Annotated in this window: 43 protein-coding genes and 15 pseudogenes (1 of these 58 cut by a window edge); 30 read left to right on the top strand and 28 right to left on the bottom strand. The window is 67.1% G+C overall.

Going from position 1 to position 57,472, the window contains the following annotated elements:
• The 3 genes from IA22_RS0130240 to IA22_RS0130230 form a co-directional block, all read left to right on the top strand.
• A protein-coding gene (locus tag IA22_RS0130240; RefSeq protein ID WP_015575539.1) for an SDR family oxidoreductase crosses the window boundary here: on the top strand, positions 1-550 show its 3' portion. 233 nt of this gene lie to the left of the window's left edge; 550 of the gene's 783 nt are visible here — the last part of the coding sequence; its start codon lies off the left edge, out of view; it ends in the stop codon at positions 548-550.
• A gap of 220 nt (positions 551-770) precedes the next feature.
• The gene (locus IA22_RS0130235) at positions 771-1,016 is read left to right on the top strand and encodes a hypothetical protein (protein WP_015575538.1); all 246 of its coding nucleotides are present in this window, start codon (positions 771-773) and stop codon (positions 1,014-1,016) included.
• A gap of 79 nt (positions 1,017-1,095) precedes the next feature.
• Entirely contained in the window at positions 1,096-1,326 is a 231-nt protein-coding gene (locus IA22_RS0130230; protein ID WP_015575537.1) for a tautomerase family protein, read from the top strand.
• A 464-nt stretch (positions 1,327-1,790) separates the two neighbouring features.
• Here the strand turns inward: IA22_RS0130230 and IA22_RS0130225 are convergent, their stop codons facing one another.
• The 4 genes and pseudogenes from IA22_RS0130225 to IA22_RS34780 form a co-directional block, all read right to left on the bottom strand.
• Positions 1,791-2,405, bottom strand: coding sequence for a TetR/AcrR family transcriptional regulator (locus IA22_RS0130225; protein ID WP_030125421.1), 615 nt, complete (start codon positions 2,403-2,405; stop codon positions 1,791-1,793).
• The gene (locus IA22_RS0130220; RefSeq protein WP_015575535.1) at positions 2,405-3,253 is read right to left on the bottom strand and encodes an oxidoreductase; all 849 of its coding nucleotides are present in this window, start codon (positions 3,251-3,253) and stop codon (positions 2,405-2,407) included. Before IA22_RS0130220 ends, IA22_RS0130225 begins: the two co-directional genes overlap by 1 nt.
• Before the next feature lie 456 nt (positions 3,254-3,709).
• Positions 3,710-3,946: pseudogene (locus IA22_RS0130215) on the bottom strand (transcriptional regulator); the annotation flags it as partial.
• 24 nt (positions 3,947-3,970) lie between these two features.
• Entirely contained in the window at positions 3,971-4,444 is a 474-nt protein-coding gene (locus IA22_RS34780) for a hypothetical protein (RefSeq protein ID WP_157840942.1), read from the bottom strand.
• A gap of 554 nt (positions 4,445-4,998) precedes the next feature.
• Between IA22_RS34780 and IA22_RS0130205 the strand changes: the two genes are divergently transcribed.
• Both IA22_RS0130205 and IA22_RS0130200 read left to right on the top strand, forming a co-directional pair.
• Complete coding sequence (locus IA22_RS0130205; RefSeq protein ID WP_030125418.1) at positions 4,999-5,610, top strand: TetR/AcrR family transcriptional regulator; 612 nt, start codon at positions 4,999-5,001, stop codon at positions 5,608-5,610.
• A 75-nt stretch (positions 5,611-5,685) separates the two neighbouring features.
• A complete protein-coding gene (locus IA22_RS0130200) occupies positions 5,686-7,215 on the top strand; it encodes an FAD-dependent oxidoreductase (RefSeq protein WP_030125417.1) in 1,530 nt (509 codons plus the stop codon).
• 264 nt (positions 7,216-7,479) lie between these two features.
• On the opposite strand, the pseudogene IA22_RS35535 reads toward IA22_RS0130200, so the two are convergent.
• From IA22_RS35535 to IA22_RS0130185, 3 pseudogenes are all read right to left on the bottom strand, one after another.
• A pseudogene (locus tag IA22_RS35535) lies at positions 7,480-7,702 on the bottom strand (transposase family protein); the annotation flags it as partial.
• 396 nt (positions 7,703-8,098) lie between these two features.
• Positions 8,099-8,826, bottom strand: a pseudogene (locus IA22_RS34345) (IS5 family transposase); the annotation flags it as partial.
• Positions 8,827-8,882: 56 nt separating this feature from the next.
• Positions 8,883-9,044, bottom strand: a pseudogene (locus IA22_RS0130185) (type III effector protein); the annotation flags it as partial.
• Between the two features lie 127 nt (positions 9,045-9,171).
• On the opposite strand from IA22_RS0130185, the gene IA22_RS0130180 reads away from it, so the two are divergent.
• The 3 genes from IA22_RS0130180 to IA22_RS0130170 all read left to right on the top strand — a co-directional run bounded on the left by IA22_RS0130180 (position 9,172) and on the right by IA22_RS0130170 (position 10,604).
• Entirely contained in the window at positions 9,172-9,603 is a 432-nt protein-coding gene (locus tag IA22_RS0130180) for an Hsp20/alpha crystallin family protein (protein WP_030125415.1), read from the top strand.
• 102 nt (positions 9,604-9,705) lie between these two features.
• A complete protein-coding gene (locus tag IA22_RS0130175; RefSeq protein ID WP_014158353.1) occupies positions 9,706-10,101 on the top strand; it encodes a DUF2267 domain-containing protein in 396 nt (131 codons plus the stop codon).
• Between the two features lie 59 nt (positions 10,102-10,160).
• Positions 10,161-10,604, top strand: a complete 444-nt coding sequence (locus tag IA22_RS0130170; protein WP_030125414.1) for a DUF2267 domain-containing protein — start codon at positions 10,161-10,163, stop codon at positions 10,602-10,604.
• Positions 10,605-10,946: 342 nt separating this feature from the next.
• Here the strand turns inward: IA22_RS0130170 and IA22_RS0130165 are convergent, their stop codons facing one another.
• Together IA22_RS0130165 and IA22_RS0130160 are read right to left on the bottom strand one after the other, a co-directional pair.
• Positions 10,947-11,315 carry a VOC family protein gene (locus IA22_RS0130165; RefSeq protein WP_030125413.1) on the bottom strand — a complete coding sequence of 123 codons (369 nt, stop codon included), beginning with the start codon at positions 11,313-11,315 and terminating at the stop codon, positions 10,947-10,949.
• Positions 11,316-11,347: 32 nt separating this feature from the next.
• A complete protein-coding gene (locus IA22_RS0130160; protein WP_030125412.1) occupies positions 11,348-12,121 on the bottom strand; it encodes an SDR family oxidoreductase in 774 nt (257 codons plus the stop codon).
• A gap of 80 nt (positions 12,122-12,201) precedes the next feature.
• Between IA22_RS0130160 and IA22_RS0130155 the strand changes: the two genes are divergently transcribed.
• Positions 12,202-12,780 carry a TetR/AcrR family transcriptional regulator gene (locus IA22_RS0130155; protein WP_037659839.1) on the top strand — a complete coding sequence of 193 codons (579 nt, stop codon included), beginning with the start codon at positions 12,202-12,204 and terminating at the stop codon, positions 12,778-12,780.
• A 43-nt stretch (positions 12,781-12,823) separates the two neighbouring features.
• On the opposite strand, the pseudogene IA22_RS37345 reads toward IA22_RS0130155, so the two are convergent.
• Positions 12,824-13,271, bottom strand: a pseudogene (locus tag IA22_RS37345) (Tn3 family transposase); the annotation flags it as partial.
• Positions 13,272-13,549: 278 nt separating this feature from the next.
• On the opposite strand from IA22_RS37345, the gene IA22_RS0130145 reads away from it, so the two are divergent.
• Positions 13,550-14,425, top strand: coding sequence for a helix-turn-helix transcriptional regulator (locus IA22_RS0130145; RefSeq protein ID WP_030125410.1), 876 nt, complete (start codon positions 13,550-13,552; stop codon positions 14,423-14,425).
• A gap of 399 nt (positions 14,426-14,824) precedes the next feature.
• Positions 14,825-15,127 (top strand): annotated as a pseudogene (locus tag IA22_RS35520) (FAD-dependent oxidoreductase); the annotation flags it as partial.
• Between the two features lie 92 nt (positions 15,128-15,219).
• On the opposite strand, the gene IA22_RS38330 reads toward IA22_RS35520, so the two are convergent.
• Positions 15,220-15,501 (bottom strand): GMC oxidoreductase, encoded by a 282-nt coding sequence (locus tag IA22_RS38330; RefSeq protein ID WP_209443747.1) that lies wholly within the window; start codon positions 15,499-15,501, stop codon positions 15,220-15,222.
• 327 nt (positions 15,502-15,828) lie between these two features.
• On the opposite strand from IA22_RS38330, the gene IA22_RS0130135 reads away from it, so the two are divergent.
• Positions 15,829-16,584: an Atu4866 domain-containing protein gene (locus IA22_RS0130135; protein ID WP_014158360.1), complete on the top strand. Its 756-nt coding sequence runs from the start codon at positions 15,829-15,831 to the stop codon at positions 16,582-16,584.
• 177 nt (positions 16,585-16,761) lie between these two features.
• Positions 16,762-17,748: an aldo/keto reductase gene (locus IA22_RS0130130; RefSeq protein WP_081889902.1), complete on the top strand. Its 987-nt coding sequence runs from the start codon at positions 16,762-16,764 to the stop codon at positions 17,746-17,748.
• A gap of 279 nt (positions 17,749-18,027) precedes the next feature.
• On the opposite strand, the pseudogene IA22_RS37735 reads toward IA22_RS0130130, so the two are convergent.
• Together IA22_RS37735 and IA22_RS38130 are read right to left on the bottom strand one after the other, a co-directional pair.
• Positions 18,028-18,282 (bottom strand): annotated as a pseudogene (locus IA22_RS37735) (hypothetical protein); the annotation flags it as partial.
• Between the two features lie 233 nt (positions 18,283-18,515).
• A pseudogene (locus IA22_RS38130) lies at positions 18,516-18,674 on the bottom strand (transposase); the annotation flags it as partial.
• A 158-nt stretch (positions 18,675-18,832) separates the two neighbouring features.
• On the opposite strand from IA22_RS38130, the gene IA22_RS0130120 reads away from it, so the two are divergent.
• Positions 18,833-19,690: an alpha/beta fold hydrolase gene (locus IA22_RS0130120; protein WP_030125406.1), complete on the top strand. Its 858-nt coding sequence runs from the start codon at positions 18,833-18,835 to the stop codon at positions 19,688-19,690.
• A gap of 333 nt (positions 19,691-20,023) precedes the next feature.
• Positions 20,024-20,518 (top strand): hemerythrin domain-containing protein, encoded by a 495-nt coding sequence (locus IA22_RS0130115; RefSeq protein WP_030125405.1) that lies wholly within the window; start codon positions 20,024-20,026, stop codon positions 20,516-20,518.
• A gap of 496 nt (positions 20,519-21,014) precedes the next feature.
• On the opposite strand, the gene IA22_RS0130110 is transcribed toward IA22_RS0130115, so the two are convergent.
• Together IA22_RS0130110 and IA22_RS37730 are read right to left on the bottom strand one after the other, a co-directional pair.
• The gene (locus IA22_RS0130110) at positions 21,015-21,242 is read right to left on the bottom strand and encodes a DUF5133 domain-containing protein (protein ID WP_030125404.1); all 228 of its coding nucleotides are present in this window, start codon (positions 21,240-21,242) and stop codon (positions 21,015-21,017) included.
• 212 nt (positions 21,243-21,454) lie between these two features.
• Positions 21,455-21,644, bottom strand: a pseudogene (locus IA22_RS37730) (hydrophobic protein).
• A gap of 136 nt (positions 21,645-21,780) precedes the next feature.
• Between IA22_RS37730 and IA22_RS35495 the strand changes: the two are divergent.
• Positions 21,781-21,954: a CsbD family protein gene (locus tag IA22_RS35495; protein WP_078468422.1), complete on the top strand. Its 174-nt coding sequence runs from the start codon at positions 21,781-21,783 to the stop codon at positions 21,952-21,954.
• A gap of 676 nt (positions 21,955-22,630) precedes the next feature.
• Here the strand turns inward: IA22_RS35495 and uvrA are convergent.
• Complete coding sequence (uvrA, locus tag IA22_RS0130095; RefSeq protein ID WP_033250014.1) at positions 22,631-25,099, bottom strand: excinuclease ABC subunit UvrA; 2,469 nt, start codon at positions 25,097-25,099, stop codon at positions 22,631-22,633.
• 1,240 nt (positions 25,100-26,339) lie between these two features.
• Positions 26,340-27,517: pseudogene (locus IA22_RS34335) on the bottom strand (helix-turn-helix domain-containing protein).
• Positions 27,518-27,981: 464 nt separating this feature from the next.
• Here IA22_RS34335 and IA22_RS38325 point away from each other — a divergent pair.
• The 7 genes and pseudogenes from IA22_RS38325 (at position 27,982) to IA22_RS34325 (ending at position 37,564) form a co-directional block, all read left to right on the top strand.
• Positions 27,982-28,426, top strand: a pseudogene (locus IA22_RS38325) (TetR-like C-terminal domain-containing protein).
• Positions 28,427-28,548: 122 nt separating this feature from the next.
• Positions 28,549-29,727 (top strand): GDSL-type esterase/lipase family protein, encoded by a 1,179-nt coding sequence (locus tag IA22_RS0130080; RefSeq protein ID WP_015575503.1) that lies wholly within the window; start codon positions 28,549-28,551, stop codon positions 29,725-29,727.
• A 2,176-nt stretch (positions 29,728-31,903) separates the two neighbouring features.
• Positions 31,904-32,032, top strand: a complete 129-nt coding sequence (locus tag IA22_RS38050; RefSeq protein ID WP_015575499.1) for a hypothetical protein — start codon at positions 31,904-31,906, stop codon at positions 32,030-32,032.
• Between the two features lie 146 nt (positions 32,033-32,178).
• Complete coding sequence (locus tag IA22_RS0130065; protein ID WP_234434710.1) at positions 32,179-33,132, top strand: CPBP family intramembrane glutamic endopeptidase; 954 nt, start codon at positions 32,179-32,181, stop codon at positions 33,130-33,132.
• Between the two features lie 153 nt (positions 33,133-33,285).
• A pseudogene (locus tag IA22_RS36860) lies at positions 33,286-33,594 on the top strand (transposase); the annotation flags it as partial.
• A gap of 799 nt (positions 33,595-34,393) precedes the next feature.
• Positions 34,394-35,937 (top strand): annotated as a pseudogene (locus IA22_RS34330) (alpha/beta hydrolase).
• 492 nt (positions 35,938-36,429) lie between these two features.
• Positions 36,430-37,564 (top strand): annotated as a pseudogene (locus tag IA22_RS34325) (IS110 family RNA-guided transposase).
• 869 nt (positions 37,565-38,433) lie between these two features.
• On the opposite strand, the gene IA22_RS0130045 reads toward IA22_RS34325, so the two are convergent.
• The 6 genes from IA22_RS0130045 to IA22_RS0130020 form a co-directional block, all read right to left on the bottom strand.
• Entirely contained in the window at positions 38,434-39,870 is a 1,437-nt protein-coding gene (locus IA22_RS0130045) for an FAD-binding oxidoreductase (protein ID WP_030125400.1), read from the bottom strand.
• Between the two features lie 51 nt (positions 39,871-39,921).
• On the bottom strand, positions 39,922-41,175 hold the full coding sequence (locus IA22_RS0130040; protein ID WP_030125399.1) for a condensation domain-containing protein: 1,254 nt from the start codon (positions 41,173-41,175) through the stop codon (positions 39,922-39,924).
• Positions 41,176-41,213: 38 nt separating this feature from the next.
• A complete protein-coding gene (locus IA22_RS0130035) occupies positions 41,214-41,849 on the bottom strand; it encodes a DUF3159 domain-containing protein (protein ID WP_234434695.1) in 636 nt (211 codons plus the stop codon).
• Positions 41,850-42,014: 165 nt separating this feature from the next.
• Positions 42,015-42,665, bottom strand: coding sequence for a GOLPH3/VPS74 family protein (locus tag IA22_RS0130030; RefSeq protein ID WP_097242885.1), 651 nt, complete (start codon positions 42,663-42,665; stop codon positions 42,015-42,017).
• A gap of 789 nt (positions 42,666-43,454) precedes the next feature.
• Positions 43,455-44,948 carry an alpha/beta hydrolase gene (locus tag IA22_RS0130025; RefSeq protein ID WP_245229618.1) on the bottom strand — a complete coding sequence of 498 codons (1,494 nt, stop codon included), beginning with the start codon at positions 44,946-44,948 and terminating at the stop codon, positions 43,455-43,457.
• A 216-nt stretch (positions 44,949-45,164) separates the two neighbouring features.
• The gene (locus IA22_RS0130020; protein WP_030125395.1) at positions 45,165-45,812 is read right to left on the bottom strand and encodes a hypothetical protein; all 648 of its coding nucleotides are present in this window, start codon (positions 45,810-45,812) and stop codon (positions 45,165-45,167) included.
• Positions 45,813-45,941: 129 nt separating this feature from the next.
• On the opposite strand from IA22_RS0130020, the gene IA22_RS0130015 reads away from it, so the two are divergent.
• Both IA22_RS0130015 and IA22_RS0130010 read left to right on the top strand, forming a co-directional pair.
• Complete coding sequence (locus IA22_RS0130015) at positions 45,942-46,553, top strand: TetR/AcrR family transcriptional regulator (RefSeq protein ID WP_015575486.1); 612 nt, start codon at positions 45,942-45,944, stop codon at positions 46,551-46,553.
• A gap of 461 nt (positions 46,554-47,014) precedes the next feature.
• On the top strand, positions 47,015-47,755 hold the full coding sequence (locus IA22_RS0130010) for a MerR family transcriptional regulator (RefSeq protein ID WP_030125394.1): 741 nt from the start codon (positions 47,015-47,017) through the stop codon (positions 47,753-47,755).
• 202 nt (positions 47,756-47,957) lie between these two features.
• Here the strand turns inward: IA22_RS0130010 and IA22_RS0130005 are convergent, their stop codons facing one another.
• On the bottom strand, positions 47,958-48,710 hold the full coding sequence (locus IA22_RS0130005) for a helix-turn-helix domain-containing protein (RefSeq protein WP_037660078.1): 753 nt from the start codon (positions 48,708-48,710) through the stop codon (positions 47,958-47,960).
• Positions 48,711-48,874: 164 nt separating this feature from the next.
• Here IA22_RS0130005 and IA22_RS0130000 point away from each other — a divergent pair, with 164 nt between their 5' ends.
• Positions 48,875-50,383, top strand: coding sequence for an alpha/beta hydrolase (locus tag IA22_RS0130000; RefSeq protein WP_030125392.1), 1,509 nt, complete (start codon positions 48,875-48,877; stop codon positions 50,381-50,383).
• A 168-nt stretch (positions 50,384-50,551) separates the two neighbouring features.
• Here the strand turns inward: IA22_RS0130000 and IA22_RS37720 are convergent, their stop codons facing one another.
• Together IA22_RS37720 and IA22_RS37710 are read right to left on the bottom strand one after the other, a co-directional pair.
• Complete coding sequence (locus IA22_RS37720; RefSeq protein ID WP_421702143.1) at positions 50,552-50,947, bottom strand: CBS domain-containing protein; 396 nt, start codon at positions 50,945-50,947, stop codon at positions 50,552-50,554.
• Positions 50,901-51,182, bottom strand: coding sequence for a CBS domain-containing protein (locus IA22_RS37710; protein WP_234435487.1), 282 nt, complete (start codon positions 51,180-51,182; stop codon positions 50,901-50,903). The genes IA22_RS37720 and IA22_RS37710 overlap by 47 nt, the downstream gene beginning before the upstream one ends.
• A gap of 696 nt (positions 51,183-51,878) precedes the next feature.
• On the opposite strand from IA22_RS37710, the pseudogene IA22_RS37705 reads away from it, so the two are divergent.
• From IA22_RS37705 to IA22_RS0129990, 3 genes and pseudogenes are all read left to right on the top strand, one after another.
• Positions 51,879-52,541: pseudogene (locus IA22_RS37705) on the top strand (PEP/pyruvate-binding domain-containing protein); the annotation flags it as partial.
• A gap of 34 nt (positions 52,542-52,575) precedes the next feature.
• Positions 52,576-54,225: a phosphoenolpyruvate synthase gene (ppsA, locus tag IA22_RS34320; RefSeq protein ID WP_245229617.1), complete on the top strand. Its 1,650-nt coding sequence runs from the start codon at positions 52,576-52,578 to the stop codon at positions 54,223-54,225.
• A 38-nt stretch (positions 54,226-54,263) separates the two neighbouring features.
• Complete coding sequence (locus IA22_RS0129990) at positions 54,264-54,722, top strand: Hsp20/alpha crystallin family protein (protein WP_030125391.1); 459 nt, start codon at positions 54,264-54,266, stop codon at positions 54,720-54,722.
• A 467-nt stretch (positions 54,723-55,189) separates the two neighbouring features.
• Here the strand turns inward: IA22_RS0129990 and IA22_RS35470 are convergent.
• Positions 55,190-56,007 (bottom strand): IS5 family transposase gene (locus IA22_RS35470; protein WP_106973268.1). Its coding sequence is split into 2 segments (ribosomal slippage): positions 55,190-55,665 and positions 55,665-56,007, totalling 819 coding nucleotides; the frame shifts between segments, so codons are not numbered across the junction.
• Between the two features lie 121 nt (positions 56,008-56,128).
• Between IA22_RS35470 and IA22_RS0129980 the strand changes: the two genes are divergently transcribed.
• Entirely contained in the window at positions 56,129-56,539 is a 411-nt protein-coding gene (locus IA22_RS0129980; RefSeq protein WP_030125389.1) for a DUF6228 family protein, read from the top strand.
• 52 nt (positions 56,540-56,591) lie between these two features.
• On the opposite strand, the gene IA22_RS0129975 is transcribed toward IA22_RS0129980, so the two are convergent.
• Positions 56,592-57,050 carry a cyclic nucleotide-binding domain-containing protein gene (locus IA22_RS0129975; RefSeq protein WP_030125388.1) on the bottom strand — a complete coding sequence of 153 codons (459 nt, stop codon included), beginning with the start codon at positions 57,048-57,050 and terminating at the stop codon, positions 56,592-56,594.
• Positions 57,051-57,472: the final 422 nt, after the last annotated feature.

The raw sequence follows: 57,472 nt of genomic DNA, 5'->3' as shown, positions 1-57,472 counted from the left end.
CGTAGCCGACGAACACGCTGTCGCAGCTCTGTTCGAGGCGGCCGAAGCAGAGTTCGGCGGTATCGACGTCGTCGTGCACGCGGCCGGGCGGGCACACATGGCGCCGATCGCCGAGATGGACCTGGCCGTTCTGGACGACCTCCACCGCACCAACATCCGCGGCACCTTTGTCGTTGTCCAGCAGGCCGCCCGTCGGGTGCGCCCCGGCGGTGCGATCGTGACGTTCTCCACGTCTGTGGTGGCGCTGGCCTTCCCGAACTACGGCGCGTACTCCGCAAGCAAAGGTGCGGTCGAGGCGCTGACACTGATCCTGGCCCGGGAACTGCGGGGCCGGGACGTCACCGCCAACGCCGTCGCGCCCGGCCCCACGGCCACCGACCTCTTCCTGGACGGCAAGGACGAGGAGACCATCGCCCGCTTGGCCGCCCAGCCCCCGCTCGGGCGACTGGGTACCCCGTCCGACATCGCCGAGGTCGTCGCGTTCCTGGCCTCCCCGGCCGGTCACTGGATCAACGGACAGGTTGTCCGTGCCAACGGCGGAATCATCTGACCCCCCGCAGCCACTCCATCGATCAACGAAAGAACCTGTCATGAGGAACGCCGACGCCGAAAGGCCATTCCGGTCATCGGAGCCTCCAGCGGTACCAGGGGGTCCGAACCTGCTCTGGCCGCCTCCGATCACACCGTGCACGCGAGGATCGCCAGACCACGACCCGTCACGCGGCCGCTGTGGCCGCCTTGACCCACTACGGACCGACCACCACGTCGACGTGCACGCCGTCGAGCTGGACATCACCTCTGAGGACCCCGCCGACGCCGCGCCTCCGATGGGCAATCCGGGCAAACGTCTGGCCGCGCTCATTCCTTCGGACGCCGAAGTGACCGGGATCGCCAAAGCCGTGGCGAGCCTGGTTTCGATGGCGGATGACACTCGGTCTCAGCGCACCCACACAAACCCAAGCCGAGACGGTAGCGAAACCGTCTCCGCGGTCGTCGAGCGCCTTCTTGTCGACTGATTCCGCCGCATCGGACTGAACAGCCTGCTCGCCGCAGGCAGCTCCCTGTAACGCCTCCTGAGAAAAGGAACAACCCGCCATGCCTTTCGCGAACTTCAAGGTCCCCGAGAAGACCCTCACCCCCAAGCAGAAGGAGCAGATCGTCACCCGCACCACCGAGCTGTACGTCGAGATCTACGGCGAACGCGCCCGTGACAACACCATGATTCTGGTCGAAGAGGTCACCGACGGCGGCTGGGGCATCTCCGGCAACGTGCTGACCCTTGCCATGCTCGGCGAGGCGACACCGACCCACACCAGCGACGCCTGACCGCACCCACGACCGTCAGTCGGCCAAGACAGCACCGTGAAACCGAGGGCCGCCGGTCGCACTCGGCGGCCCTCGGCTGTGCACACCTGCGCTGACCGACCTGTCTTCGCGGCTGGTGCCTGCGCAGGGGCACCAGGGGGGAGCGTCCGCTGCGCCGGATTTCGTGTCGTTCTTCCAACGGCAACGGCGTCAGGAAGCAGTCTCCTCGCGGCAGCCGGTGAGCGGGCCGTGGGTGCGTTCTCGATCGGTGGCAGGGCGCCGAGGCGACCGGTGTTGACGGCCGGTAGGCAGCAGGACGTGATGAATGCGCGCGCTTCCCCCTTCCCCGATATCGGTAACGCAGCCTGCCGTGTGCGTGGGCGAACTCGTTGAACGTGCCCTCGACTCCGGAGCGGACCGCGTGTCGGGTCCTCCGCTTGGGTGTCGGTTGCTCGGCGCGTGGTCACCAGCCAGTGTCAGATACCTCAGGTGATCAGGCCGGCACTGATCAACCAGATGTGCTCGCATGTCTCCGATGCCTTCTGAAGGTTCTCTCGGGATTCTTGTGAGGCGTGGTAAAAGGTCCGCTCGATCATCCAGCACAGGGCATGCGCGATTGCCGAGGCTTGGTCTGGTCGGGTGCCGGCCTGAATCCCGGCCCGTTCCAGGACTCTGGTGATGGCCTCGACGAACAGATCAGCGGTGTGCTTCCACAGCTCGCCGATCTCCGGCACCGTGAGCGACAGGTCGATCGCCGTGCGCATGACCAGGCCGTGCTCGTTCCACAGCTCGACCGTGCGCTGCATGGCCGCCGCGATGGCCTGGCGTGGCTCATCCGTCTGCGCGGTGGCCCGGGACCGCTCCCACAGATGCTCCACGGTCCGGGCTACGAGTGCCGTGACCACTTCCTGCTTGGAGCCGAAGTAGAAGTACAGGGCACCACGTGTGATGCCGGCGCCCTGGGCCACGTCACCGACGGTCATGGCGTCGTAGCCCTTTTGCGCCAGCAAGGCCTCGCAGGTGTCGAGGATGGCCCGCTCCCGGACGTCCCCCTTGCGCTCGGTGGTACGACGACCGCGCGCGGAGGGCTGGCCAGGCATCACAACTGAGCGCCCTCGGCGAAGTCGGTCGTACGCGAGAGCGCCTCCCACGCCCGGATGTCCTCGTCCACGGCCGTGCGCGCGGCGGTGACCAGTCGCAGGGCGTCGGAGCCCAGGACAAGATGGGCCGGCGGGCGCTCGAGCGAAGCAATGTGCACGAGAGCGTCTCCGGCCTTGGCCGGATTGCCCAGCTGGTTGCCGCTGGCCTTCTGCCGCGCTTCGCGGATGGGGGAGAACAGATCGTCGTAGTCGTCGACGGTCCGCGCGGCGCGTGTCATGGACCGCCCGGCCCAGTCGGTGCGGAAGGAGCCGGGCTCGACCGCTGTCACGTGGATGCCGAACTGCGCGACTTCCTTGCCCAGCGCCTCGAGGATGCCTTCCAGGGCGAACTTGCTGCCACAGTAGGCGGACATGCCGGGCACAGCCATGAGCCCGCCCATGGAAGTGACGGCCATCAGATGTCCGCGGCGGCGTGCGCGCATATGGGGGAGCGCTGCTTGCAGGGTGGCCACGGCCCCGAACACGTTGACCTCGAACTGCCGCCGCACCTCGGCCAGAGGTGTTTCCTCGAAGGTTCCTTCCAGGCCGTAGCCGGCGTTGGCGACGACTACATCCAGGCAACCGACGCTGCGCTCGACCTCCGCGACCACGCCTGAGACGGCATCGCCGTCCGTCACGTCCAAGATGCGGCCGTGAGCATGCCCGGGCCTGAGTTCCTCGAAGGCCCGCAAATCTTTCTCGGAGCGGACGGTGCCGACCACGGTGTGCCCGGCAGCCAGGGCGGCTTGCGCGAAAGCGCGCCCCAGGCCCGTGCTCACGCCGGTGATGAGCCAGTTCTGCTTCTGCACTGTTCCTCCAGCAAGTCTTGTGGAGCCTGACCGCCCCATCCTGCGAAAAGTCTACACAGTGTCGATTTTTATCGTTACTGCGTCGATTGAGGAGAGGTTCGCAGGAGGGGATGTCCCCAAGCTCAGTCATGTGCCGCGCACCGCCTGGATCGGCGTCGTCAAGGTCAGCACTCAGGCTGTCAACCGGGTCTGCGACGGATAAGGTCTGATCCTCCGCACAGGGGGTGACTTGAAGTGGCTCTTTGGAGTGACGAAGGTCGGTACGGGGATTCATGACCGACTCGCCGTCCGTCCGCCTGCACCGAGTCGCCGTCGGGACGGTCAGGTTGCGGGAGCGAGTGCGGTGATGGCGTCGACGAGGGTCGGCCGGGGCTTCCAGCGGGATCAGGTGACCGGTTGCCGGGCGGTCCGCGATGGTGTGGAGCCTGCTGCGACAGCGAATCTCCGCTCAGGTCATTAGCTGTAGTGTTCCCACCGGCTGTTCAGGGCGTCGTACGTGTATCGCGGCAGGCCCTTGATGGCGCTGGTGCGGAACGGGCGGCCGCAGTCGTCGATGCGGACGGTGCCGATGCGGCCCTGGGAGGACCAGTGGTACCAGAGGCAGTCGCACGTGCAGGTGCCAGCGGTGACCAGCAGCACTTCGGGGTCCCTCGCGGAGACTCGGTAGGGCATGGGCACGGCCGGGATCGGTGTGGGGCGGCCTTCGGCGGTCCTCGGTCAGACTCCGGAGAGCCGGTTTGAGAGGTCGAGGGCGTCGGTCGGCGCGCCGGGCCTCTGTGTGGCGACGACGTTTTGGTCGGTCAGGTCGGCCGACCAGGTGGCCACGACCATCCCGGCCTCCGCGATCAGGGCCTCGGTGCGGCGCCGGTAGCTGCACGCTTCACACCGCCCGGCCGTCTGCTCCAGCCCGCAGTCCTCGCACGCCAGCGTCTGACGAGCCGTGTCAGCGGCGGCTGCGGCCGTACGCTCGCGCTTCGCCTGCTCCTGGTCAGCCGCACGGGCCTCATCGCGCCGGGCCTGCTGCGGGCGAGTCTCCTCTTGGCGCGCCGCGGACACTTCGGCTTCGCGAGCAGTCTGCTCACGCAGTTGCTCCTCGATGAGGGGACGGCGCTTCGCGTCGCTCAGGCCGGGCAGATCCAGGTCGATCTGCGCAGCGGTCTTCGCCCGTCGGGCTCGTCGGATGTACACCACGGTGCTGCAGTTCTCACACTCGCCGCCAGTGTCCAGCCGGGTGCCGTCGATCGCGGTTCACCTCCGCTCGAGCGGTGAACCGTGGGAGTACCGGTTAGCCCTCGGCGTGGATCGGCAACGCCATGTCAGGGGCCCGGCTCTATGCCAGGCGGCACGACGACGGCTCGATCGACCGGGCGCCCCCGGTCGCCGTCCGCTGAGATCGTCGAGCAGATCGCGGGCGGTGCGGACGGCGAGGCGGCGGTGCTCCTCGCCTTCGGGACGCGCCTGACACATCCCGGAGAGGGCTGTATCGCCGTACGCCCGAACAACGGCGACCCTTTCCCCTATGCCCGAGAGGACGGCCACGATTGGCGTGTCCTGTCGGTGTCCGAGGTTTCCGCGTCGAGGGCCACGAAATCCCGGACGAGGACATCGCGCGCCTGTCCCCGCTCAAGTATCGCTACCTGACGACGGGATCTCGGCACGTCGCCGAACGATGACTCACCCCCGACCCAGAAAAATGCGTGGCACGTATTTTTGCGCACCACGCATCTTCTGTTAGTGTGAACGGTATGAGCGGTCTACGGGAACGCAAGAAGGAAGCCACGCGCGCGGCGCTGAGCTGGGCCGCAGTCCGGCTCACCGCCGAGCGCGGGTGGAGTGCGGTCAAGGTCGAAGACATTGCCGCGGCGGTCGGCGTGTCGCCGCGCACCTACAACAACTACTTCTCCAGCAAGGCCGAAGCGATCGCCTTCCGGCATCTTGAGCGCTCGTTGCGGCTCGCGGCCGAGCTGCGTCACGGACCGCCCGGTGAGCCGCTGTGGGAGGCGATCATGCGCGCGGCATTGCGGCAGTTGGAGCCTGGGCCCGAGGTGGAGCACATGCCGCCCCAAGGCCCCGACGAGTGGGCGGCCGGCCTGCGGGTGATGCTGGCCGAACCCGCACTGGAGGCCGAGATGCTGCGCGCGGGCAAGATCGCGGAGAAGGAGCTTGCCGAGGCGATCGCCGACCGCGCAGGCATGAACCTCGGGGCCGATCTCTACCCGCGCCTGGTGGCCGCGAGCGTGATGGCCGCAAGCAATGTCGCTCTCGAACTGTTCGTGCAGGGCGGCACGGGCGAGCCGATGGAGGTTCTGCTGCCCCGAGCTCTGCGCATGGTTGCTGCCGGACTCCCCACCCCGTAAATCCCCCTTCTCGCTCTGAACAGGGGCTGCTGCCCGCAGCCTCTACCCCGCCACGCCCTGGAAAGGTGAATTGTCATGCTTGATGTCGTAATCGTCGGTGGCGGCCCGAACGGGTTGACGCTCGCCTGCGAGCTGGCACTGGCCGGGGTGCGCCCGGTCGTGCTGGAGCGTCTGGCCGGCCCGAAGACCGAGGCCCGCGCCAATGGCTTGGTCGGTCAGGTGGTGCGCATGCTCGACCGGCGCGGCCTCTACGCTCGCATCAGTGAGTCCGAGGAGCCGCCCCGCCCCGCACCCCGATACATGTTCGGCGCATTCACGCTGGATCTCACGGGGCTCGGCGACAGCAACCCCGTATGCCTCCTCCCGGCGCCCCAGGAGCACATCGAGAAGGTTCTCGCCGAACGCGCCGTGGAACTAGGCGTCGATCTCCGCAGGGGCCAGGAGGTGACAGATGTGCAGCAGGAGGACGACTTCGTCCGGATCACCCTGGCCGACGGAGAGACGTTCACCACCCGCTACCTGGTAGGGGCCGACGGCGGCCACAGCATGGTGCGGCGCCTGTCCGGCATCGACTTCCCCGGCGTGACCACCGACGACTTCATCACCCGCTCCGCGCACGTGTCCGTGGCGGACGAGCACCTGGGCCCCGACGGCAGCCTGCACGTCCCCGGCTACGGCACCCTGCCGCCCCTGCTCTACGTGCGCACGGAGTACGGCACGATCGCGTGGGGTCTGCTGCCCGGCCGAGTGCCTGTCCTCAACACCACCGAAACCGGCAGCCCGGACGAGTACACCACCCCGATGACCTTCGAGGAGATGATGGCGAGCGCCGAACGCGTGCTGGGCGTACCCGTCCCGCTCGCTCCGCCCAAGGGAGAGGGGCCCCACCTTCTTCGACGGCTGCTCGGCGGAAACACTCGGCTGGCAGAACGCTACCGGGATGGGCGGGTTCTGCTCCTGGGCGACGCGGCCCACGTGCACTCCGCGATCGGCGGCCCCGGGCTCAACCTCGGTCTGCAGGACGCGTTCAACCTCGGCTGGAAGCTGGCCGCCACCGTGCACGGGTGGGCCCCCGAAGGTCTGCTCGACACCTACGACGAGGAACGCCGGCCGGTCGCAGAACACGTCGTGGCCTCGACCCTGTCCCAGTCGGCGCTGATGCGCCCCGGACCGGAAGTCGGAGCGCTGCGGACCGTCTTCGGTGACCTGCTCGCCACACCGGGCGGAACGGAACACATCGCCCATCTGCTCGCCGGCACCACCGAGGGATTCGCACCCGACCTCGTGATCCACACCGACGCAGGCACCCGCCGACTGGCCGACGTGACCACCACCGGCCGCCCTTTGCTGCTGGACCTGAGCGGCGACTTCGCCGAGGCCGCGCAGCCCTGGCACGACCGGGTCGACATCATGAGCGGCAACGCCGACGGCACGAGCGCGACAGGTCTCCTGCTACGCCCCGACTGCCACATAGCCTGGACCGGAACCGAACCGAACGACGTCAGCGGCCTGCGAGCCGCGCTGTCCCAATGGTTCGGCGAACCGCAGAACGACGCCCACGAACCGGGCACCAATCGAAAGGAGATCAGCCCCACTTTCGGGTGAGAACGGGCTCTGCGACCGGACTCGGGTTCGGTGAGGGGCTGGCGGCCGTTGATTGATCTCGCTCGCGCAAATGACCAGTTGCGAGAGTTCCGCGAACGCCCCGGAGCACGCTCACGACTCCGCCTGAAACTGGCGCTGCCGCGCGGCCCGCCCGTCCTCCCTGCCGCCAAGGCTGACGGGCGGCATTGTTGCATTGCTGTCGTCAAACGATGGCTAGCACAAGCGGTCGACGCGTCCGACGAACCCCCGCAATCCGGAGGGCGCGGCGTAATGCCGGTAAGCGGTGGTGATGCCGACGCGAAACCGGCGGCGAGCTGGGCGTAGGTATGGCCGGAGCGCAGATGCGCGAGGACAAGCAGGGCTTGGCGGCCCGTGTGCAGGCGGCGTCACCGTGTTTCACGTTCCTTGCGGCGGGCCCGCAGGCGGGCGGCAGGAAGTGCAGGGGCGAGGTGGACACACCGATGCCGGACGGGTAACAAGCACGCAGAAGCTCCTGTTGGAGCCGTGATCTTGGTCGTGAACTCGTCTAACAGGAGCTTCTTCACGTCCGGACACCGTCCTCAGCCCAACTGCCACCCTGCCGGACCAGGTTGAAAAGGCTCACTGGTTCGAGGTCCCGCGGCTGCCGTACTTGCACGCTGACATGCGTTGGGAGCGGGCCGTCGCGGATGGCCTCACCGCCGACGTCTCCCATGCTTTCGGCATCTTCGACAGGACACTGTGCGGAATCCAGGTGGCCGGCATGTCACCGTCGGATTACTGGTGGCTGCCGGAGCGGGGGAACGCCTGTGGCGCCTGCCAGGATATGGCGGGTGTCATCGATGGCCGCTGGCCGCAGGCGTTGAGGGGCGAGGACGCGCGGGTCAGTGTGGCTCGGCGGCTTTGAGTCTTTCAAGTTCGGGGTCGACTCTCGTGTGAGCCCGCGGCTCATCAGGTCGATCATCGCGAGGCGGATCATCGCTTGGGAGCGGTGCGGGTGGGTTTCGTAGTCGCGGGGGAGGCGGCGGTGATTCATGAGCCAGCCGAATGTCCGCTCGACGACCCAGCGCCGGGGGATTACCTTGAAGCCCTTCTGGCCAGGGTCGCGGTGGGTGACTTCGACGTCGAGGGTGGCGCCGTGGTCGATGGCTTTGGTTCGATAGCCGCTGTCGGCCCATGCCTTGGTGATTCTGGGGTGGGCCTTGGCGATGCGCGAGAGCAGGTGGATCCCGCAGGCATTGTCGGAGATGCTGGCCGCGGTGACGCAGACCGCGAGGAGGAGGCCGAGGGTGTCGACGCCGATATGGCGCTTGCGGCCCGCGATCTTCTTGCCCGCGTCGATGCCCTGGCCGGTGGTCGGGACGTTGGCGGACCTCTTGATGCTCTGGGCGTCCAGGGCCCATGCGCTCGGTTCGGCGTCCCGGCCTGCGGCCTCCCGGACAAGTCGGCGCAGCAGGCCGTTGAGCTGGTTGAACACGCCGTCCTTCTGCCAGGCGGCGATCCGTCGACGGTTTCCCACGGCGCGAAGTCGTGGGGGAGATAGCGCCAGGGGATCCCGGTGCGGTCCACGTGCAACACCGCGTCCATGATCCGGCGCAGGTCGTGCTCAGGCGGTCGCCCGATATGCAGGCCATGCGCTATGTCGGCGCCGCCTGCCCGGAGCGCACCGCGAGACTGCCCAGGTAGCGGGCCTGCTCCGGGCCCGGCCCGGCAGCGGAAGGGTTCGGCGCCTCCTGCTGGGCTTCGCGTAGGGCGTCGTCTCTGGCGTTGAGGGCCGCCGCGGCGGCGAGGAACGACGCCGGGCTGTGGGCGCCGGTGCCGATCGTGGACGGCTGGTCGGCCGGGGTCACGGACACCTCCCTAAGCTGTCACCATGTCGACGACATCATGTTTGTCATCCATTGGATGACATGTTACAACGGTGTCAGTGCAGCGCATTGGCAGCAACTGCCTACAACCCGCTGGAGGTGTTTCACGATGTTGATGCGCACTGACCCCTTCCGTGAGCTGGACCGGCTGGCGCAGCAGCTGGTGGGCCCGGGTACATGGTCGAAGCCGTCGGCGATGCCGATGGACGCCTACCGCGAGGGCGACGAGTACGTGGTGGCCTTCGACGTCCCCGGTGTCACCGCGGACGCGATCGATATCGACGTCGAACGGAACATGCTCACCGTCAGGGCAGAGCGCCGGCCGGTGGCGAAGGCCGACGACGCGCAGATGGAACTGTCCGAACGGCCGCTGGGCGTCTTCTCCCGCCAGATCGTGCTCGCCGACACCCTCGACACCGAGCACATCAAGGCCGACTACGACGCGGGCGTGCTCACCTTGCGCATCCCTATCGCCGAGCGCGCCAAGCCCCGCAAGATCTCCATCGGCGTCGGAACCGGCCACAAGGAGATCTCCGGCTGACACCGGCCGGAGAAGGTGCGGAGGACGGGACACCTGCTCTCCCCCTCACCCCGCCCTCCGCACCCCTACAGGCATCCGAAGAACCAGAAGGGCGGCGCCGAGATGACTCTGCGACGCGAAGCGTTCCTCGACCACGTGAAGGAACGCGGTGAGTACGGCACTGTCGACGAAGCCGAGCGCGCGGCCCGCGTGGTCCTCGCCCTGCTCGGCGCGCACCTTGTCGGCGAAGTCCGCGCCCAGCTCGCGGCACGCCTGCCGGAGGGCTTCGCCCTGATCCTGCTCAACCCGCTCCAGAGCGCCGAACCGCTGCCCCCGGAGCGGTTCCTGAGGGCGACTGCCGCCTGGATCGAGGGCGCTACCGAGCAGACCGCGACCTGGGACGTCAGTGCCGTGCTGTCCACGGTCGCCGACACCGCGGGCGAGGACCTCCTGAGACAGATCCTGCTCCAGCTCCCGGTCGGCTACGACCTCCTCTTCGGCCGCCCCCAACCCATCTGACCACCGGTGCCGCACACCGGCACCATCCCACCCTGGCTTGACGAAAGGCATGCACCGCAGTGATCACCGACGTGCGCGTACCGCTTGAGCACCACCAGCCGTACTCGTCAACGTACGAGCAGATGCTGGAGAAGGTCCGCTACGAAGGCGCCTACCCCACCCGCGAGCGAGCTGAGGAAGCCGTCCGCCTGATCCTCTCGGGGCTGGGACGCCAGCTGACCGGCGACGAACGCGTCGACCTGGCCGCCTGCCTGCCCCTGGAGGCCGCACGCGTCCTGACCGCACAGATTCCCGACGCCCAGCCGCTGACCGGCTGGGCGTTCGTCAAGGACCTCGCCGCCCGCTCCGGCGCCTCCCTGGCCACTACCCGCTGGGACACCGGGTCCGTCTTCGCCGCTGTCACCGCCCATGCCGGCCCCGACCTCATCACCCGTATCCACCACCAGCTCCCCACGGGCTGGGCCCTGCTGTTCGGCCAAGCCGAACTCAACCCGGCCGCGTAAACGGCCCCTGCCCTCCCAGTGCCAGGCCGGCTAGCATGACGGTGCCCGACCCGCGCACGCGCACCCCGCACGGAGAGGCCGCCGCAGCCTCGGCATGACACTCCGGGCGACGTCGGAGCCATCATGAAGACGACCTTGTCCGGGACGCCGAAGCGTCCCGGACAGTAGGCGCGGGCGCCAGTCACGAAGCAACTTGGGCAGGTACAGGTCTTCGTCGTCTCAGGCCGAGGCCAGCGGAGCGGATGACTCGGCGGCGCGACGGTATGCGGCGTTGATGTGCTGCCCTTCTTCGAGCCGGTCTTCGATTGACGACAGGTGCGGCTCGGTGCTCGGCGGCCTGGCTCAGGCCAGGCGTAGGCAGAACGGGTGTCCGGCCGGGCTGGCGTAGATGCGGTTGCCGGTGCGGGTTTCCGGGGTGATCTCGTCGGTGGGGGGCAGTCGGGTGGCGCCGGCGTCGGTGGCCGTGCGGTCGGCGGTTGCGAGGTCGTCGACGCCGAAGTCGAGGTGCATCTGCTGGGAGGTGCCGTGCGGCCAGTTCGGGGCGGTGTGTCCGGGGGCGGACTGGACCACGATCACCGGGAGGCCAGGAGCCTGGACGAAGTGGTGGGTCGGCGTGGGAGTGACAGAACCGCCGAGCAGCCGGTGCCAGAAGGAGCTTTCCTTCTCGATGTCGGCGGCGTCGATGATCACGGAGGCCAGGGTGATGGGCATGGGGGTGTCCTGTTCGTATTGTCGGGGGTTGCTCAGACGGTCGGGATGATGCCGCCGTCGACGCGGAACTGTGCTCCGGTGAGCCATTTCGCGCGGCTGGAAGCGAGGAAGGCGATCATCTCGGCGACATCCTCGGGATCTCCTGGACGGCCCATGGGAACGTTCAGGTGGTCCACGATCTGCCGGGTGACCTCCTCGGTGGTGATGCCTTGCTTCTCGGCCATGTGCTTCAGATGGGCGGTGGCGCCTTCGGTGGCGACGAAGCCGGGGAGGACACAGACCACGCGCACGCCATGCTCACCGACCTCGGTGGCCAGTTCGCGGCTGTAGGTGTTGAGCGCGGCCTTGGCGGCGGCGTAGGACGCTTCGGTGCGCTGGGGCAGTTGGCTGGCGATCGAGGAGACGTGCACGACGACGCCGGAGCCCCGCTCAACCATTCCCGGCACCAGGGCCCGGTCCAGGCGCACGGCGCTGAGGAGGTTCATCTCCAGGTCCGCCTGCCAGGATTCGTCCGACCGGCTCAGGGTCGGCGCCGGGGCGCTCGCCGCGCCCGCGTTGTTCACGAGCACGTCCACACCGCCCACCTGCTCGACGACGCGGCGGCCGAGTTCGGCCACTCCCTGCTGCGTGGAGAGGTCAGCTGCGAGGAATGTGGCACCGCTGTCCTTGTCGGGCCGGCTGCGGGAGGCCGTCAGCACGGTCGCGCCCGCGGCGACGAAGCGGCGCACGGTCGCCGCTCCCAGGCCCCGGCTGCCGCCGGTGACCAGGACGCGAAGGCCCTCGAGGCTGTTGTCCGTGATGGGCATGGGGATTCTCCTCCGTAAGATGAACCTGACTCCGGAAAGGTACACGTAAACGGAACCGGACTCACCTTATGGAGGTTTTCTTGTCGTCATCACGCCCGCTGCGTGCCGACGCGCGACGCAACCGCGAGGCACTGCTGTCCGCGGCCCGCCAGGCGTTCCTCGGCGGCGACGCCGACGCGCACGTCGAGGACATCGCCCGCAGCGCCGGCGTCGCCGTCGGAACGCTCTACCGCCACTTCGAAACCCGCGACGCGCTGATCGAGGAGGTCTACCGCAAAGAGGTCGACGACCTGTGCACCGAGCCCGGCGTCCTGCTGGACCAACATGCGCCGGAGGAGGCGCTGCGGCGCTTCCTGCTGCTGCTCGTGGACCACGCGGCGGTGGGCAAGGGGATGTCCGGGGTGCTGGAAAGCATCATGGCAACGGACTCACCGGTCTTCGACGACGCCCGTACGCGGATGGCCGGCGCCCTCTCTCTGCTGCTCGAAGCCGGAAGTGCGGCCGGCACCGTACGCGACGACGTCACAGGGCCCACTCTGTTGCGTGCCCTGGGCGGCATCTGCGGAATGCGCGCCACGGCGGGCTGGCTGGTAGAGGCCAGGCAGATCACCGCCCTCCTCTTCGACGGCCTGCGACACGGCGCGCCGCAGGCACCTTGAGCCGGGGGCCGCGTGCCGCGTGCCGCCGACCAGGTCCTGCCCATCACTCCTGACAGCTCCCGTCGTCGTCCTCGTCCAGCTCGAGCGTGTCCGGGGCGCGCTGCGCGCCGGCGGCCGGGACTCTGGCGGTGAAGCTGTAGCGGCCGAGCAGGTTCAGGTTGCGGTGCTTGAGCGGGGACAGGTGGGCGATGTCCTCGTCCCGCAGTTCGTGGCCCTCTGCGCGGAGTTGGGCGCGGCGGCGTCGAGGTACTTCGTCGTCCGGAGCACGATGGCGATGAGGACCAGGCCGAGCGCGCCGAGCTGGTCCTCCATCTCTTCCCGGTACGCCTGGTGGATGCTGCCGCGCTTGCCGTGGCACACGTCGCGGGCGAGCGTGTGGCGGGACTCCTGCACGTGAGCTGCCGGTTCATCTGCCGCCGGTAGGCGTCGTCGACCGGGTCAACCCCCCACAGCAGATGCTCGGTCTTCGCGATCCGCCCGTACCGGCCAGCTTCTCCAGCCGGTCGGTGAGGCGCGCCCCCAGGCACACCCGGTGGCCGTCGGCGGCCAGGCGCAGGGCCGTCGCTCACCGATCCCGCTGCTCGCGCCGGTCACCAGAAGGACCTTGCCGGTCTGCGTCATGACGACGTCCTTCCCGCACATGGACGCTTCCGCGGTCGGCTGACTGCGCCACCGCATCCGTGCGGGGCAGCGGGCATGGACCAGGACGGCTGCTGCCTGGGTGCGCCACACCCAGGCAGCGCACCGCACGGCTGCTTAGCCTGTAGGCATGGACAGGAACCACCTGGGAGCCTTCCTGCGCGCCCGCCGGGCCGGCCTCACACCGCAGGACGTCGACATGGTCAGCCACGGCACACGCAGGGTCACCGGACTGCGCCGCGAGGAAGTCGCGGTCCTCGCCGGGGTCAACGCCGACTACTACACCCGCCTGGAACAGGGCCGCGAACGCAACCCCTCGCCCCAGGTCCTGGACGCCCTCGCCCGCGCCCTGCGCCTGGACGGCGATGCACGCACCCACCTATTCCGCCTCGCCGGCAGCTCACCCGGAACGCCACGCACCCTCCACACGGCAGCCGCGGTGAGCCCGGCGCTGCGCCAGCTGATGGACGGCTACCCCCACACCCCAGCATTCGTCCTGGGCCGCACCCTGGACATCCTCGCCACCAACACCCTGGCCGACGCGCTCTTCACCCCGTTCGACCCGGCCGACAACCTGGCCCGCATGATCTTCCTCGACCCCGCAGGGCGTCACTTCTACACAGACTGGGAACGCGCCGCCCAGGCCGCCGTCGCCAACCTCCACGAAAGCGCCGGCCTCGACCCCGACAGCCCCCGACTACACCGCCTCGTCACCGAACTCACCAGGCACAGCACAGAATTCGGCCGCCTGTGGAAGGCCCACCACGTCCGAGGCAAAAGCCGGGACGCCAAGAACCTGAACCACCCCGAAACCGGCCCCCTCAACCTCACCTACCAGGCCTTCGACGTCCGCGACGCCCCTGGCCAGCAACTCATCATCTATCACGCCGAACCAGCCAGCCCCAGCGCCCGAGCCCTCAGCCTCCTCGGCTCTCTCCACGCCACCCAACACCACACCCGAACCCAACCCCCGACGCCTGGAAGAGATCATCCGCAACCTCGGTGACCGCATCGAGGAGGCACGCGTCAATGGCTGACTCGGCGAAGCCCAAGGCCGCCAGACCAGCCTCGAAGCCGCGCGCAACGAACTCGCCTCACCCGACCGCTTTACCAGGAACCGCAACCGTGGCGGCGAGAAGGGCCTCACGGTCGACGCCGCCTCGTGGCTCGACGCCACCGAGCTGTGGGGCACGGCGATGCCGCGCACTATGCCGCCGGTGCGGGCACGTCTCGCGCCCGCACCGGCGGCGTGAACGGCTGCGCACGCGACACGCATAAGGTGATGCCCATGACGCCTGAGGAGGAGAAACGCCCGCGCGCGCTGCTCGCGGGCGCTTCAAGCCGGTGGGTGCTGCTGCTGCCGTGAGGCGTGGCGTTCGTGCTCTGCGTCGCCCTGCTCCCCACCGGCGACGCCGCATACGCCCCGTCGTTCCTGACCGGTCAGGGTTCCAGCCTCGCCCTCGTCGGCGCCTACGCGCTCGCCGCCTCGCTGGCCGCGCACCGCGACCACACAGCGGCCTTCGCCGCCTGCGAAAGGGACCTGCGCGGTCTCGTCGAACTGAACCAGAAACAGGTCACGGACGGCCACGCGGCGCTGTTCCCCACCACTGCCGAGGCCCTTGAGAGGCGCAACGCCCGACTTCGCGCCCTCGCCGCCTCACCACCGGCCACCGAGCGCCCGGCGCACATCGCCCTCACACTGCCCGAACCCGTCCATGACGACCCCAGGGATCGTTGCCCCCCCCGTCCCCGAGCGGGACGGCGCTCCGGGGTGTTCAGGCCGAGGTCCGCGCCGGCTTTTCAGCCGGGCGGGCGGCTCGACAGCGCCGTTCGCGGCCTCGGCGAGCGGTTCGGCGCCCTCATCACGGTGGGTGTGTGGGTCTTCGCCGTGGGGACGTCCGGCATGATCGACGCATCGATCACCCGCAGCCGGGTGTGGCCGTGCGCCCTGCAGTGGGTGTCCACGACCGGCAGGGGGTTGTCGGCGGGGCCCATGCGGCACGTCCCGACGGCGTGGACGTAGTTGCCGATGTTGCTGCGGAGCCAGGCGCCGGCGAAGTCCTCGTCCAGGAGCGCCGGCACGTCGTGCCCCTGTTCGTCGACGCGGATCGACTCGACGATCGTGTCATTCCGATCACGGAGGAAGCCAACTTCCCGAAGTGTCCGGACCTCGATCACGAACAGGCCTGCGGGCTGATCTCAGCGGCCGGAGGGTGGGTGCCCGACACCCAGGCAGTCGGCAGCCTGGTACTTCCTCCGCAGCTCTCGGAAAGTGGTGGTCAAGCAAGCACCCCTGGAACGGTCACCCGCTCCCCTCGTCGGCCGCAGTCACCCCGACTGACGTGGCAGGCGGGAAACGGCGGCCGCACTTCCAGCACCTTGATCGACCAACTCTCGAGGAGACGAATCATGACCACGGACACGCGCGCCGCTGCCTGGAACTCCGACGCCCTGAACGAGATCCTCACGCAGGGCCACGAGCGGATCGTGCTCTTCACCCACGCCCGGATCGTCACCATGGACCCGATGCTCGGGACCATGACCGGCGCCGATCTGCTGTTCCTCGGCCCCTTGATCGTTGGGGTCGGCCCCGGCCTCATCACCGCGGCGGAGGACGACAACGCCATCGTCGTGGACTGCACCGGCTTGACCATCGTTCCCGCTGTGCTGGACGCCGCAGCCCTGGCTGGAGGACGCAGCCGCCGCTCGGACTACATCGCCACCCTCACCCCGGGCAACAAGACCGATTTCCTGGTGGTGCCCGACGAGTTCGCCCCGGATGCACCGACGGCTGTGAGCACTCTCTTCTCCCACCCGGATCAGGTCCGCGCGCTCATCGCGGACGGCAAGCCCGTCCTGTGGAACGGCGACGACGCCCCCGACCGGCCCACCGCTCCGAAGCCGGGCATCCCCGCCTCTCCCGGTCTGACCGGTCACCCGCGGGTCGGCGTCTGGATCGACGAGACGGACTTTCTGCACCAGGAACTCCAGGCCGACGGCCGCTACGACGAGACACGCGGCGGGCGCCCGCACGCCTACCAGGGCCGGTTCTGGATCGACGGCGACCGAATCGACTACCTGGACGACCTCGGCTTCTGGGCTTACGGAGAGTGGAAGGACGACGTCCTCCACCACGCCCACTACATCATGCGCCTCGGGTCCTGAACCGCGCAGTGGCCCGGCGTGAACAGCGCACCTGCTCAGCACCTGGTCGTCTTCCGGACGGAGTCGGACACAGCGGCCGAGGAGGCGCTGAACCCGCTCGGCACGCTGGCCGCCGATCTCGGCACCGGCCCCAGTGTTCTGCTCGGCAGGCTGCCGGGACGCCCGAAGGGGCTTGACATGACAACCCGAACGAGAGGACGTGCATCCGCTGTGAAGAGGACCATGCTGGGAGCCCTCGACGTGTCTGCCCAGGGCCTGGGCTGCATGGGCATGAGCGAGTACTACGGCCCGACCGACTGGGACACCTCCATCAAGACTGTCCACCGAGCTGTCGATCTGGGCGTTACCTTCCTGGACACCGCCGACCAGTACGGGGCCGGCCACAACGAGGTACTGCTCGGCCGGGCCATCCACGACCGCCGCGAACAGGTTCAGATCGGCACGAAGTTCGGCATCGACCGCAGTGCCGGCGACGACGCCCGCACCCTGCGCGGAGACGCCCGCTACGTCAAGCGCTCGTGCGAGGCGTCACTGCTGCGCCTCGGGGTCGAGGTGATCGACCTCTACTACCTGCACCGTCCGCCGCAGAACGCCGAGATCGAGGAGACCGTGGGAGCCATGGCCGACCTCGTGAAGGAGGGTAAGATCCGCCACCTCGGGCTCTCCGAGGTCGATGGCGACCTACTGCGCCGCGCCCACGCCGTCCACCCGATCACAGCGGTTCAGAGCGAGTACTCCCTGTGGACCCGGGACGTCGAGGCGGTCACCCCGACGATGGCGGAACTGGGTGTGGGACTGGTGCCGTACTCACCACTGGGCCGCGGCTTCCTCACCGGCACAGTCGACCGGGCGGGCCTGGACAGCTCCGACTTCCGCAGCAGCAATGAGCGAATCCAGACCGACGCCAACCAAGCCATCGCCGACACCGTCCGGCAGGTTGCCGAACAGGCGGGGGCGGCACCGGCTCAGGTCGCGCTGGCCTGGGTGTACACCCAAGCCGACCGCCTGGGTGTGCCGATCGTACCTATCCCCGGGACCAAGCGGACCCGCTGGCTGGAACAGAACATCGCCTCGCTGGACCTCACCCTCGACGATGCCGCACTCGCCCAACTGCAGCCCCTCGCCGACCAGGTCGCGGGCGAACGGTACGGCGTTACCCGATGAGTGGAGCGTGAGGCTTACCCCGTCGGCCCTGGGTGCCCATGGATATGCGGGGGTGCAGCGGAACGAGGATGTGTGGGCTGCGCTGGACGGCCGGTGCCGACCCCAGCCGTCGCGGAGGCGCGGTTGATCCGGTGGTATGCCGGGCGCCCGAGGACTGCACAGCGCCGACCGTCCGCGCTCGGCGAAGTCCAGGAGTACGGGCGGCCGGTGGCCAGCCGCTCGCGGCGCCCCGAGCGGTGGTGGGCGGCGCTGGCCGCAGGCAGGTGACCCCTGGTGCTGCGAGGCGGGCTGCCGCTCTCCGGCGACCTTCGAGGAGGGAAGACGGCCGGTCTTGGAGACGCCGTGCAGAGTGTCGCCGTCGACCTTCACGTCGAAGGCCGGGTTGAGCCGCATGGGCTTGGTGATGGTCTGCTTCCAGGTGAGCCGGTCGCCGTCGAGCGCGACGTCGCTCAGCGGCACCTCCACGCCCGACCCGTGGGCGACGCCGCTGAGGACGCCGTCCTGCTCGCGGAGTTCGATCACGGCCTTACTCATGCAGATGGGGGTGGAGCCGGACAGGTTCCAGGTGCGTGCGACATGACCTCGCACGAGCGGCAGCGCAAGGCGCCCAGCGTTCTCACGGCATGCACTGGCTGCGGACCTTCCACCACCCTGACAACGCAGCGGCCATCGGCATGAACCGACGGCTCGGCTTCGTCAACGACGAGCCAGGAATTGCAACCACATGATGGTCTTGCACGTCAGGCGACATTCGCCCTGCGCACAACTCACCGCAGGCGCTCGTCGGTGGCGGGCTTGTTCCGCCAGATGATGTAGCGGCGGATCATGCTGCCCTGCTCCTTGTGGCCGGCGTGGTCCGTGCCGTCCAGGGTGAAATAGCGCAGAGCCGAGAACTGGGCCTCGATGCGGTTGAGCCCGGAGCTGTGTCTTTACCGCGATCCGCTTCAGGCCGGTGGCTGAGTAGCCGTGTCGGCGGAACAGCACTGTGGCGGCACCCGGGATCCTGGCTCGCGTGTCCGTCTGTCCCATTGTCTACGTTCCCTTTCCCCTCCAAGATAGAAGGATCTATCAACCAGGAGTTGATATGCCGAGAATTGAGTTGTCGTCCGGACCGATCGACTACCAGGACACCGGCGGTGAGGGGCCTGTGCTGGTGTTCGGCCACGGTCTACCGATGAACGAGACCCAGTGGCGCAAGGTGGTTCCGCTGCTGGACGGCTACCGCTGCGTCCTGCCCACGCTGCCTCTGGGTGGTCACCGTCAGCCGATGAACTCGGATGCAGACCTGTCCCAGCGCGGTGTCGCCCGGCTCCTGGGCGAGTTCATCGAGGGGCTCGGTCTGAGCGAGGTGACCCTCGTACTCAATGACTGGGGCGGGGGCCAGTTCCTGGTGTCGGAAGGGCAGGACCAAGACATCGCGCGCCTGGTGCTGGTGGCCTGCGAGGCCTTCGACAATTTTCCCCCAGGGCCGGCCAAGGCCATGGCGCAGGTATGCAGGATTCCCGGCGGCGTCTGGCTCTTGACGCGGCTCATGCGCCTTCCCGCCTTCCGTCACAGTCGGGGCGGATACGGCGGGATGAGCCTGCGAGGCATCCCCGACGAGATCATGGACGACTGGTTCGCTCCCGCCACCCGCAGCAGGGCCATCCGCAGGGACTTCGCCAAATTCGCCACCGGAGCGCCCGGACGCAAGACCTTGCTCGCCTGGAGTGAGCGACTGCGTGACTTCGACCGCCCGGTACTGGTCGTCTGGGCGACCGAGGACCGGCTGATGCCGCGTGAACACGGCCCCCGGCTGGCAGAGCTCTACCCACAGAGCCAGCTGGTCGAGATTGCCGACTCGTCCACCCTGATCCCCGAGGACCAGCCCGAACGACTCGTCCGTGCACTCACCGACTTCCTCAGTCGAACTGGGGCAAAACCGGTCGGTGGCACCTGCTGAGCACGGCGGGCGGACGCAGGCCCGGCAACCAGCACTCTCCCCATCCACCACTGGCGTACGCGCTGCCCGCGTGACTTCACTGCCCTCCTCCTCACCCTGACCGTCGAGACCGGCCGGGACGCTGCATGCTTCCATCCCGCGGGACCTGGACCACAACACAGCCGGGGGCCACATGGCGGTTCCGCAAGGCGTGAACCGCCAGGCATCGAGCACCGACCACTTGGTCAGGACCGCGACGCGAGCCGAAGAACGAGCGAGGTGCGGAGGCCTTTTCGCTTGGCGTCGTCGCTCGGGGGTACCAGCGGGGCATTGGCCGAGGAGAAGGAGTTCGTGATGTCCGAAGCACGCGACGTGGTAGCCGTGATTCTTGAGGACCACCGCACCATGGAGGGACTGCTGCGCCGAATGCGGAGCATCGAGGACGACCGGAGGGCGGCCCTGAACGACTTCGCCGCGCTCCTGATCGCCCACGCAGAGGCGGAGGAGGCCGAGGTGTACCCGGCGCTGAAGCGGTTCCGGAACGTGGACGACGAGGAGGTCGAGCACGGCGAAGAGGAGCACCACGAGGGTAACGAGGCACTTCTCGCTCTGATGGAGGTGGGGCAGGTCAACTCCGACGAGTGGGACGAGAAGCTCGAAGAGCTCGCGACGGCCATCACCCACCACATTGACGAGGAGGAGCGCACGATCCTCAACGGTGCGCGGGCGAACGTACCGGACGCACGTCGTGTCGAACTCGGCGCGGCATTCCTGCGGGACAGGGAGAAGCACCTTAAGGCAGACTGCGGGAACATCGACAATGTCCGGGCGGTCGCCCAGGCGCGGTGAGTCTCACAGTGGCCGGCTGCGGCCATCCGGGTGGACTGACTGGTGGGTGTCGCCTGTCGGCACCGCTCCAGAGGCGACACCGGCACTGGAGGCTGGTGCCGACCCCGGAATGCGATCCGGCGGTGCGCCTACGCCGTCCTGCGGTCCATCGCATCCGGCTACCTCGCCGGCGAGCTGATGAGGTGTTGGTCACGAGGACATCGGCATGTGGGCTGTGACGAGTGTGGAGCGGAGAAGCATCCGCGGCAGCCTCACGCGACCTCGTCGACTCCGGAGACACCGACCGTGCCGCCGCACTCCTGCGCCACCACACGTATGAAGACCTTCTGCTCGCCCCACGCTCACGAGGGAATTGCCGAAGAAACGCAGGTGGCGCCCGCCCCGGAGGATCCGGGGCGGGCGCCACCGTCATCTGCCATGCAGTCGACCATCGCGCAGCGTACCCGCCGGCAAGGCACGGCTATGGTTGGCCGGCCGTGGTACCTCGATACAGGGCTCAGGCGGTGAGGACGGAGTCGTCCTGGGGGCGTGCGCCGGGCAGCTGATGGCGCGCGGCGACCAAGGCGGCGTCGATGTCGCGGGTGCCGGTTGATACGCAGAGCGTGTAGGCGATGTCGTCCATCCGTTGCTGCACGTCCGCGTCACCGTTTTCGGCCTGGAGAATGCGCAGGGTGTCGTACTGCTCGACAAGGTTCCGCAGCACCGCGGGGTGGGCCATCAACACCGGAGTCTCCTACTCGCCGTCGCTCGCGAGCCTTTCGTCGCTCGCAGCTCACCGCTTACCCCTGCCCTCTGCCGCCATGCCCACCACATGCGAGGTACGCAAGCGGGGCGCAGGCATCGGCCGACCGCGTAGGGGGTGCGTCTGACGAAACGCGTGATGGGGTGGACCGGCGTCGTTCTGCCGCTCCCCACCACGCGGTCGGATCGTGTTCTTTACCAGCGGTACCAGCGGTACCAGCGGCCGCCCTTGCCACCGTGGCCGCTCGGACGGATCGCCAAGCCCGAGCAACCATACGACGAGAACGATGACAGCGATCCACCACAAGGCCTTGAGTGCGAAACCGGCGCCGAAGTGGATCAGGGCGAGGAGAAGAACAAGAGAATGGGAAGCAGTGCCGGTCAGTCGCCCCCGCGTTCCACGCCCCTCGCGTTTTTGTAGTTCGTATGACGAAATGGGTGGTGAGTGACCTGTTTGAACGAAGCAAAGACGGCCAGGCGGTGGGTGTTCCCGATGTCGAGTGACGCAAGGTGTGAGTGACATGGCTGCCGACGAAAAGACTCAGGCAAAGACCGAGCAGGGCAAGGGCAAGGTCAAGGAGGCTGCCGGCCGCACCGTCGGCAACGAGCGCCTCACCGCTGAGGGCCGGGCCGACCAGGCCAAGGGTGACGCCCGCGAGGCGAAGGAAAAGATCAAGGACGCTCTCACCGACTGACGTCGTCTCCTGCCCCCACTCTGCCGGGCCCTCACCGGATTACCGACTGGTGAGGGCCCGGCAATGCGCTGCCATGCGGGTACAGGCGCACGAAGGGCACTCGACGAGCTTTGAACGCCTGTGCCCCACCATGCGTAACCAGAATGGGAGCGATATTCGGGCCGGTCAGTGCTGCAGAGTGCGTGCCGGCCCACCAGAACCATCCCACCTCTGGGCCGGCGGATGTGCGGGAATGCCGTGTACCCCTCGTCATTCCCTGGCTCTTCCGCCGCCGCATCCGACCATGACGAGCGAGGCCGCCACTTCGCCTGGGCGCGTGGCCGGGCGGCGTCGGAAACGCAGCCTCAGGGGCGGTCTGGTCAAGCAGCCGCAGGGGACCTGTCTGGGCACACGCTGCTTCGGCGGTGCGGCGAACGGCAACGCAGTGCCTGGCCAGACTCGTCGGCGCGCCGAGCAGGAAGGGCCCGCGCCATGCGCCTCGCAGTCTCGGTCGGGGCGACCGGGGCCGCCGCGAGGAGAGCCACCACCGCAGTGCCCTGCGACGACGCCTGCATTGGCGTCGGCGCTGCGATGACACGCCGGCTCCGCCGGCCGATGCAGGCGGCCGGGCCTGACAGCTCGTTCTCCCCGTAGGGGCCTGCTCCCTGTGACCGGTGCTCAGCCGCTCACGCCGTCGTCAGGAGCCCGCGAGCCGGGCCGCGAGGTAGGGAGCGGTGGCGCTCCGACGGGCTCTCGCCACCTTGGCCGGTGGCCCCGCCGCGACCAACCGCCCGCCCGCCTCGCCGCCGCCCGGCCCGAGGTCGATGACCCAGTCGGCGATGACGATGGTGTCCAGATCGTGCTCGACGAGGACGACCGTGTTGCCGGCGTCGACGAGGCGATGCAACTGTCGCAGCAGCAGTGCGACGTCCGAGGGGTGCAGCCCCGCCGTCGGCTCGTCGAGCAGGTAGAGCGCGTGGCCTCGGCGGGCTCGCTGCAGTTCGGTGGCCAATTTGATGCGCTGCGCCTCACCGCCGCTGAGCTCCGTCGCGGGCTGCCCCAGACGCAGGTACCCCAGTCCCACCTCACGCAACGTCTCCAGACTGCGGGAGGCGGCCGGTACGGCGGACAGGAACGTGGCGGCGGCGTCGACGGACAGCCCCAGCACTTCCGCGATGTTCTTGCCGCGGTAGGTCACTTCCAGCGTTGCGGCGTTGTACCGGGCGCCCTGGCAGGTCGGGCACGGTGCGTAGGTACCAGGCAGGAAGAGCAGTTCCACCGCGACGAATCCTTCGCCCTGGCAGGTGTCGCACCGCCCTTCGGCCACGTTGAAGGAGAACCGCCCGGCGGAGTAGCCGCGCGCCCTGGCCTCGTCCGTCGCCGCGTACAGCTTGCGCACCGCATCGAACATCCCCGTGTACGTGGCCAAGTTGGACCGAGGGGTTCGGCCGATGGGCCGTTGGTCGACCCGGACCATCCGGTCGAACGACTCGACCCCCGACGCGTCCTGGACGTCGACCTCCAACTGCGCCTCGTCAGGCTCCTCGGGTACGAGTCCGAGGTGGCCGCGGACGACCTCCGCGAGCACCTGCGTCACCAGCGTCGACTTTCCTGAACCGGACACGCCCGTCACCGCCGTCAGCACGCAGAGCGGTATGTCGACGGACACGTCGTGGAGATTGTGGCGGGAGACCCCGCTCAGGTGCAGCCAACCGTGCGGAGTGCGCGGCCGGTGATCGACCGGCTCGGCGCGCCCGAACAGGTACTGGCTCGTAGCCGACTCGCCCACCCGCTCCAGACCGCCGACCGGGCCGCTGTAGAGCACGCGCCCGCCGCCCTCGCCCGCGCCAGGGCCGATGTCGACCACCCAGTCCGCCCGCCGCACCACGTCCATGTCGTGCTCCACGACGAACAGCGAGTTGCCCGCCGCCTTGAGGCGCTCCAGCACGTCCAGAAGCGGTTCCGCGTCAGCCGGATGCAGGCCCGCGGAGGGTTCGTCGAGGACGTAGACGACGCCGAACAGCCCCGAGCGCAACTGCGTGGCGATCCGCAGACGCTGCGCCTCGCCCGGCGACAGGGTCGTCGAGCGGCGCCCGAGACTGAGATATCCGAGACCCAGGTCGAGCAGTACATCGACCCGCGCGACCAGATCGCCGCAGATCCGGACCGCGACCTCGGTCGTCTCACCGGATCGCGCGGTCGACGTGGTGGCGTCGGCCTCGGACCGCCCCGCGACGGGCCGTAGCAGCGCCCCGACCTCGGTGAGCGGCATCGCGTTGATCTCGGCGATGGAACGCCCGGCGAAGGTCACGGCGAGCGCCTCGGGCCGCAATCCGCTGCCATGGCACTCCGGGCAGGGCACACTCCTGACGAACCGGAGCGCCCGTTCGCGCATCTTCTCGCTCTTGGAGTCGGCAAGGACGTGCATGACGTGCTTACGGGCGCTCCAGAACTTGCCCTGGTAGCCGTAGTCGACGCGGTCCTCCTCCGGCTCGATGAACACGGAGGGCTGCTCGTCCGTGTACAGCAGCCAGTCCCGGTCCTTCTTCCTGAGCCTGCGCCACGGCCGGTCGATGTCGACCCCCAGGCCACTCACGACGCTGCGCAGGTTGGCGCCCTGCCAGGCACCCGGCCAGGCGGCGATCGCCCCCTCGCGGATGCTCAGCGAGGGGTCCGGGACGAGCAGCTCCTCGGCGACGTCGTGCACGACACCCAGTCCATGGCAGTGCGGGCAGGCGCCGGCCGCGGTGTTGGGTGAGAACGACTCGGCCTCCAGCCGTGCGGCCTGGGGCGGATAGGTTCCGGCGCGGGAATACAGCATGCGCAGCAGATTGGATAGCGTGGTGATGGTGCCGACCGTCGAGCGGGAACTGGGCGCCCCGCGTCGCTGCTGCAGGGCCACCGCCGGTGGCAGTCCGGTGACTTCCTGCACGTGCGGTGCACCGACCTGTTGCAACAGCCTGCGTGCGTAAGGGGCTACGGACTCGAAGTAGCGCCGCTGGGCCTCAGCGTAGAGCGTGCCGAACGCGAGCGAGGACTTGCCGGAGCCGGAAACACCGGTGAAGGCGACCATCGCGTCCCGCGGAACGTCGACGTCGATGTTCCGAAGGTTGTTCTCACTGGCGCCCCGGACATGCACAAACGGGTCGGTCGCGTCCTTGTCCACCATTCCTGGGTACCTGATCGCGCCGGGAACCGCGCGACGGGCGCCGTCACCGGGCCTCGCCGGCACGTGCGTCCGTAGGGCCCGGAACCATTCCAGATACGTGACCTGTCCATGTGTTCGTTTCGTGACAGTGAGCCACTTGAGTCCTGCCCGGGTGACGCATCCGTGGGGGCGGGGAGCGCCCAGAAGGGACGGGTGGCGCGGCGGAGGTCTGAGGCACGGCCGCCTGGCCGCGCGACGGCTGGGCCGGGCGGCCAGGCCCAATTCCGGTTCCGGAAGGTGCCTGGGGCACGTGCCCAGGTGGCTCTTCGCGCGTTCGCCGCGCCGCCCGGCCGGTGCCACACGGACCCGCCTCGGGCAGCACGGCCGGGACCGCGACGAGCGTGGGGGCCACACCGTGCATGAGGCGCCCGACCGCGGCCTGGTCGACGCCCTCGAACTGCGGCGCAGGGTACGTGATGAGCAGCGACGCGTAGGCCCGGCCCTGCGCGGTGTGGTCCAGTGCCGTACGGGTCTGCAGTTGGGCGATCAGTCCGGGTGTCGGGGCGGGAACCGGTGCCGGGGCGGTCTCGCTCATCATCGGGACCCCCGCTGAGTGAATCGGGCCGCGGCCACGGCGCGCCGCAGTGTCTGCCCTGCGGGGCAGTCCTTGCCGGCTGTGCAGCGTGCGCAGGTGCGGAGGTGTCCGATGTGGATGAGGTATGCGTCGTCGGGTGCGGGGGCGTCGGTGAGTTTCGACAGGGTGATCACTGGGCGCCTCCCGCTCGGCACGCGGCGGCGCAGCGGCGGGGGTGAATGGTGATCGTCTGGCCGTCTTCGGTGCGACGTCGTGCCCCGAGGTCGGTGGCCGCTTGGTTGCGTAGGGGGTGGCACAGTCGACGCAGTCGGCGCCGCGGCGCTGTGCCTCGGTGAGCGTGTGGAGGGGTGGCAAGGGGCGGGTGGTCATGGGCATGGTGCCGCACTTCCTACCGTTGCGAGGGCAGGGCAGCCGCAGGATACGACTGTGCACACGCAGGTGCCGGTCTTTCGCTGTACACGCCTGATGGGCCGGAGCCCTCGCGCGACGGCGCCGCAGTGTCAGCATGCCCGGCCGTGCAGGCGTGCGATGCTCACCGGGTCGTCGCTGCGCCGTAACGCGTCGGCGCAGCGCTTTCGCATTTCCCTGTCTCCGATCTGGCTTGTCGATTTGGACAAACTGAGCATGGGCTGCGGCAAGGGATACAGCGTGTATTCCCTCAGGTCAGACGGCGCCGATCCATTCCGCGAATGACGTGAGCGACTGGGCGTCGGTGCGCTTCAGCCGGCGGATTGTCGCAGCTGATTCGCGGGCCCATGGGTGCTCGCGGGTGTGCTGCGGCGCGATGAACCGCGCGACCTTCAGTGACTCGAATGCGTCGTCGGGGCGCCCTGCCCATACCTGCGCCCGCGCCAGCTCGATCCAAAAACCTGACTGCCGTTCCTGGGGCAGGGAGTTGGGCGGCGTCCACTCGTCGGCGACGTCGAGGGCCGCTGCAGGTGGTCCCGCCCGAGGCTCACGGCGACCGACACCTCGTGGGCGCGTACGGAGTCGGGGCCGAACTGCGTGCCGTCGTACGCCCCTTCTCGGACCGAGTCGCCGGGGCGCCGTGCCTGTGCGAGGTGAAGGGCAACCCGGTCCGTGTTCCCGTACCGGCCGGCGACGACGGCGGCACGCATGTGCAGAGCACCGCGAGCGGCCGTCGAGGCGGGGCCGACCGGGGACGGGCAGGAGTCGAGGGCCTGTTCGAGGGCGCGCAGGCCGGCGGTGTGAGCTCGGGCGGCGAAGAACACTTCGCTGCGCACGTACGCGGCGGTCGCCTGCGTGATGGGGTCCTCTGTTCTGTCCGCGGCCCACCGCATCAGCTCGACCAGGCGGGCCGAGAGGTTATGTGCACCGAACTTGAACGCCACGGCGTCCGCGGAGCGGGTCGTGGTGGCGAGCAGGCGCACGGCGCGTAGCCGGTTGGTGCCGGTGTTGTGGTGAAACGCGGTGAGCGTCTCGGTGAGGAGGTGCGGTGCCTGCTCGGCGATGTGGGCGTACTGCGCGGCGAGGCGCCATTGCGCGAGTTGGCCGACGTCTTCGCCGAGCTCGTCGAGGGGGCGGGCGGTGTCGTCGGTGGGGATGTCATACGCGGCGATCGCTGCGGAGATTGCGGGCACGGCGGCGTGTACGCGGCTGTCGGTGCGGGTGCTGCCGACGATGAGGTGAATCGGGTCGATGGCGGGCGCCGCGGCGATCGAGTCGAGCATGTGGTCGGACGGTGAGCGGGCACCGCGCTCGATGCCCTTGATGGTGGCGAGGGAGACATAGGCGGCGCGGGCGAGGCCGGCCTGCGTCATCCGGCGTGCTCGACGGATGGTGGCGATACGCTGCCCCACCCCGCGCATGGTGGTGGGCATATGGGCACCGTACAGAGGATCCGCGCCTCGGACACGCCGGCGAGCCTCGCCCCGGCCACCCCACCCCAGCCTCACCCGTTCATGTGCGCAGACAGCTCTACCGCACCGAAGATCTGCGTCCTTGATCAAGCCCCTCCTCGTGTCAACAACGCTCGCGATCAATACAGAACCTGGCGCCATCCACCGTTCTCTCCGTCCCTCGATGGGCCCACAGAGTGGTGTGCTGACTGACCAACACTGATGTCGCCTTCCTGTGCATCAACTGCTCGCGTCCGTGACTTTTTCTGTGATTTAGACCTTTTTGTGGCCTACGCTCTACTGAACCGCTTCCATATTTGCCTAGTACCCCTAGGTAGAACTATGATCGCCATAGGAATTCTCGAGTTAGATAAAGGCTATGGTTCGAGGGGGACCGAGGGGGGGTAGCTGGCACCGAGCTCCCCGATGAGGCCGGTTTCGAACATTTGGCCCTGTCCGCTCGCGCCTCGGCATTTCGACGTGCAGCCCGCGAGTCTCTACACGCACGTCAAGAGCTCCCACGAGCTCAAGAGTGCAAATCGCACTGTTCGCACTGGAGGAGCTTGCTGACAGAGTCGCCGATGTTCGGACCCACCGTGGAGGTAGGGACGCCCTGGCCGCCTTCGTGAACGCCTACCGGAATCACGTACGGCGCACCCAGGTCGGTACGAAGCAGCACGGCTCCGCCTGGCCCCGCATACCGCGGCGGCCAGGGCCGGTGTCTAGCACGCGTATACGACGTGGGCGCTCCCGTGCGGTTACGACCTCACAGAGCGCCGGACCATTCACACGCGGTTTGCATGTGGGCAGCGTCTTCCACGGCTAGGCCTCCCTGGAGTCGCCAGCGACTTCGACCACACCGACACCGATGCCCAGCAGTCCGGAACCTGAACTCTGGACTGTTTGGCTACCGCATTGCGGAGCCGATCCACCCCCCTGACAGGCCGCGTTACCCACGACGGCAAGCCCAGACTGGCTCGACACCCACCCCGAAATTTGAAGGACCTGAGGCAATGAGCACCGATCAGAACCTGATTAGAACCCCCATCACCGCTGACTTCCTGCGTGGGCACCTTGACCTCGAGGAAACTGCCCACGGACTGCTGCCGCACCGGCTGCCTGCATGGGCCCGCCGCCAGATCCCCGACGACCTGCTGGCTGTGGCCGAGGCCCAGCCCTCCGGCATCCGGCTTGCCTTTCGTACCAGTGCCACCACCATCCGCCTGGACGCCCTGCCGACCAAACGTGCCTATCGGGGCTTCCCGCCTCCTCCGGACGGCATCTACGACCTTCTGGTCGGCGGCCGCCTCACCGCCCAGACCACTGTGGCAGGCGGCAACCTACGCACCATCACCGACATGCAGACCCAGGCCGCGGAATTCACTCCGGGCCCCGTTGGCACAGCGCACTTCACCGAGCTCCCCGCTGGCGAAAAGGACATCGAGATCTGGCTACCCCACGCGGAGATCACCGAGGTGATCGCCCTGCACACAGACGTCCCCGTCGAGCCAGCCCCGCATATTGGGCGTCGGGTGTGGTTGCACCACGGCAGCTCTATAAGCCACGGATCCAACGCGGTCTTCCCCAGTACCATCTGGCCTGCTCTGGCCGCGTCCACAGGCGATGTGGATCTGATCAACCTCGGATTCGGGGGAAGCGCACTGGTTGATCCGTTCACCGCTCGCGCCATACGCGACACTCCCGCAGACCTGATCAGCCTTAAGCTCGGCATCAACGTCGTCAACAGTGACGCCATGCGCCTCCGTGCCTTCGTTCCCGCCATCCATGGCTTCCTTGACACCATCCGCGAGGGCCACCCCACGACCCCCCTGCTATTGGTTTCCCCGGTCCTGTGTCCGACACAGGAGAACACCCCCGGACCTCTCATGCCTGACCTCTCCAGTGGCACCCTGAAGTTCATGGCCACCGGTGATCCGGCCGAGACTACTGCCGGGCGGTTGACGCTCGTAATCGTCCGCGAGGTCCTGGCCGACATCGTTAAGCAGCGGTCCGCCGAAGACCCGAACCTCCACTACCTCGACGGGCTCGACCTCTACGGCCAGAATGACCACGAAGAGCTCCCCCTGCCGGACGGGATCCATCCCAGTCCTGAAGGACACCGCCGCATCGGCGACAACTTCGCCAAGATCGTCTTCGCGAACGACGGGCCCTTCGTCAGCAGAACAGGCTGATCTACATACCTGCGGCCGAAGGGCAGGGCGTGTGGGCCGGCTTCCCCGTACCGTAGCCGCGCCGACAGGGTGTCCGAGGAGGAAGCCAGCATTGACGCCTGATGCCGGAAGAGGGTCCGTGAGCTCGGGGAGGAACGCGAGATTCGCGGAAGGCGGCGCAGAATTTCGCTGGAGACGCACTGGTGACCGCTTCTGGTGCGTCGCCGACTATCAGCGCCGCTACGGTTGAAAGCGGCTTTGTAGCGTCCTCGGAGGGAACCGCTCGAGCTTCTGCTAATGGCGCCGGACAGCCGCCGACCTGGCTGCCCGCCAGGTGGCCGACGCAAAAGTCAGCGGGCGCCCGGCAGACTCGTCGGACGACCATGCACGCAGACAACGGAGTTCAGTACACGAGCGTTTGGCGAAGCGTGTGGACGGCCGCGTCCAGCGCGGACAACGCTCTCGGCGAGTCCCTCGAAGTGACCTTCAAACGCGAAACCCTCCAGGGGCGGAGGAGCTGGCCCAACGAACGCAGCCCGATTTCACGCCTTCCGAGGGCTTCATCGCTATAGCACCAGCCGTCGCCCCTCCCACCAATCACCCAACAGACCTCCAGGAAGCTGTCCATGACACACCGACTACGCCGGCACCAGCCGCACCAAGAGTCTTCGGGGTCGCCGTCAAGGCTCCTCAACTCTTCAGCGCAGTTGCCTCTTCGGTGTCCCAACCAGCCGTACTCGATCTGCCCCGTGCGCTGATCGAGTACGGCACCGTACCCACCCTCACCCGCGAGAGCGGCAGCCGTTGCAAGCTCTCGACGTACCGACGCGCGCTCGTTGATATGGCGTAAGCGCGCAAGCACGACACCCTGGCTCAGAGGGCCGTAGACTTCGGCTTTTCCGAGTACGCATTGCGATTCAGGCATTCGGTTCCGGGGGGACTCGCTGCCGCGCTTTCTGTGGATCGGCGCAGCTGGATTGCAGAGCGCACCGCGGCCGTGGGCCATGTCGAGTGCGTCGACGACGAGCTCGGCGCGGTGGTGGTGTCCACCGACTAGCCGCCTACCTCCCAGGTGGCCAGGTCCAGCAGGAGGTAGAGCCAGCTCTCGCCGGTCGGCAGCGCGGTGATGTTGCCGACCAGTTCGTGCCTGCCACAGCGGCGCGGAAGCCGTGGCTGATCAGATCTGGGGCTGGCTCGGTCTTCCTGTCTGGCCTGGTCATCGAACGGAGCTTGCGGCGGGTCATGCCCTGTACTCCGTGCCAGCGCATGAGGCGGGCGACCCGTTGGCGGTTCGCCGCCATCCCAGCCGCCGCAGTCCGCCATAGAAGAGCGGGACGCCACAGGTCTGGCGCGAGCCGACGGGGATCACGGTGATCTCGTGCACGGGCTCTGTTCTGCGGCCCTGCGTGCGGCCCGGTTCCTCGCCGTAGCGAGTCAGACCCTGGGCCGGGCGGTAGCAGCCGCGCGGGGGCTCCGAGCTGATGCCGAGCTTCCTGGCACGACTACGGTGACCGTCTTGTCCGCCGAGTCGACGAGCGCGACGGCGTTCCCATTGAACTCTGCGGTGCACCGCTTCATGCACTTGCTTCCCACCTGGTGCTATTTCTTCCGGAGCCTCAGGTCCCAGTCTTCAGGTGTCCACGATCAAGGGAAGGATCGTTACCTTGCCTTGATCTGCTCCTTGAGCCCTTACGCAAACACTAGTACACCGTGCTAGCGTTTTGCTGACACGGTGTACTAGTGGCATCGGGGGTGACGGCTGGAAGGTGCAGACGCATGTCATTAGAGCGACGGCGGGCGAAGTGCTCCATGTTAGGAGGCCGAAGGGAACTGCGGCATTCCGTTGTCGGCAGCTACCTCTGCCATCGCTGTTCTGGCTGCGCCTTGACACTGCCGACTGCCACACCCGGACGTATGCCGTCAACGTGCGGGCGGGGCGCGGCCGGAAGGCGGCAAGATCCGAGTACGCCTGCTTCAGGACGCAAGGCATGCGGTCCAGGCGAAGCTGGCTGCGGATCTTCCCAATCGAAGGCGACACCATCGAGATGGCGCCGAGCAACTTCGGGAATAGGCGTCTCGCTATGCCCAACGGCCGGACAACCGCATCAGCGCCCTCCCGTCCGGCCTTGCCTAGGGATGGCGAGCGCAGCTGGGCGCCGGCCATCCGAAGCTGAGCAACGACATCAGCATTGTCTCGGTGCTGCTGCTTCTGATCGGTGTGGCCCTGAACCTGCTGCAGTTCGCCGAACCCCTTCCAAAAATGCGACTGGCGGGGGAGGGGGAGCGCGAGACATCCGAAATGCCCGCCACCTGCCTGTGTGACTGAACACCGCCCTGGGCACCGGAGCCGTCCTGGCAAGCGCGGGGCGCGCCCTCCGCTGCGGTACTCCTCCCTGTCCGACGCCGCTGACCGCAGATCCGTCCAAGAGAGAAAGGCACATGAACACGGTGACCACACACAGCTGGCTCCTCATGCCCGCCCCGCCGCACAACGACCGTGCCGTACCCAGCGCAGTGGCCTACCACCGCATCCTCGCCGGTGAGAAACGCCGCATCGGACGCGGCATTCTGGCGGTCGTCCTGCTGCTGGCCGGATTCGTCATATTCCCCACCGCCGTCGGCAGGGCGCTCGCCCCCATCGACCAGCGGATGGGCGACACCCCGCCCATCATCGGCGGCGACGACTACACTCCGCTCTTCCACGCTGGCTCGATGATTTCACTCGCCCTGCTTATCCCGTGGAGCATGCTCATCCAGCGCTGGCTCTACGGCGTGCCCTGCGCCTCACTGCACTCGGTGACCTCGCGTTTCCGGTTCGACCTGTTCGGCAAGGCCCTTCTCGTGTTCGGCCCCCTCTGGGCCGTCGTGAACCTGATCGGTCTGCTGGCCCCGAGTACCGAGGTGGCCTGGTCCCGCTCCGACCTCATCGGCATGTTCGTCGCCACCCTCCTTCTCACACCACTGCAGACGACGGGAGAGGAATACGGCGTCCGCGGGTTGATCTTCCGCGTCATCGGTAGCTGGACCCGCAGCTCACGAGCGGGAGTTGTCGCCGGGGTACTCGTGTCGAGTGTGCTCTTCACGGCTGTGCACGGTTCCACCGACCTCTACATCAACGTCTGGTACTTCGTACTGTGGACCTGCCTGGCGATCATTACCTGGCGCACCGGGGGCCTGGAGATCGCGATCATCCTCCATGCCATTCTTAATACGGACGCCCTGCTCGGCGCATCGCTGCTGCGCGTCGACCTGGGCGCGCAGCTCTCCGACCGGTCTTCCGGTGTCGGTTCCCCCACCCTGCTCCTTCCGGCGCTCGCCGTCATCGTAATCACCGCGATCACTTGGTGGTGCACGCGCAAAACGGGGCCCGTGCTGAGCCCGCCGTCTTCCTCCGGAGCCCGCCGTGAACCATTCCTGATTCGGTAACCGACAGAGCCACTTGGTCAGGCTGACAGGGCCACGATCCCCGAAGAGATAGCGACGACCTGCGGGGATACGTCTCCGATCACCTCGGCACTGACAAGGTCATCCTGATCGTCCACGAGGTTTTCCACCAGAGTGCGGCCGGCAGTGCTCCTGACTGCCGGCCGCACCTATAACTGCCAGATCGGCGTCTTCCCCGCCTACCCCACCACCCGCGGCGACGCTCTCGCCGACCGCGAGCTCTACCTCCCCAAGTCCTGGACCCACGCCCTACTCTCACCCCTGACCCACTCTGCTCTCACGTCATGGTCTTCAAAGGGCCGTCCGCGCGCCGTGACGGTCGTTCCTGACGCCGTTCGAAACCAGAATCGGCCAAATCGCATCCTTCGAGGGTGTTTTAAGCGCGGCTGGGTTCCCTGTTGCAGCGGTCGGCTGGCGCAGCGGTTGTCTGTCGAGCACAACTAGGGCAGGCAGCAGCGACAAGCAGGAAGCATCCGTTGCCCTGAAAGGCAGCGGACGATACGGGTGCTTCAGGCATGCCATCTCTCCAGGAGACAGTGCCCAGCGTCCGGCATTCAGCAGGCGTTTATGACGGTTGGCCGACCTGAAAGAGCCAACCGTCTGATACCGGGAGCTGCATGGAGCGGTGGCCGGTGGTGAGGCCTTTTGGGCACCGCCGCCACGGCTGCCCCAGCCGACAGGTCTACCGACACCCGGCGAAACGGTCTTGTCCGAGTTCACCGACATGATCCCACCAGGCTCTTCACATCCGGGCGGTAGACCAAGGTATACCCCACCCCGACCTTGGGCGTAGAACCCCTTCTACCAAGGTCCAGGAAGGGGCAAGCCATCGGTCCGATGTAATCGGGATGCCCGCTGAAACAGAATTGTTCGTGTATCGGACGGACTGGACACGGAATGGAGTACACGGTGGTGGAGGCGACCACCTCGCTCTGCATGCCTCGGGGATGGTGCGCACGCCGCTGATGCCCCTCACGGCAATTCGCTGGGGTCTGGACCAGGGGCCTGAGCTTGGCAGAGCTCTTCGACCAAGTGCGCGGCCGCCTCGCGGACGGACATTCCTGCTTGGGCTGGTCGCGGTCCGCAGCCTCGCGTTCTGCGGCTACCGAGGGCTTCAGTTCGGACCTGACTGAAAGTACCGAGTGCCTGATCCCGTGGGAGCACTACGCACAAGCTCCTGAAGCGTGCCGTCTGCCCATCCGGCTGACAAAACCTGACATCTGACACCCGAGGAGATCATCACATGTACAGGAAGAGGGGCTTGTCCCTCGGCCTTACTACCTCCGCCGTGGCGGTGACCGCCATCGTCGGGGTATCGCTGGCGAAGACCTCGGACACCGCCGAGGCGAGGAACAGCACCCTTCAGTGGGGCTCGTGCAAGGACACGCAGAAGAAGACCGGTGGTTCGAAGGCCCAGCGGAGGTTCGGCAAGGCCGCAGCCCCCCAGTTGGAGTGTGCGACGCTGGGCGTCCCCCTGGACTACAAGGACCCGGGTGGCCGCACGATCGACATTGCTGTTTCCCGGATCAAGAGCGAGAACCCCTCGAAGCGGCAAGGCGCGCTGCTTGTCAACCCGGGCGGTCCGGGCGTCGGCGGCCTCGGGTATCCATATGTGCTCGCTGTCTCGGGGCTGCCGCAGGAGGTGCAGGACTCGTACGACCTGATCGGCTTCGACCCGCGCGGCGTCGGCCGCAGTACCCCGGTGACCTGCGACCTCACGTCCGAGCAGATGGAGCACCGGCCGGTGTATGCGCGGACCCCGGCCGACGTCACCAAGGAGGCCGGCTACGCCCGGGACGTCGCCCGGCAGTGCGCCCACTCGGCGACGTCGTGGATGCTGCCGCACGTCAGCACCGCTAACACCGCACGTGACATGGATCGGATCAGGATCGCCCTCGGCGAGTCGAAGATCTCGTACCTCGGCACCTCCTACGGTACTTCCCTCGGCGCGGTCTACGCGACGCTCTTCTCGAAGAGGAGCGACCGGTTTGTGTTGGACAGCAATCTTGGCCCGAGGGGGTACGACGTCAGGGCCATGCGGCTGTTCGGCCGGGGCATGGAGGACCGGTTCCCGGACTTCGCGAAGTACGCCGCTGCGCACCCGGAGTGCGGTCTGGGCGCCACCCCCCGGCGCGTGGAGCGGGAATTTAACGAACTTGCGGAGCGACTGGACAAGAAGCCGTCCCAGGGATATGACGGGACACGCTTCCGCTTGGACACGTTCAGCCTGCTGTACCTCGACTCCCACATGCCCCTTATCGCGCAGACCTGGCAGGCCTGGACACGGGTGAACCGGTACCGCCGAGCCCGTCAGTGCCGGGCCCTGAGAACTCCACGGCCTCGCGTTACTACGTGACCTGCAACGACAGCCGCTGGCCGAAGTCGATCGCCCAATATCAACACAGCACTGAGGTGGACCGCGTGAAGTACCCGCTGGTGGGCGGATCCATGTCCAATATCGGGCCGTGTGCCTTCTGGCCGAGCAACGGCATTGAGCCGCAGGTGCGGATCGGTAACCGGGGACCGTCGAACGTTCTCATGGTGCAGAACGAGCGCGATCCTGGCACGCCGTTGGCTGGGGCTAAAGAGTTGCGGAAGGCGTTTGGCAAGCGGGCCACGATGGTCACCGTCGACCAAGGTGGCCACGGCATCTACCCGAATGCTTCCAATACCTGCGCCAACGACGCCGTGACCAGATATCTGACAACCGGAAAGCTCCCTGTCAAGGACAAGACATGCGCCGCGGAGGAGTCGATCGGCAAGTCGGAAGAACAACCGACCGGGTAACCGGGGACGGGACAGCAGTTGAAGCGGCAGGAGTGACGCGCGGGTGATGCTGACCATGATGCGGTGTACGCCTCGCAGACTCCCTGCGTGGCTCAGCTGCCGGGGCATTTCGCTCATGGGAGGACACAGCCCGGTACGAAGAATCGGTCGTCTCTTGCCGCACGGCGGCGCACGAACCGGTGGCCAGCTAATGACCTTCAAGTGGTTGGCCGTCCGTCATCCCCTGACCTAGGTCGTAGCTGGCTGCCTCTGTGCCGTAACGGTCGGCATGGTGGCCGGGGCCTGTCCCTCGGTCCGTGCGGCCTGGTTCCCCCCGGGGCTGCTTGTTCATGATCCGGGGGGCGGTGTCACCGGGCCCGGAGGCATCGACCAACTGCTGATGATGGGCTTGAGCACCGGCTTCACCCAGGCCGGAAGAGCTCTCCGTAACGCGGGTGTGGCAGCTCGGTGCCCTGGCAAGGCCGGCCGAAAGCGTGATGGAGGGGCCTGTACGTGAGCGACACCGGCGACATCCTCGGCCTGGACGTCCGCAAGGGCGAACACCAAGCCACCGCCGTCACCCCCGCCGGGAAGAAAGCCTTCGACAAGCGCCTACCCAACACCGATCCCAAGCTCCGCGAGCTGTTCGCGAAACTCCAGGCCAAGCACGGAACCCTGCTGGTCGTGGTCGACCAACCGGCCTCGATCGGCGCCCTGCCGCTGGCCGTCGCCCGGGACATGGGCTGCCCGATCGCCTACCTGCCCGGCCTGACGATGCGGTGGATCGCCCACCTCTACCCGGGCGAGGCCAAGACCGACGCGAAGGACGCGTTCATCATCGCGGACGCATCCCGCGCGATGCCGCACAGATTGCGGGCGATCGACGGCCAGGACGAGACGATCGCCGAGCTGGAGATGATCGTCGGATTCGACGACGACTTGGCCGGCGAAGCCACCCGGGTCGCCAACCGGCTGCACGGCCTGCTGACCCAGATCCATCCCTCGCTGGAACGGGTATTGGGGCCGCGGGCGCAGCATCCGGCCGTCCCACATTGTTGGAACGGTTCGGCTCCCCGGCACAGATCCGCAAGCCCGGACGTCGGCGGCTGGTCACCCTGCTGCGGCCGAAGGCGCTGAGAATGGCCGAGCGGCTGATCGAGGAGATCTTCGCCGCCCTGGACGAGCAGACCGTGACGGTCCCGGGGACCGAGGCGGCCGCGCTGATCGTCCCGAGCCTGGCCAGATCGCTCGCCGCCGTGCTCGACCAGCGAGCTGCTGGCCGGGCGGATCGAGGAACTCCTGGAGGACCACCCTTGCCAAGGTCCTGACATCGATGCCGGGAGTCGGCGTCAGGGCCGGAGCCCGCACCCTGATCGAGGCCGGCGACGGCAGCACCTTCCCCACCGCCGACCACCTCGCCGCCTATGCCGGTCTCGCCCCGGCGACCCGGAGCTCGGGGGCCTCGATCCGCGGCGAACAGCCCTCCCGCAGGGGCAACAAGCAGCTCAAACGGGCCTTCTTCCTTGCCACGTTCGCCGCCCTGGCCGACCCGGCCTCCCGGGCCTACTACGACAAGAAGATCGCCCAAGGCAAGCACCACACCCAGGCACTGACCTTCTACGAATCCCGGCCAGCCATAGCTGCCTGACCCTCACCAGCGTCGCCGCACACAGGGCAGTCCCATTCGTCGAGCGAGTCGATTACGACAGGGTGATTACAAAAGACGCATGGCCGCATGCCCTTACCGCCCTGCTCGTCCACACACGCTTCATCGCTCATGGCGGACAGAGTGCCTTGACTATAGACATAGGGGCACCCCCCGACAGAGGCGCTGCCCTCAGCGTGAACGACCCCCGTGCGAACCCGCAGAGGCCCGAGGGGCTCGGGACGGGCGTGAATGCGCGTGACCGGCAAGATGCCGTTCTGCTGCCATCGGCGAGAGAGGTCGTACTCCCGGACCCATGGGGACGCATCCGACCGGTGTTGGGGAAGCAGTCGACGGCCCCCGGGTCCGTAGGAAAGGCCCGGCGGTGTCTTCATCGAGTCCCGCGATCACGGGCCGGGATGCTCGCGGATTGGCATGTTCGCGAGCATCCACACGGCACATACGATGGATCGACGCTCCTTCCGATGTGATGAAATCCTCGTGTCGCCCGGGGACAGGAATTGGATGAGGATCCGTTGCCGGGCCACGTGCACGTGTCGGGAGAGGCAACTTTCCGGCCGGGCCGGGCACGGCAGACGGAATGCCCCATCGCAGCCCAGGTTGTAGGCGCTCGGCCAAGCGACGTGCCTCTCCCGACGCGTCCCTCGACACGCCTGGTCTGCTCGTGGCGGCCCGGTGTGCTTCACCGGTGCGCCTCGAGCAGACCAGGATCAGAGCCGAAAGAGCACGCACCCACCTTGCTGCGTGCCGACACCGTGGATGGCACACCTGCAGGCTTCCGTCCTGGATCGGTAGGGTGCGCAGGCGAGGTGCCGATCTCGCGGACAGGAGGTGCCGATGTTCCCTCTGTCTCACACCGGCGAGGATCCGGGATAAGACGTATCCGTCGGGAGCGGTGTGGCGCTGAAGACTGAGTCCGGGTCGACTGCAGACTTTATGGCGAGCAGCCGTTCAGTGTTCGCCCCGTAGGAGCCCGCAACCTGGTCGGGAGTTTCCGGCCCCAGGAAGTTCACATAGCCGCCGGGCAGGGAGAACGGTTCGAGAGCTGTGTGAGTGTCTTCCAGCCAGCGCAGATGTGAGGATCCCCCGTCGCCACCGCCTGTGTGTTCCCTGTTCTCGCTGTTCTCCCACATGGAGATCAGCTCGACCATCAGATGCGGTTCGCGTCGGCCGAAAGCTGTGGAGCCGAGAGCAGGGCGGGTGGCTGCACCGTGGAACTGATGCCACACGATCGCCGAGAACGGTGAGGTGAACTGCTGTGCTGCTCGGTCCAGGACGGTCGCGAGGGGGCCCGTGACGCTCTGCACGGTCCGCGTGCGAATTGCGCCCATGCGTCCGGGTGGGAACATGGCGTCCGTCGCGTCCAGGGTCGTGGAACGGGCGACTGGCCCGACCTCGGCGAACACGGGTGTACCGAGCCTGGCCAGGGAATGTACTGGCCCGTTCTCGGCGTTCCCGATCTCCAGATCCCCCGACCATGTCGGCGCGACGTACACCGCCGGCTTGCCGTCCGGGCCGGGAAGGAAGCCCACGTCTACGGTCAGCTCGTCGGGACTGCTCTGCAGGATCCCGCCCAGGTCGGCCAGAATGCCGGCGCTCTGGTCTATCGGATACAGGATGGTCCCCGACACCACTGTCGGAACGGGGTGCAGCCGTATCCGCGCTGAGGTCACGACTCCGAAGTTTCCGCCGCCGCCGCGCAAGGCCCAGAAGAGATCAGGGTGATGTTCGGCGTCGGTTGTCACTTGTGAACCGTCGGCGAGGACGACTTCGGCGCCGAGCAGGTTGTCGGCTGCGAGCCCGAACTGCCCGAGGAGGGGACCGTACCCGCCGCCGAGAGTGAGCCCGACCATTCCGACAGAGCCCGCCGTTCCGGTCACGGCAGAAAGGCCCACTCGCTCGGCGGCCGAGACGACGTCTGACGAAAGCGCCCCGCCACCCACCGTCGCGCAGCGGTGGTTGACGTCGATCTGCACGTCCCTCATACCGGTCAGATCGAGAGCCACCCCACCGGGACGGAAAGCCCTGCCCCAGAAGTCGTGACCCCCGCCACGCACGGAGAGCGGTACCCCGTGGTTGCGAGACGCGCGTACCCCGGCCTGCACGTCAGCGCTGGTGGAGCACCGCACGACCACGGAAGGGCGGACATCGACGGCCGCGTTGAACAAGGCTACGGCTCGTGCGTACTCGGGTCCGTCGGTGAGCACCCGGTCCGCAGGGACATGGGAACACAGCTCGGCAAGCAAGGCAGCGCTGACTGCGTCGTGGGTATCGGTAGGGGTTTGCATGGTCACTCCTGTGTATTGCTGTGGGAGAGGGAATGCCGCGTCCTGAACAGATCAGGAGGATGGCGAGTCTGGCTCGGCGCACTGCTGAGCGAGAACGGCTGCCATGTCGGGCAGCAGAACGGCCACAGGGTCGTGGGTCAGCTCCGTCATGCGCAGGCGCCCCCCGATAGTGGCGACACCCAGGACGTGCTCACCGGCCAGTTGGGTCGTCTGCGCCGGTCCCCACACAGCGGTGAGGCAGGTGCGGTTGTGATCCGATGCCTGTACCACCCCGAGATTGGTGATCTGGATGTCGGCGGCGGTCGCCATGGTCATCATCGCTTCGGCTTCCTCGGATGTGACCGGTGCCTGTTGGGCCAGCGCCTCCGAGCCTGCCTTGAGCATCTGCGGTGTCCGCTGGTGTTCCAGCTCCTGGTGATGGTGCCGGGCCAATTCCCAGAAGTTCTCTGCTTGGGATGTCTGGCTCTCAGTCCGTGCTCCGGCGAACCGGTTTGCGACGGCGTCAGGCAGACCTGCGGCCCGGCGCAGGTCGATCGGGCTCAGCACTCTCACCCGTCTGCGGCCCGCTCGGTGGAAGACTGTGCTGGCGGCAGCGCACAGTGCGGCGTGCACCGACACATTCTCGGCGTGGCAGCGGGTCACGAGCCTTGCGGTCAGGCCGCCTTGAAGGGCCAGAGCGGACACGTGCGGTGCCCGTGCCGTGTACGGGGTCAGCTTGCCGGGGGCGTTCATCAGGTCATTCTGCGGTGGCCCCACGGGTGGCACCGTCGTGTCGAGAGCCAGTAGGAGGTCTTCCTGGGACGGCGGTACATCCCATCCTGAGCTGCTCGTCCGGCCGTGCACCTCGTCACCGTCGAGGGCGGCGACGAGGTCCGCCAACACGCGCATGCCGCCGGTGCCGTCGGTGATCTGGTGGGCGAAGGTCAGCACGATGAAGCTGCTGGCCTCAGCGGGAATGAGCACGGTGCGTACCAGTGGGCCCGGCTCCGTCGCTATGGGGCGTGTCTGCTCACCAGCTACGACCGCCTGCCAGGGAGTTCCCTCCGCTGCGGTGTCGACCCTGATCGGGCTCTCTGCCCAGCGGTATCGAGCTTGGGGAGCTTTGCGGTCGACCGAGACCCGGAGCAACGGGTGACGTGCCTGCACATCCCGCAGTGCACGCGCCAGTATCTGCTCGGAGACTTCCCGGTCGATCTCGGCGACGAGGGAGAACTGGACGGGGTTTCGGCGCATGTAGAGATCGATGGTCCGCTCGAATGCTCCGAGGTCCCTGACCGACCCCGTGTGCGTGTGGCTGATCGACATCCGAGGCCCCTTCTTCGGTGATGTGATGTGACGGCTCGCTACCTGGACGCATCCTGGCGAGGGGGAAGTGCGGCCTCTCGCTGAGAGGTGCTTCGGTCCGCTGGGCCGTTCACCAGGCGTTTGGACGAGGTGCGGAAGGCCCAGGCGACGACGAGCGCGGCGACCACGGTGAGGGGGGTGCCCATGGCGATCTTCGCAAAGGCGAGCCAGCCGGTGGCGTCGTGTACGTACAGCCACTGCTTCACCGCGAATCGGGATCCGAGGACGAGCGCTGCGGCGAGGGTGGCGATGTCGTGTGCCCGCAACACTGCACGGTCCTCGCGCCAGGTGTACGTGCCCTTATGCAGGAGGTTCCACGCCACGCCGGTCAGGGGCCGACGAAGGAGAACCGAACTGAAGGTGGCGAGGAAACCTGCGAAGGCTACCCAGATACCCAGCAGGAAGAAGTCTTTTGCGGAACCGGTGAGCGCGACGATGCCTGCCGCGATCAGAACACCAGTCAGGCTGCCGGAGGCGGCGAGGAGGCGTTCCCCGCGCATCAGCCGGGTCACGGTCAGCACCACACCGGTCGCGATGGCCGCTATCACGGCCGCCTTCGTAGACAGTAAGGCGAGTGCCATCACGAACACCACGACCGGGACGGTCGAGTAGACGAAGCCCGCCGTGCCGCCCATGGATTCAAGCATGGGCGACCCTGGGGCGGGGGAGGGCACGCTCGTGTCGCTCCGGTCGGGAGTGGGGGAGGGCGCGTGCTCGCCTTCGAGTCGGGACATTGATCACTCCTGGTCTCGTGCTGCAGATTCAGCGTCACTCGGGAATTACACGTCGCGGCCGTTCCGTCAGGCGCTCCAGCCGCCTCCCACGGCCCGGCTCGCGAGATATGAGTCGCGCAGCGCCTTGCGCAGTCCGGGGACGAACGCGTCGAACCGCGCCGCCTGAGCCTCGAGGCCGGATTTGTGGGCGCGACGCTCTTCCTTGCTCCAGACCGAGGTCAGCTCCAGTTCCACTGCCAGGACGGCCATGGCCAGCTCGTCCGTCAGGTTCTCGTCGGGAGCTCCGTCGAGCACGGTCGAGCGCACTCGGTCCTGCAGGGCGTGCACCAGGTCCGGGTGATTCACGGTGACCCTGTTGGTGGGTACGACTCCCAGCTTCCTTTCCCGCGTGATGGCGACCTCCCCGGAGGCGAGCAGTTGGTCGCGGACGGGGGTTTCGGCTTTATGCGCCTTGTTGTGCAAGAACTTGAGCCAGCCCTTAGGCCTGTCGTCGGGCAGGTCGCACCAGACCGAGGCAACGAACGGGTCCTCGGGCGGACTGCCGGCAAGCCGCCGAACCTTACCCCCCGTGGCGTCCAGCAGGCCGTCACGGGTCAGCTGGGTCATCGCTCCCGCTCGCAGCAACTGGCCGCGCCCCTGAATGTTGTCGAGCTGGAACTTCTCCTTCTTGACGGTGTAGCAGAGCAGATACAGCTTCTGGGCGAGAGTTTTGGACACGAGAAATCTCCAGCGTGTTGGCATAAGTGAGAAAGTATTTCTGCCGATGAATGGGCGAAAAATGTTCAGTAGTGAAAACCTGCCGGTCTCGCCGTCCGTTCCTTGGGTGACTGTTGAGGAAATCGGCGGAAAAGCAACAACTCGCCCATCTGTAGGGGGTGACTGTCATTTCTTTGACGCTGTATTGCCTTCTGGCGGGTCTCCTACCTCCAACTCGGGCCGTGAAACTGATGACGTTACGGCATAGTTCCAAGCGCCCGAAAAGTGGACATTCAGTGATCTTCTGTACCGTGTGGGCCGAGGTGATCGCCATGAGGCGTGACTGACATCCGTGTCGTCAACAGGACGCGCAGGGCGGGGCATGCGCCTATGACGGTTCCCGCGCCCACATTCCGGTGGCCTGGACGTGTTGCTGTGTCAGGCGCCACGAAATCGGGGTGCTATGGGTGTCGTGGGCGCGCGCTCATACAGCCGGGAAAGAACGCTGGTATGACCGCGGTGGCCGGTGGCGGTGCGGTTTCCCATCACTGCGACCACCTCGGGGCCATGACGGTGGACTAATTTCTTCCCGTTTTTGGGTGCGCTTTTTCGTCGAGCTGGCGCACGATCAGGAACGGGCGGGATGCTGCAAGAGGATCACCTGAGAGCTGTCCCGCGAATCGTGATGGGTAAGTGTGCGGCAGGACTGAGGGACACCTATCAGTCGAGACCTTGAACGTGAGTCAGCCCGCCAATCAGTCCTATGCTCAAGGGCTATTCCGTGCATGTGCCGGCGAGGCCGACTGTGAATCAACGGTCTCCGAAGACAACGGGGCGGGTGGTGGCCGGCTTTTCTGTCTTGCATACGGCGCCGTCGGCGGGATGGGTACCGTGGATGAGAGCGGCGTCGACCGCGCTGTTGACGCACGTGTTGGTGCCGTACGAGCCGTGCCCGACTCCTTCACGTGTGAGCAGGACCGCGGAGTCCAGGGTCCGGGTCATGTTCTCGGCCCAGTGGTGGGGTGTGACCGGGTCCAGCCGCCCCCCGACCACCAGCGCCGGCGGTGCACCGGCGCCCGTGAGCGGCTTGCTGGGGCGGTCCTTGTTCGGTGCGGGCCGCCGAGCGCAGTTCAAGGCGGAGTAGGCAGCCCGGGGGCCGATGCGCTTCGCGTCAGCGGTGGCCTTGCTGGCTGCTGCCTTGTGCGCGGCGATGCCGGTCGGGGTCTCCCAGTCGGCGCAGCGCACCGCGGTGTGGGCTTCGAACATCGCGGTCGGGACCGGGAAGGGGGATACCGTGACGCTGCTCCACAGGGTGTAGAGGGGCGCGCCGTTGCCCTTCTGAGCGGCCAGCAGCGCCGAGGTGAGCAACGGCCAGGCATTCTGGTCGCCGGCCAGGGCCCGGGTGGCCTCGAGGGTCATGGCGCCGTCGAGTTCGCCGCCCAAGGCGCCGCCCTTGGCGGGTGTGATTTTCAGGGGCTCCGCTTCCAGTGTGTCGATCAGCGTGTCGAACGCTGCCTCCGGGTCGCCTGCACCGAAGGGACATACTGCGGTCCCTTCGGTACGGCAGGTCTTGAACCAGGCGTTAAGGGTCCGTTCGCTGGCCACGGCGACGTCGTTCTGGAAGAGCAGGGAGTTACCGAACCACTGGTTGGTGTCTACGGGCGCGTCGAGCACCATCTGGCGGACGCGATGAGGGAACAGGGTGGCATACATCGGTCCGACCACGGTGCCGTAGGACAAGCCGTAGTACGTGATCTTGTTTTCGCCGAGGGCGGAGCGAACCTGGTCGATGTCGCGAGCCACGTTGTCGGTCGATAGGCTGGCCAAGAACTTCTTGCTCTGATGTTTGGCACAGCCGCTGGTGAACGCGGCGGTATCGGCCAGTAGTTGGGGCAGGGGCTTACCCCCCGGGACAGAAGGGTCGAAGGCGGTGCCTGCGGCATCGACTCGCTGCTCGTCGGTCAAGCAGTGAACGGCCTGCGATCGGCCGACGCCGCGCGGGTCCATCGCGATGATGTCGAATGTGGCCAGCACGGCGGGCGAGAATGCGCCAGGAGTGCCAGCTGTCTCGGGCAGATTGCGCAGTGTTTCCGTGGCGGAGACCCCGGGCCCGCCCGGGTTGAAGACCAGGCTGCCGATGCGATGGCCGGGATCAGTGGCCCGGTGCCGCATGACCGCGAGCGGGATCTGCGTGCCGGCGGGCTCGGTGTATTCCTGCGGCACCTCGATCGTGGTGCATTCCAGGTTCTTCCCGCACTCGCTCCAGGTGAGCGCTTCCGGAGACGGTGCGCTGGCTGTGGACATGCTGCGCAGCCCCGAGGCGCCTGACGAACACCCCGTCAGGGTCATGAGGGCTACGGCGAGCGCTGCTCCGTACTGAGCGGCGGCCCGTGGCTTCGATTGAATCATTATTTTTTTCCCCTTCTTCTGCGTAGGTCATTGCGTGCGACCGGCTTGTCGTTCGCGCAAGAAGCCGACTCAAGAGCGCGGGTGTGGTCGCGCCTTCCTGGCTTCGAGGGGTCAGCGACCGGCCGCGTCGAGCAGGGAGGAGTAGCGCAGGCGGAGTGCGCGCTCCATGCTGGCCAGAACGGCCCCACCCCCCAGCGCGATGTTCAGCCAGATCGGCAGGTGTATGGGCGATTCAAACGTTCCCACCCGCTGCATGACGGGAGGGATCTGAGAGACGGGCTCAGCGAGTTGCAACAGGTTCAGACCTACACCGATGACAAGCAGCAGCACCGACCCGGCGGCGAGCGCCCGGCTCAGTCCCGGATGGCGGGCACCGAAGCGCGCCCGCCATCCCTCCGCCGAGGCCGGATCCGGGGCGAGTTGAGACGGCCGTCCACCTGAGGGGCGGTAGTGGCAGCGCCTGATGCCGTAGCTGCTCATCGCCACCTCGATGACGCCCCCGTCAACGGGGAAGAGTGCGGGCAGTTTCGACTCGGCCAGATGCCTGCCCTCCAGGAACAGATGCGCCCGGATTCTGTTGTCGTCCAACCGCGCCCAATGGCGTACGTCGACGGCGTACAGACATTGCTGACCATGGGCGCCGGGAAGCCGTAGCCAGAACAGTGAACGAAAAGGGAGCTGCCACCAACGAAAGCGCTGCAGTTCCCTGCCGTCTCCTTGCTTGAGGCGCCTTGATGCCGCCCACTCCTTCCATGCCACGCTTCGGTCACCCCTCTGGATCTCAGCCGCACCCACTAGTACAGCGTGCTAGAAGAACGCTAGCACGCCGTACTAGTACGGCGTGCTAGTACAGTGAAGGATGCTGGGAGAAGCGAAGGAGAGCGAGATATGGACACACGCGAGAGAATCCTCAAGGCGGCGGCGGAGATGCTTGCCGAGGACATGGGGGCGAAGCTCAGCGTGCGAGCGGTCGCCGCGCGTGCAGGGGTTAGTACTGGCTCGTTGCGCTTTCACTTCCCCACCCAGCGCGCCCTGCAGGACAGCTTGCTCGCGCGGATCTACGAACACCTGCTGCCCGGCGACCCGATCCGCGACCCGGCACTGCCGCCTCGCGAACGGCTGCTGAACTGCCTGCGGCAGGTACTCGCTCTCATCGGCACCAACGAAGACGCGCGAACCGCATGGGGCGCGACGTACCGGACCTTCATCGAACCTGAACCGACTGAACAGCTTCGGGCCGCATACCTTTGCCATGAGCGGGAGGCGGAGCGCCGGGTCGAACACTGGCTGACCGTGCTCGCCGAGGAAGGTGCACTGCCCCCGGGGGACCACACCCGCAACCTCAGATTCCTTCTCACCATCCTCAACGGACTCTCGGTCGAACGTGCCCTGCCCACCAGCCAGTCCGTCTTCATGGCCGAGGCCGAAACCCTCAACGCCGCTGTTGACTTCATCCTCTCTGCTGGCCCCGGATCACCCGTCGAGCCGACTCAGCCGTGAATCCAACCACGCCCCCACACCGGTCCAGCCCGCCGACGGGCGGAGGCGCGAGAGCAGAGTTATCGGCGGCGACCTGCTCGATAGGCATGCCGCCGACCGGAGCTCTCGAGGACGATCGCAATCACGTCGCGGTCATCAGCACGTCTAGTGCCCCGGCCGATGATCCAGTGCCGACGGACCAGGAACCTCCCACAGGGCAGAATGCCGATCTCTGCCCCGCCGCACCGGTTCCTGCCGCTGGCCGTTGATCCGGGAGCGAGCTCCGGCAGGCGTCGAACTCCCCCTCAGGCGCCCCCCGCCATCTGTCCTGCCCTGGACCTGGGGCTCTCCATACATCACCAAGAGGCGGACCGCGCCCTCGCACGCCCCCTGGGCCGACCCGCCGTCGCGTCATGGTTTTCAATGGGGCTCACGACGTGACCGCGTCGGCGACACCAGAGACGGTGGGGGATATCTCGATCATGGCGTGGAGCACCCGGGAAATGGCGGAGCTGGCCGGCGTCAGCCTGAGGGCCGTACGGCACTACCACGACGTGGCGCTACTGGACGAGCCAGAGCGCCGCTCCAACGGATACAAGCAGTACGGCGTCAGTCACCTCGTCCGACTCCTCCGGATCAAGCGCCTCACCGCTCTGGGCTTTTCCCTCTCCCAGATCGCGGATATGGACGACCAGCCGGGTTCGGATCCCGATCCGCGTGATCTGCGGGCTCTCGACGCTGAGCTCGCCGCCACGATCGAACGCCTGCAACACGCCCGCGCTGAGGTTGGTACCCTCCTGCGCGGGCGAGCCACAAGTGATCTTCCCCTCCGCTTCGCCTCCGTGGATGAGACGGCTGATCTTCCGGCCCCGGACCGCTCGTTCGTCACCGTCCTCGGTACGGTCCTTGGCCCCAGCGGGATGGACGCCTATGCCGACTTGCTCCAGCAGGAGCCGCAACCGGTGGCACGCGAACTCGACGAGCTTCTCGCCGATGCCGATGAGCAGACACGCCAGAGTCTCGCCGAGCGTCTGGTGCCTTACGTCCTATCTATCCGGGCCGCGCATTCCGGGCTGAACGACCTCGCCTCCGACGCCCCACGCGGTCGACAGCACACCGCCCGCACTATCGGCAAAGCCATCAGCGATCTCTACAATCCAGCGCAGGTGGACGTGATGAAGCGGCTCGACCGACTGCTTTCCGATGTGACTGCCCGCCAGTGACCGCTCTCGGACCGTCGCTCCGTGACTCCGTGAGCGGACCTCGACGTGCGCCTGATGGCGTGACGAGTGGACGGCAAGTTCGTTGCCACGACCACCACTGCCTGAACGCTGATGAACCGTATTCCTGGCAATCCGGCGCCGCGTGCCTCCCTTCTGTAGGCGGGCACACGACACAGAAGCGCGTGTGCCTGCCCCGCGCGCCTCACTGCTGGACGGCGTTGCCCTCGCTTTCTGCGCAGTCGCTCTTGACGAGGATGGCGTGGGCGCGTCGCAACACGTCGAGGTGGGCGCGGTTGTGGAACTCGACCAATGCGTGCAAGGCGACCGACTCCGCAACGACTCTCTCCCGGTACGAGGCCTGCCCGAGGTCGGCAAGCGCTGGGTGGGCCTGTTGCTGCTGGCGGATTTCGGGTGCCATTCGCTCGGCCAGCCTCTGCCGGACGTCGTCGGGAGCGTCCTCGTCGAGTGCCATGAATTCTGCTTCGAGATCCCCGCGAGGACCCGCGAGCTGCTCTTGAAGGGCGGCCATCGCTGCGGGTGCGAGGATGCTGGAGTAGACCAGAAGCAGGGACCGTTGGGTCTCGGGCAGGTCGTCGGCGAGCGTCCTGAATTCCGGGGGCATGTCGAGCACGGCCCGGTTGTCCATGATGGCCGCCAGTGCCCGCCGCATCCCCTGCCGGCGCTCGATCTCCGCCGCGAGTTCGGCGTCCAGGTCCTTGAGGATCTGCCGTGCTCTCCCGTCACCGCTCTCGACAGCCGGGACGTCCGCGAGAGCCACGCCGAGGTCGGTCAGTCTGCGGATGCGCAGCAGGCGGACGAGATGGCTGACGCCGTACCGCTTGTAGCCGTTGGAGGCCCGTTCTGGCTCCTCCAGCAAACCGATCTCGTGATAGTGCCGGACGGCCTTGGCCGTCGTCCCCGCGAGTTCCGCCAGCTGACGAGTACTCCATGCCACCACGAGCCCCCTCTACAGAATCGTGTCGGGCCGTCATTGAACTCTCTGCCCCTGGGGCACGGTCAACTCCGGCCAATTCCGCGCGCCAGCCATTGACCGTGCCCCAGGGGCAGAGAGTGGGATGGTCGCGACCGCCACCACGAACCGGCATGAGGAGACTCGACATGAATCAGCAAGGCAGTCTCGCCAAGAGCCTGGCGCTCGCGGCGGCCCTGGGCCTGGGCGCGTCGCTGATAGCCGTGCCCGCCGCCGCCGAAGAGGCGAGAACTCATCAGATGAACTGGGGCCAATGCCCCGACGACGTCGTGGCGGAAGCCGCTCCCACCGTGCTGCAGTGTGCCACCGTGCGCGTGCCGCTGGACTACACCCATCCGGAGGGCGAGCAGATCGACCTCGCCGTCTCCCGGCTGGCCGCAGCCAACCCGGACAGGAGGCGCGGCGTCCTCATGCTCAACCCGGGTGGCCCCGGCGGGTCAGGGCTGGCCCTGTCCGCACTGCTGGTGGCCCAAGGCCTGCCCAGCAGCGTCACCGACCGATATGACCTGATCGGCATGGACACCCGCGGGATCGGTCACTCCACACCGGTCAGTTGCGGGTTCACCACGGACAGCTCCTACTACTCAAACATCCCGCCCTACGCGGTCGACGACGCCGCGGTCACTGCACAGGCCAAGGTCGCTGAGCAGGCGGCCAAGCAGTGCGCGGACAACGACGACGGCCGACTGCGCCACTTCACCACCGCGAACACCGCCCGTGACCTCGACCGGATCCGGGACGCGCTCGGTGAGGAGAAAACCAGCTACCTGGGCTACTCCTACGGGACAGCACTCGGTGCCGCTTACGCGTCGATGTTTCCCGAACGCTCCGACCGTGTCGTGCTCGACAGCAACATCGGAGACACTCACCTTGACCGCGACGGCATGCGCCGTTACGCGCTCGGCATGGAACAGACCTTCCCGGACTTCGCGAACTGGGCCGCCAGCCGCCACGACAGCTACGGCCTGGGCAGCACCCCCGCCCAGGTCCGGACCTCCTACTTCACCATCGCCGGCGCACTCGACAAGAACCCCGTCGCAGGGATCAACGGCAACCTCTTCCGGCTCCTTACATTCGGCCACCTCTTCAAGCAGACGCAGTACCCCGCCCTGGCGCAAACCTGGCAGACGCTGCGCGAAGGCGACGCTCCCGCGGCCCGCAGCCTGAAAGCCTTCCAACAGGACGGAACAGACGGGCCGGTATCGCCGACCGACAACGCTCTGACCGTTTTCCTCGCCGTCACCTGCAACGACGTCGAGTGGCCTGAGGACGTCAACACCTACCGGCGGGGCGTCGCCAAGGACCGTGAGCGCTATCCGCTCTACGGCGCCGCCACCGCCAACATCACACCCTGCGCCTTCTGGCCGCACGCCCCCGCCGAACAGCCCGTGGAGGTCGATCCTGAAGGCCCCCGCAACGTGCTCCTCCTGCAAAACCGCAGGGACGCGTCTACCCCCCACCTGGGCGCGAAGATGCTGCGCGAGAAGTTCGGCGACCGCGCCCGGCTGATCAGCGTCGATGACAGCGGGCACGGCGTCTACGTCCTGGGCCGCAATTCGTGTGCGTTGAACACCACAACGCGCTACCTCGTCGAGGGCCAGATGCCTACTGATGACACGTTCTGTCGCGCAAACTGACCACTCGAGCCGCGCGACCCGCCCCCGTCCGTGACGATGACAGTCACTTGTACGGCCACAGTGGCAGTGTGTCGGTGCACGCCCGGGTGGACGCCTTTCAGCGAACTCTGCAAGGCTTGGGGGCCGGACACCGCGCGGTCTCGCATTTTTTGCGCAGCACGGAACCCGCTATTTTTTCTCATTCTGCTCGGGATTGGAATTCTTCACGAGATCATCCTCCTTGTAACCAAGACGGGACTTGACCTCGATAACGCCTTCCACGTGTCGGCAGAGAGTTACGATGACGCCAATATTGGATTTTTTCTGGACGCTGCCGCGAAGCGTAACGACCCCGTCCTGAACAGTGGCTGATACGTTTCCCGCAGCAACCTGGAACTTGCGGTTCAACACCTCCAGCGCGACTTCGTTCTGTATGGCCTCGTCCCGACGCAGCAGTGGACGCAGTAGATCGGAGCGGCTTACGACCCCGACCAGTATTCCGCTGGCATCGATCACGGGCAGCCGACCGACTCCGTGCTCAGAGATCATTCGAGTTGCAGTGGCAAGGCTGCATTCCGGGCACACTCACGGTCCATACGGGCGTTGTCATCAAATCGCCTGCTGTGATTGCTTCTCTGCTGTCACCTTTCGAATTCGGCAGACCGGGCCGTCTGCGGAGCAGGTCGGTTTCCGAGACCATTCCTACCGGTCGATGGCGGGGGTCCACGACAGGCAAAGCCGAAACCTTGTTATAGAGGAGACTCCAGACGACGTCCTTGACGGACGCTTCAGGGGTCGCCGTGGCTACGTCTCGCGTCATGACGTCGGCGACGGTGCTATGCCTCACAGGCCGCAGCTTTCAGGATGCTTCAATATCCGGGGTGATCCCGCCTCCACCGCCGATGGCTCGACAGGTAGGGGGCAAGGGCCGTGGTGCCTCTCGCTGGGGCCGACTGGCCACCTGCGAAGCAACGCAGGAAGTGCGCCCACTGCCCGGATCATTCACCGGCGCTCCCGACTCCGCACGACGTAGGGTCGGCGTCCGGCGGTAGCGAGCCGATGGTACTTGGCACGGTCGTGGCGATTGTCGCTCCTACACGTCGACCAGGCCATCGTCCTTCAGCCCCGCCCAGGGTTCCTCGGCGTCTGTGGGCGAGCCGGGCCTCTCTCCCCCTGCCCGTTGCTGCGCCACTATCTGCCCCCCGATCAAGGCCGTGAGCGATGGGCAGCTCGGTGCTCCGCACGAGCTGGCAGGGGACCCTCCGATACGGACCATACGGCCCATACGGCACTCGCCCATCGACCCCCTTCGGCACTACGGACGAGACGCGCCCGTGAGGAGAGTGGTTATCGCAGGCTGCTCCGTCTCCGCACCCGAGGAGGTGACCGCGTTGGAGCGCATCAGGGTCTCGTCACGCCCTCAGCGCCGTCGTCGGCCCGTGCCCTTTGATCTGCGCACGCATTCTGGACGACCGATGCCCCATCGACCCCTTAGCCGCGAGCTCCGGAGACCTCCATGCCACCGCTTCTACGCGTCGTACCGTTCGCTGAACTCGGCCGGCAGGACCTGGGCCGCGTGGGTGGCAAGAACGCCTCCCTGGGCGAGATGACCGCAAAGCTCGGCGCCGCTGGAGTGCGCGTACCTGCCGGGTTCGCAACGACGGCGGAGGCGTACGGCGAGATGCTCACTGCCCACGGGCTGCGCGGACGGATCGAAGAACAGATCGGGAGGCTCCACCGAGGCGCTCCACTTGACGAGGTCGGCGCATCAATTCGGTCGCTGATGCTTGCGGAGTCGTTGCCCGACGCGCTTGAGGCCGAGATCGTCTCCGCGTACGAGGAGCTCGGGCGCGCCTGTGATCGCGAGAATCCCGAGGTGGCCGTGCGTAGTAGCGCCACGGCCGAAGACCTTCCCGAGGCGAGCTTCGCCGGCCAGCAGGAGACGTATCTGAACGTCCGTGGACCCGGCCAACTTCTTGATGCGTGCCGACGCTGTTTCGCGTCTCTCTTCACCGATCGCGCCATTGATTATCGGCAACGTATGGGCTTCGACCACCTCACAGTCGCCCTGTCCATCGGTGTCCAGCTCATGGTCCGCGCCGACCTCGCAGGCGCCGGAGTGATCTTCACCCTGGACCCTGAGAGCGGCTTCCCCGAAGTGATCGTGGTGAGCGCCGCCTGGGGCCTGGGCGAGACAGTCGTGAGCGGGCCGCGTGGACCCGGACGAGTACACCGTCTTCAAGCCGAGCATGAAGGACCCTGCCCTCGATCCCGTGATCGGCGTCCGGATCGGAAGCAAGCGCATCAAGACCGTCTATGCCAGTACCGGACTGACCCGAACGGAGGGCACGCCCGAAACCGAGCGAAGCCAACGAGTACTGAACGACGCCGAAATTCGGACCCTCGCCGGCTGGGCGGCCGCCGTGGAGAAGCACTACGGCTGCCCCATGGACCTCGAGTGGGCCAAGGACGGCCTTACAGGCGAGCTCTGGATCCTCCAAGCGCGACCCGAGACCGTACAGTCCCGCCGCCATACGGCCACGCTCCGCCGTTGCCGCCTCACCACCGCGCCCGGCGCACCGCTCGTCGACGGCACTGCGGTCGGCGAGGCCATTGACCGCGGCCTCGTCGTCGCTCTTGAGCACCCGGTCGATCTGGACCGCTTCCCCTCCGGCGGCGTCCTCGTCACGGGAATCACCGACCCCGACTGGGAGCCAGTGATGAAGCGGGCCTCCGCGATCGTCACCGACCATGGCGGGCGTACCTCTCACGCCGCGATCGTTAGCCGTGAACTCGGTGTGCCCGCTGTCGTCGGCGCAGGCGACGCCACCCACGTCTTGCGTGACGTGCGAGAGGTGACAGTGTCCTGCGCCGAGGGAGAACACGGACATGTCTACGGCGGACTGCTCCCGTACGAGGAGTCTGAGGAGGACCTCGAGCGCCTGCCCACCACTCGCACCCACGTCATGCTCAATCTGGCCGACCCTTCCGCCGCCTTCCGGTGGTGGAGGCTCCCTGCAGACGGAGTCGGGCTTGCCAGAATGGAGTTCATCGTCGCCCACCAGATCAAGGTCCACCCGATGGCGCTGCTCCACCCGGAACGGCTGGACTCCCACGACAGGCACCTGATCGAGCGGCTCACTGAGGGTTACCCCGACCAGGGCTCCTACTTCGTCGACCGGCTGTCCCACGGCATCGCCCGGATCGCGGCCTCACGCTGGCCCGCACCCGTCGTCGTGCGGACGAGCGACTTCAAGACCAACGAGTACGCGAAACTGCTCGGAGGCCGGCCCTTCGAGCCTGACGAGGCAAACCCGATGATCGGCTGGCGCGGAGCAAGCCGTTACTACGACCAGGGCTATCGCGAGGGCTTCGCTCTCGAATGCCGGGCGCTGCGCCGGGTGCGCGAGACGATGGGACTGACCAATGTCGTCGTCATGATTCCCTTTTGCCGCACTCTCGGCGAGGCGGACCGTGTCCTCGACACGATGATGGAGGAGGGGCTCGTACGCGGCCGGAAGGGCCTGCAGGTCTACGTCATGGCCGAGATTCCGGCCAACATCATCCTCGCCCAGGACTTCGCGGAGCGCTTCGACGGTTTTTCGATCGGCAGTAACGACCTGACCCAGCTGACCCTCGGCATCGACCGCGACTCCGAGGTCCTTGCCCGCATCTTCGATGAGGCCGACCCGGCCGTCACTCGCAGCATCGGCACGCTGGTCACTCGCGCCCACTCGGTCGGACGCACCGTAGGCCTTTGTGGCCAACGCCCCAGCGACGATCCCGCCTTCACCGAGTTCCTGGTGGCCGCCGGAGTTGACTCGATCTCGGTGGCCCCTGACAGCTTCGCCACGGTCAAATAGCACGTGGCGTACGCCGAAACACACCCGAGGAGCACGCAATGACCGGAGATAAGTTGGCACGTAGGCACGGGCGTTTTCCTGACTTCAATGACTGGTTTAACCGGGATTTCCCGGGACTTCCAGGCTGGCGGCCTGGATTCGCCGCCCATTCCATCCCGGTCGAGATGACCAGCGGAGAAGGTGAGTACGTCCTGAAGGCAGAACTGCCTGGCATGGACCCGGACAAGGACATCAGCATCACGGTCGACGGCGACCTCATCACAGTCAGCGCAGAGCACAGCGAGAGCACCGAGGACAAGGAACATTCGGAGTTCCGCTACGGATCGTTCCGCCGGACAGTGCGCCTCCCGGGCGCGATCCCGGTCGATGACGTCGACGCCGCATATGCGGACGGTGTCCTCAACATCCGCATCCCGATGCCCGAAGAAACCCTGCCGACCGAACGGAAAATACCGGTGAAGCGAGTCGACACCAAGGCCGGGGGAGAGGCGTCGTAGAAGCGATCCGGTACGGAGGCGCGGTGCCTCGCGTCGGCGGTATGAGCGAATCCAGATAGCTCCGGCGTCAGAGAAACGCACTGACGGTCTGGGCCGATCATCGGCGGTCCCGTCGGGCCCAGGCGGCACAGCCGACCTCACGCGGACGGTGCTCTCGGTTAGCGGCAACTGCCGCAGGCGCCGGGGGGCTCGGGCCCCGCCAACATTGTTCCTGCACCTTTTCCGCTGTGATGGCTGGCTCGCGGGCTGCACCACCTGGATTGAGTTCGCGCTGGCGCCCGCTGGCTTGCGTTGAACCTGGTCCGCTGGGCACCTCTGGGACCGGATCCGAGCCTTTCGGATCACGCCGGCCGAGCGCCACCAGTGTCACTGTCGAAGAAAGGACCCGAAAACACCGGACCGAGCAGTGAATGGAGTCAGACGTCAAGGCGGGCTATCACGCTCTCCCGGAGCGCTTAGGCGTCATCTCATGTGGTGAGTTTGGCGAGCCGCTTGTAGCAGATCAGGGTGGCGGCGAGGCTGAGGAACGCGGCGAAGTGGCGGCTCTTGCGTTCGTAGCGGATGGTCAGGCGCCGGTAGTTGAACAGCCAAAAGATGCTGCGTTCGAGCTTCCAGCGGTAACGGCCGAGGCGTTCGCTCGACTCGATGCCACGTCGCGCGATCTTGGGTGTGATGCTCCGGTTCCGCAGCCAGTGGCGGATCTCCGGGTAGTCGTATCCTTTGTCTGCGCGGAGTTTGGAAGGTCTGCGACGTCTAGGCCCGCGCCGCGACCGCACAGCGGGGACAGCCATGACCAGAGGCTTGAGGGCAAGACTGTCGTGGATGTTCGCAGCAGAAACCGCAGTAACCAGCGGCAGGTCCTGGGCGTCAGTCAGGATGTGGAGCTTGGCGCCGGGTTTGCCCCGGTCGACCGGATTCGGACCTACGAGCTGGCCCCCCTTTTCGCCCGGACCGAGGCAGAATCAACCAGGGCAGCGGACCAGTCGATCGCCCCTGCGGCACCCAGCCGGTCAAGGACTTCGTTGTGGAGACGCCGCCACAAGCCGGCTCTTGTCCAGGCAGCAAATCGGCGGTGCACAGTAGCCGGGCTCACGCCGAAGCTGGGCGGCAAGCGACGCCAAGCACATGAGGTGGTCAGCGCATACACGATTGCGCAGAACACCGTGCGGTCCGCCACCGGAGCCGTTCCACCGCCCTGCCGACGCGGTTTGAACGGTGGTATCAGCGGCGCCACAATCTCCCACAACCCGTCAGGAACGAGTTCGCGCTCAAGATCCATAGCCATGGCTGGTGATCATGCCTCAAAGTGGCTACGCCCGATGTCGGTCTTCCCGAGAGTGCGACGGCTGCCCAGCCCGGTCTTCTAACCTGATCGCGTGATCGACTACGACGATTCCGGCCGCCCTATGGTTCAGGTGGGAGATTCCGGGCCCGCACGCCTACTGCTCTCGGACCCGGCCCGACGGTATGAAGACGAACCAACGCTCGACTTCCTAGTCAGGGCCCACGGGCCCTGGGGGAACGTCGAGACCTCGGTGGAGACCTGGGACGGCGACGGACTCGACACCTTCCTCGCATCACTTGCCGAAGACTTCCGGGGCTGGGAAGGAGTGCGCACGTGGCACTCCCTCTGCTACGACCTGACCATCTCAGCGGAACACCACCCTGGGGGCCACGTCCAACTGACCTGGGGCATCCGCGACAGGGCGCCCTCCGAGGAATGGCAGTTCGAGACCAACACGGTCCACGCGGCAGGGGAGGACATGCGCAACCTCACCGCCGAAATCCACACGTTCATTGCGAGCGTCGCGGAGTAGCTGGGCGAGCCCTGATGCCGCGCCCTCACCACATGAGATGACGCCTTAGAATCTACATGCCGCTTCCGTGTGGTGCGTACAGATCCAGGAGCCGCACGCGCGCGGAGAAGAGACGGTGAGCGAGCATCTGTCCGACGAAGTGGTCCAAGGCGAAGCCGAAGCTAGGATCGGCGTCCATCAGCATGCGGACGGTTGCCGCGTCGAACTCGTGTGCTCGTACCCGCGTCATCGTCTCGGCCCCGAAATGCCACTGGTAGGGCTCGAAAAGCCATGACCAGCCGAGCAGTTCACCTGCATTGACGCTGTCGACGACCGCAGGCTGCTTGCCGGGCACCTCGACGTCCAGAGTGACTGTCCCGGTTCGGATGATCCAGAACCGGTCGGCGTATCCGCCTTCCTTGAACAGTCGGGTCTCTTCAGGAAAGTCCACGCGACGTGCGTACTGCAGCAGCCGTTCTCGCTGCTCGACGGAGAGAGCTGCGGTGAGCCGCGGGTTGAGAGGAGTGCTCATGGGGGCCTCCTGATCGGTGTCCACTCCCAGTCTGGCCCCTTTCTGCAAGAGAGACGCAGGCCGAATGGCCCTCGTGGGGCCCCCTTCGGCCCCGAATCACAAAGTTCAGGCTCCCTCCTCCGGTCGTTGCAGGAGTCGGTCGAGGCAGGAATCGCGCTCCAGTGGCACCGTTGGCAGCCCGGTGGTCCAGGGACAGGGTCGGTCGTACGCAGAGCAGACCATTCACGGCCGCAGGACGTTCGGCCACGCGTTGAAGCCCGGCCAGGGCCACCCAAGAATCCATCTCATGTGGCGAGTCTGCGGTGGCAGATGCGGGTGCAGGTGATGCTGGTGAGGGACAGGAAGTGGTCGCCGTCGGCGGAGCAGGTGGGCTCGTCAGCGGCGCGCCGGGTTCCGGCCGCGCCGCTGTTGAACTGTGGTCA

The sequence above is a fragment of the Kitasatospora papulosa genome, assembly GCF_000717245.1.
GTDB lineage: Bacteria > Actinomycetota > Actinomycetes > Streptomycetales > Streptomycetaceae > Streptomyces > Streptomyces papulosus.
Note: the sequence above shows the minus strand (reverse complement) of the source record. Positions and strands in the feature narration are given on the sequence as shown.

Bases quoted from the DNA above. Each gene is read 5' to 3' on its own strand.
- IA22_RS0130230 (WP_015575537.1), top strand. From the start codon at position 1,096: ATGCCTTTCGCGAACTTCAAGGTCCCCGAGAAGACCCTCACCCCCAAG.
- IA22_RS0130225 (WP_030125421.1), bottom strand. From the start codon at position 2,405: ATGCCTGGCCAGCCCTCCGCGCGCGGTCGTCGTACCACCGAGCGCAAG.
- IA22_RS0130205 (WP_030125418.1), top strand. From the start codon at position 4,999: ATGAGCGGTCTACGGGAACGCAAGAAGGAAGCCACGCGCGCGGCGCTG.
- IA22_RS0130200 (WP_030125417.1), top strand. From the start codon at position 5,686: ATGCTTGATGTCGTAATCGTCGGTGGCGGCCCGAACGGGTTGACGCTC.
- IA22_RS0130180 (WP_030125415.1), top strand. From the start codon at position 9,172: ATGTTGATGCGCACTGACCCCTTCCGTGAGCTGGACCGGCTGGCGCAG.
- IA22_RS0130175 (WP_014158353.1), top strand. From the start codon at position 9,706: ATGACTCTGCGACGCGAAGCGTTCCTCGACCACGTGAAGGAACGCGGT.
- IA22_RS0130165 (WP_030125413.1), bottom strand. From the start codon at position 11,315: ATGCCCATCACCCTGGCCTCCGTGATCATCGACGCCGCCGACATCGAG.
- IA22_RS0130160 (WP_030125412.1), bottom strand. From the start codon at position 12,121: ATGCCCATCACGGACAACAGCCTCGAGGGCCTTCGCGTCCTGGTCACC.
- IA22_RS0130145 (WP_030125410.1), top strand. From the start codon at position 13,550: ATGGACAGGAACCACCTGGGAGCCTTCCTGCGCGCCCGCCGGGCCGGC.
- IA22_RS0130135 (WP_014158360.1), top strand. From the start codon at position 15,829: ATGACCACGGACACGCGCGCCGCTGCCTGGAACTCCGACGCCCTGAAC.
- IA22_RS0130130 (WP_081889902.1), top strand. From the start codon at position 16,762: ATGACAACCCGAACGAGAGGACGTGCATCCGCTGTGAAGAGGACCATG.
- IA22_RS0130120 (WP_030125406.1), top strand. From the start codon at position 18,833: ATGCCGAGAATTGAGTTGTCGTCCGGACCGATCGACTACCAGGACACC.
- IA22_RS0130115 (WP_030125405.1), top strand. From the start codon at position 20,024: ATGTCCGAAGCACGCGACGTGGTAGCCGTGATTCTTGAGGACCACCGC.
- IA22_RS35495 (WP_078468422.1), top strand. From the start codon at position 21,781: ATGGCTGCCGACGAAAAGACTCAGGCAAAGACCGAGCAGGGCAAGGGC.
- IA22_RS0130080 (WP_015575503.1), top strand. From the start codon at position 28,549: ATGAGCACCGATCAGAACCTGATTAGAACCCCCATCACCGCTGACTTC.
- IA22_RS0130065 (WP_234434710.1), top strand. From the start codon at position 32,179: ATGCCCGCCCCGCCGCACAACGACCGTGCCGTACCCAGCGCAGTGGCC.
- IA22_RS0130045 (WP_030125400.1), bottom strand. From the start codon at position 39,870: ATGCAAACCCCTACCGATACCCACGACGCAGTCAGCGCTGCCTTGCTT.
- IA22_RS0130040 (WP_030125399.1), bottom strand. From the start codon at position 41,175: ATGTCGATCAGCCACACGCACACGGGGTCGGTCAGGGACCTCGGAGCA.
- IA22_RS0130035 (WP_234434695.1), bottom strand. From the start codon at position 41,849: ATGGGCGGCACGGCGGGCTTCGTCTACTCGACCGTCCCGGTCGTGGTG.
- IA22_RS0130025 (WP_245229618.1), bottom strand. From the start codon at position 44,948: ATGTCCACAGCCAGCGCACCGTCTCCGGAAGCGCTCACCTGGAGCGAG.
- IA22_RS0130015 (WP_015575486.1), top strand. From the start codon at position 45,942: ATGGACACACGCGAGAGAATCCTCAAGGCGGCGGCGGAGATGCTTGCC.
- IA22_RS0130010 (WP_030125394.1), top strand. From the start codon at position 47,015: ATGGCGTGGAGCACCCGGGAAATGGCGGAGCTGGCCGGCGTCAGCCTG.
- IA22_RS0130000 (WP_030125392.1), top strand. From the start codon at position 48,875: ATGAATCAGCAAGGCAGTCTCGCCAAGAGCCTGGCGCTCGCGGCGGCC.
- IA22_RS37710 (WP_234435487.1), bottom strand. From the start codon at position 51,182: ATGACGCGAGACGTAGCCACGGCGACCCCTGAAGCGTCCGTCAAGGAC.
- IA22_RS0129990 (WP_030125391.1), top strand. From the start codon at position 54,264: ATGACCGGAGATAAGTTGGCACGTAGGCACGGGCGTTTTCCTGACTTC.
- IA22_RS0129980 (WP_030125389.1), top strand. From the start codon at position 56,129: ATGGTTCAGGTGGGAGATTCCGGGCCCGCACGCCTACTGCTCTCGGAC.
- IA22_RS0129975 (WP_030125388.1), bottom strand. From the start codon at position 57,050: ATGAGCACTCCTCTCAACCCGCGGCTCACCGCAGCTCTCTCCGTCGAG.